This window comes from Facivitalis istanbulensis, from assembly GCF_040560405.1.
Classification (GTDB): domain Bacteria; phylum Pseudomonadota; class Alphaproteobacteria; order Sphingomonadales; family Sphingomonadaceae; genus Sphingomonas; species Sphingomonas istanbulensis.
Genome location: NZ_JAVSCQ010000036.1, coordinates 1 through 41,333 on the forward strand (window position 1 = coordinate 1; position 41,333 = coordinate 41,333).

Sequence of the window (41,333 nt, forward strand, 5' to 3'; positions counted from 1 at the left end):
CGCCGCTCATCACCCAGCAGGCCATCCAGGAAAAGACTGGCCGACGCCGCTACCCGGTCCTGCGTGAAAAGGCTGCGCATCCGCGCCTTCACATCGCGCAGCGATGTCGCCCACAGCTCCAGTGTCGTCTCGATCGATGCGCCCGCCATCCACGGCCTCCTTACCATGGAGACCTATTGATTCAGAATTCCGATCAATATGCAACTGTAATGCTAGGGTCCAAACCCAATCAGCATCTTGAGAGATAGCAGCATTCCTGATTCAGTGGGGGTTGGATCAGGAGGAGTGAGGCATGGCGCTGTTCTGGTTGTCGGATGAAGCGTGGGCGGCGATCGAGCCGCATCTGCCGAAGAACCAGCCCGGCGCGCGGCGAGTGGACGACCGGCGGGTGATCTCCGGGATCGTGCACGTGCTGAAGGTCGGCTGTCGCTGGTGCGACTGCCCGGCTGATTACGGGCCATCGACGACGATCTACAACCGGTTCAACCGCTGGTCGCGCCGTGGCTTCTGGCTCAGGCTGCTCGACGCGCTGGTGAATGCCGGCGTGGTCACGAAGAGCACCGCGATCGACAGCACTTACATCAAGGCGCAACGCGCGGCCTTCGGCGGAAAAGGGGGCGCCAGATCCAGGCGATCGGTCGCTCGCGCGGTGGCTGGACGACCAAGGTCCACGCGCTCACCGATGTCATCGGCCGTCCCTATGCCCTGATGCTGACCGCCGGCAATGTCAGCGACGTGAAGGCAGCGCCTGCGCTTCTCGAACGTGCTGGCCGGATGCGTTATCTGCTGGCCGACAAAGGCTACGACGCCGACCGGCTGCGCCGTTCACTACGTGACGCCGGAACCGTTCCTGTCATTCCCGGACGACGAAACCGCAAACGCACCATCCGCTACGACAAGAACCGGTATCGCGGTCGCCACCTGATCGAAAACGCCTTCTGCCGCCTCAAAGACTTCCGCCGCGTAGCGACCCGATACGACAAGCTCGCCGACAACTTCCTCTCAGGCGTCGCTATCGCAACTGCACTCGCATTCTGGCTTTGATTGAGTCTCGGCCCTAGTAGTCGAGAGCGGGGAACGGCGCCCCGCTTCGGTGAAAGGCGGCTCTAGGGGAGTGCTACAGCGTAGGTGTAGTGCTCATCTTCATCGTTCGTGGCCCAACGGGTGAGATAGAAAACCGCCGACCCTACGCTACCGTCCGACGAATCCTGAGTATCAGCGGTCAGGTCCCGCCCCGTTGTAGCCGTTTGGCAGCCACACCTCACCACTTGAGGCTTGCCATTCTTTCGCACTCTTGAGCAACAAAGCCGGGTATGAACACTACCGGTCCTCGTGAGATCATGCATCAGGTCATGCCACCCGCCGGCGCCTATCCTATGGATCTCGAAGGGTGGAATGAGAGGCGGGTAAAGCCGCGCAGTATCCATTCCAGCGGTCCGTAGCGGAAGTGTGACAGCCAGACTTTGCTGACGAGCAGTTGACAGGTGAAGATCGCAATATTCATCAGCAATAGCTGAGCCATCGAGAGCCGGTTGACGAGGCCAAGGCCATAGCCATGGAACACCAGAGCCAGCACGACCGATTGAAGCAGGTAATTTGTCAGCGCCATTCTTCCGGCTGCGGCCAGAGCGCCAAACAAGGGCATCGCGGCCGGGCGAGCCAGAATGCGCAGCACGCCAAGAACCATGGCCGCCGACAGGAATGGCGCCGTGATGACGGACACCGCCAGGCCTCCGGTTTCAAGGTAAGTGCCGGGCTGAAAGGTCGCGGCCAATCCGTAGAACAGGGCACCGGGCAAGCCAAGAAACAGGCCGAGCTTGCAGATGGGCCGCGCCCAGTGTCGCCGCACGACGTCCATCTGACCAAACATCCCGTTGCGTCCGGCGACATAGCCCAGAAGAAACATCGCGAATGCGGATGGCGCCTGCAGGAGCAGCAGCAAGGGTAGGAAATTGTTCAACGCTTTGAGATGGCCGGATATGATCTGCCCGGGCGGCCCCCTCCAGGTTTCGGCTGCCACAAGGATCATCACGCGCGCCGTGTCGGTCTGATCCAGCGCTGGCAGGCTCGCCTGCCAAATGGCAAGAGCGGCCCAAAGGAGTGATGTCGACACAATCAGAATGACCGCGAGCCCCATGAGGAATCGGTCACTTCTGTTCCTCAAAGCCAGGAGTGCCAGGCCCAGGCTGGAATACGTCGTGAGAATATCGCCGTGAAAAAGAACGACGGCATGCAGGGCGCCGATAAGAAAGAGCCCGAATTGGCGACGCAGCATGCGAGGCAGAAAGCTGGCACCGGCCTTTTCCACAGATTGCATCTGCAAGGTGACGGAATAACCGAACAGAAATGAGAACAGCAGATAGAATTTGAGCTCGAACAACGTCGAGATGACACCTTCTATCAGCATGTCCAGCCAGCTCGTGTCGGGTGCGGTCAGGCCGGTGCCGTACCATGTCGAGGCGAAGACGAGGCTGTTGACCACGAGGATCCCGGCGAGCGCGAAACCTCTCACGGCATCGATACTTTCGATGCGATCAGGCATGGTTACGCCCCTCCTGTTGACCCGCTAGGATGACCAACAATTCGTCGATCGTTATTTTCATCGCTGGCAGATCGAAGCCGGGATCGGAGCCCGCGCGACTGAAGACACCGTCGATCCAGGTGGAGAGCAGCGCCGCCATCCGCTCGCTGGGCAGGAGGAATGGCTTCTCGTGCCGCCTGATGAGGGCCGCGATGGTTTGCATCATTGCCATGTCCGTTTCCGCGCTCAGATTCGCGATCGAAGCATCGCGCGAAGCGGCAGCGGCTATTTCCAGGACCAACCGCCGTTCCAGGGGATCGGCTGCGGCTGCAATGACGCCTGCAAGCAGATCGCGCAGCGCTTGGCCCACATCTGCCTTTTTCTCCAGAGTCTCCAGCCATGACAGCGTCTGGCGATGATGCTCTTCGACCACCGCCAGGATGAGCGCCTTCTTGTTGGGAAAATAGTGAAACAGTTTGCCAGTGCTGGTCGCGGCTTCGATCCGCACGGCTTCGGTGCTGGTGCCGTCAAACCCGGCCCGCGCGAAGCAGCGGCGCGCCGCCGCGATAAGATACCCCCGCTGCGCGGCCTGACTCGCTGGATTGGGTTTTCGCATGACATCTAAACCAGAGTGTTTAGTCTGGTTTAGACTCGAAGGCTGAGATGTTCAAGCGTTCCCACAACGCATTGCGACGAAAGACCGGGCAGCCGCCTCGCCAAGGGACGCAACGATTGACGGGCGCAACCCGGGACGACGTCCGCCCGCGCGCCGGTCATCAATCGGCCCCACGCTCCGCCCGCCGCAGCGTGACGGGGACCGATTTATAGGCGGGCGTGCCGCTCTCCACGTCGTGATCTTCCAGCGCGATGAGGTGATTGGCCTCGGGGTAATAAGCGGCGACCGATCCCCGTGCGATGCTGTGCGCGACGGCGACCTGGCCACCGAGAACCCGGTCTGGCCCCGCGACGACATCGACCAGATCGCCGTGTTCCAATCCGGCGTCGGCCAGATCGTCGGGGTGAACGAACACCACGTCCCGCCGGCCGGTAATCCCGCGATAGCGGTCGTTCCGGCCATAGATCGTCGTATTATACTGATCGTGGCTGCGGATCGTGGTCAGGACCAACGGCGCATCGGCATTGCCGCCCGCCCCGTCCATATCCGGGTGAACCAGGAAATGCGCCTTGCCATCGGCCGTATTCCAGACCCGGTTCGATGGCCCGACGGTCAGGCGAAAGCCGTGCTTTTGCCGCACCCTCGTATTGAAGTCGCCGAAATCGGGGAAAGCCTCGGCAATCTTGTCGCGGATGCGATCATAATCGGCGACCATTGAGTCCCAGTCGATCGACGTCGCGCCCAGCGTCGCCTTGGCCAGCCCCGCCACGATCGACGGTTCGGAGAGCAGCCCCTCGGCAGCGGGCTTCAGCCGCCCGCGCGAGGCGTGGACCATCGACATCGAATCCTCGACGGTCACGAATTGCGGCCCGCTCGCCTGCATATCCTGCTCGGTGCGGCCGAGACAGGGGATGACCAGCGTCTCGCGCGCCTGGAGCAGGCAGGTGCGGTTGAACTTGGTGACGATCGTGACCGACAGGTCCATGTTGCGGAACGCGGCGAAGCACGCCTCGGGATCGGGCATCGCCACCGCGAGATTGCCACCCAGCGACAGGATCGCGCGCGACCGCCCGTCGCGCATCGCCTTCAACGCCTCGACCGCATTATGCCCATGCCGGCGCGGACCGCGGATGCCGAAGGCCTTGTCGAGCCGCTGGAGAAACGCCTCGGTCGGCAGTTCGGTAATGCCCACCGTCCGGTCACCCTGGACATTGCTGTGCCCGCGCAGCGGACAGATGCCCGCGCCCGGTCGTCCGAAATGACCGCGCAGGAGCAGCAGATTGGCGATCTGCTGCACGTTGCGCGTGCCATGCCGATGCTGGGTGATGCCCATGCCATAGCAGACGATCACCCGCTCGGCCCGGACATATATGTCCGCCATGCCCTCGATCTCGGCCCGCGACAGGCCGGAGCGGTGCTCGATCTCGGCCCAGTCACCCGCGGCGATATCGGCGGCCAGCGCCTCGAATCCAGTCGTGTGCTCGGCGATGAAGGCGCGGTCCAGCACCCCCGCTCCGCCCGCCGCCAGATCGGCCGCGTCCCGCGCAAGAATCGCCTTCATCATGCCCTTCAGCATGGCCAGATCACCGCCGACCCGGACCTGGTAATAGGCCGACGCCAGCGCCACGCCGCCCGGCCGGACCATGTCGCCGACATGCTGGGGCGATTGAAAGCGCTCCAGCCCGCGTTCCTTCATCGGGTTGGCGACAATGATCGCCGCACCGCGCTTGGCCGCATCGCGCAGCGAGGACAGCATGCGCGGATGGTTGGTGCCGGGATTATGGCCGATGCAGAAAATGGCATCGGCATGCTCGAAATCCTCGAGCGTCACCGTGCCCTTGCCGATGCCGATCGACTGGGGCAGGCCGGTGCTCGTCGCCTCGTGGCACATGTTCGAGCAATCGGGGAAATTGTTGGTCCCGAACGCGCGGACATAAAGCTGCCACAGGAACGCCGCCTCGTTCGAGGTCCGGCCGGAGGCATAGAATTCCGCCTGATCGGGATGGTCGAGCCGATTGAGCGCCTCCCCCGCCAGGCGGAATGCCTCGTCATAGCCGATCACCTCATAATGATCGGTGTCGGGATTATAGCGCAGCGGATCGGTCAGCCGTCCCGCATCCTCCAGTTCATGATCGCTCCACGTCCACAATTCGCTGGCGGAATGGCGCGCGAAGAAATCCGGGTCGACGCGCTTGGCGGTTGCCTCCCACGTCACCGCCTTGGCGCCGTTCTCGCAGAATTCGAACGAGGAACCATGTTTCGGATCGGGCCAGGCACAGCCGGGGCAGTCGAACCCGTCAGGCTGGTTGACCGACAGCAGCGCGCGCGCATCGGCCATCTGCCCCCGGACCGCCACCGCGACCGCACGCAACGCGCCCCAGCCTCCGGCGGGCGCGGTATAGTCCTTCACGCCCTCTATCATCCGTTCCTCGGTCACGCGCGCTCCCCGTTGCTTCAGGCGTCCAGTTCCAGCGGCCCCAAGGGGCGGGAGCAGCAGGCCAGGATATAGCCCTCCTCCACCTCTTCATCCAGAATCCCGCCATTGTGAGTCATCACGACCTCGCCGGAGATCTTCCTGGTCTTGCAGGTTCCGCAAATGCCCGATTCGCACGCAGCCGGAATGCGAACCCCGGCGGCGCGGGCGGCCTCAAGCACGGTCTGCCCCGGCTGGCAGCTGCCGGTGACACCCCAATTGGCGAAGACGACCGGGATCGCCCCGTCGCTCGCCGCCCCCGCTTCTGCCCCCGCCTCGGTGACGATCGCCACCTGTTCGGCCGGCGCGTCGGCAGCGGCCTCGCCGAAGCTCTCCTGATGATAATGCGCCATGTCGAACCCGGCATCGCGCAGGAAATCCTGGACCAGCGCCATGAAGGCTTCCGGCCCGCAACAGAAGACCTCTCGCTCCATCAGGTCGGGAACCAGCATTGCCAGCATCGGATGGCTGATCTGCCCGCGATGCCCGAACCAGCTTTCGCCCAGCGAATTGCCCTTCACCATGACGCTGAGCGACAGGTTCGGCATCTGCCGGTCGAGCAGTTCCAGTTCGTGGCGGAAGATGATGTCGCGCGGGCTGCGCGCGCAACTGACGAAGGCGACGTCGCTCTGCGGGGCGAGATCGGCCATCCAGCGCAGCATCGCCATCATCGGGGTGATGCCCGATCCCGCCGATATGAACAGATAGCGACCGGCGGGATGATCGACATGGGTGAAATGGCCGTTGGGGCCATAGGCCTTGATCCGCATGCCGGGACGCAGATGGTCGAACATCCACCGCGTGCCCACGCTCCCCTCCTGCGCCTTGACCGTCACCGCGACGCAATAGGGTCGCGACGGGCTCGAGGCGAGCGTGTAGGTGCGGAACAACGGCTCGCCGTCCCCGACCGGCAGTTCGAGCGTGACGAACTGTCCCGGCTTGTACCGGAACCAGCATCCGTCCGGCGACCGGAAGATGAAGGTCTTCACCGCCGGCGCCTCGTCCACCACCCCGACCACCTCCAGCATGTGGAGGCGGTCGTTCCATGGTGTCATCTCGTCCAGATGCCGATGCTGGACCATCGTCACGACCGTCAATGCCGCGCGTCCGTCACGCCACGCGCCGGATGTGCGACTGTCCCGATCCGCCCAGTCGCGTCTCGACGAAGCGCGCATACCAGTCGACGAACTGGATCACCCCGCCCTCATGCAGTTCCGAATAGGGGCCGGGCTCATAGGCGGGCGAGCGGATGCCGAAGGCGTTTTCCTCGACGATGCGGCGGTCCTGGTCGTTGGTCTGGGTCCAGACATGGGTGAGTTCGTCGAGCTTATAGTCGACGCCCTCGACCGCATCCTTGTGGACCAGCCACTTCGTCGTGACCGCCGTCTCGTTCGGGCCGATCGGCATGACGCGGAACGTCACGGCATGGTCGATCAGGACGTGATTCCAGGTCGTCGGATAGTTGAACAGCATCAGCGCGCCGATCCGCTCGGCCTGCACCGCGTCCGACAGCGGACGGGCCACGGCGCGCTTGCCGGACATGGTATAGCTTTCGGCCTCACGCAGCAGCGGCGCACGGATCGCGCGGAACTGGCCGCTGTCATGGATCTGGAATTTGGCGGGTAGCCCGGCACTTTCGCACCGCGCCCAATGCTCGGCCATCTCGGGATCTTCACCGCCGCCGCTGACCCCGGTGACGTTGGGCGATTCGGAATAGGTCTTGCACAGCTCCGGGTGACTGCCCGCGCAATGATAGCATTCGCGGTTGTTTTCCCAGACCAGCTTCCAATTGCCCTTCTCGACGATCGTCGATTCGAACGCGATCTTGGCCTCCGTCAGGTTGTGCGGCGCGAAATAGGGCTGCATCAGTTCGCGGAACGGCGCGAAGTCCGCCGGTTCGTTGGCCAGGCAGATGAAGATATAGCCCGCGACGCTCTCGCACGCGACGGGCTTGAGCGAATGTTCGCTGGGGTCGAAATCCTCGCCCATCTGCCGCGCGAAGGCCAGCGAGCCGTCGAGATTATAGGTCCATTGGTGATAAGGGCAGACCAGCTTGGCGGACGTGCCCCGGACCGAGGTGCACACCCGGCTGCCGCGATGGCGACAGCTATTGTGGAACGCCCGGATCCGGCCTTCACGGTCGCGCAGCACGACGACCGGATAGGCCCCGACCTGAAGCGTGAAGTAGCTGCCCGGCTTCAGAAGCTCGCAATCATGCCCGGCGAACAGCCAGTCCCGATACCAGATCAGTTCGAGATCGAGGTCGAAGAATTCCTGGTCGATGTAGAAGGGCTGCGGAAGGGAATGGCCTTCCTTGCGCGACCGGATCAGGTTCAGCATTTCACTGCGTGGGTTCACCTCGTCATCCTTTCCGTTGCAGAGCCGGAACGACCATCGCCACCCGTCCGAACCGGGTCGGGATGAAGCCATGGCGTTCGCCGCTCCTCCTGTCGCTTTATGGTTTTCCCCGCCCGTGCGTCGCGATCCACCGGGCTTCGTATAGGTGGAGGCTATTCCTGCCCCTGCTTCAGCCAATAGGATGATTGCGTCAACGCACCCTGCATTTCGCGACATGCCAGACCCATCTCGCCGACCGGCTGCGACAGGCCTTGCGGCCACGCGACCTCGACCTCGACATGGTCGAGCACGCCGCGCACCGGCGCATTGGGCTTGCGGAGGACGATGCGGGCCTGGACCACCTGCACGAAGCGGTCGCAAAGCGCGCGGGCGATATCCAGCGCCAATGCCTCGATCAGGAAGCGCCGCCGCCCCGACAGGATGCGCTCGATCTCGGCAAAGACCAGCCCGTAATCGACCGTCTCGCCGATCATGTCGCTGTCGAGCGCGGAGGGGGCTTCCACCTTCAGTTCGACATCGACCTGAAACCGCTGCCCCAGTCGCTCCTCTTCGTCGAACACACCGTGATGGGCAAAGAAGCAGCAGTTTTTCAGCCGAATGACATACATGACGGGTCGCTTGTCGCCGAGGAACGGCATGGGTGGCGCTGGCCGTCGCCACCCATGGGTCGGAGCCGGATCAGCTCTTGGGCTTGCGGTTTTCCGGGTCGTAGAGCGGGCGATAGCCGACCGACGCCACTTCCACGGGATAGCGTTCGCCGAAATATTCGACCTCCAGCTTGCGCCCTTCCTGGCAATGCGACCAGGGCAGATAGGCCAGCGCGATAGTCTTGCCGATCGACGGCCCGAACGCGATCGAGCTGGTATAGGAGCGGCGGCCCAGTTCATCGACCAGCGTCTCGCCGGTCTCGGGTTCGAGCACCGGCAGGATACCGACCGGATAGCGCTTCACGCCCTTGCTATCGACATTGTCGGTCATCACCAGCGTGCACAGCTTGGCGGGCTGATGCGCGCGGGCGCGATGTTCGAGATTCTTCGCCTTGCCGCGGAAATCGGCTTCCTTGGCCTTGGGCCGCGCCAGATCGGCTTCGAGCAGGTTATAATGCGTCAGAAGGTCGGCATTTTGAAGCCGCAGGCTCTTCTCCAGCCGCCGCGAATTGGCATAGGTTTCCACGCCGACCGCGATGACGCCGGTGGAGCGGAGCGCGTCCCACACCGCCAGCCCGTCCTCATAGGCCATGTGCAGTTCCCACCCCTGTTCGCCGACATAGGAGATGCGGAAGGCCATCACGTCCTTGCCGGCGATGCGGATGGTACGGATCGCGGCGAAAGGGAAATTCTCCAGCGACAGCGCCTCTGGGTCCTCCACCACCTTCTGCAGATTGACGCGCGCGTTCGGCCCCCAGATCCCGATGGTGACATATTTCTCGGTCACATCGGTCACGGTCACGTCCAGCCCGCGATCCTGCGCGACGCGGCGCATATAATGGATATCGCGCGGCCCGGCATCGGCACCGTTCACCAGACGGCAGCGATCGGCGAGACGGAACACCGTGAAGTCGGCGCGGACATTGCCCTCGTCGTCGAGGAAATGGGTATAGACACCCTTCCCGATCGTCGCGTCGCCGCCGACCTTGGCCGCGCACAGCCATTCCATCAGCGCGACATGGTCCGGCCCCTCGATATCGGTGATATGGAAGTGCGACAGGTTGATGATGCCGCAATCGGCGCTGAGTTCGAGCTGCTCGGCATTCGACACGCGCCAGAAATGGCGATTGTCCCATTCATTCTCGCGCACCGGCACCTGGTCGGCATATTTCTCCAGCAGATGCTCGTTCGCGGCATAGCCATGCGCGCGCTCCCAGCCGCCCAGTTCCATGAAATAGCCGCCCAGTTCCTTCTCCCGCTCCCAGAAGGGCGAGCGGCGGATGCCGCGTCCGCCCGCAAAGGGCTCGCGCGGATGGACCGGCGGGTTGTAGATTTTCGCGGCGGTTTCGAGGCAGCGTTCCTCGATGAACTTCGCCTCGAGCTGAAACGGATTGAAGCGCGCATAGTCGATGCTGGCATGGTCGATGGCGGTGCGCCCGTCGGTCATCCAGTCGGCGATCAGCTTGCCCATGCCGGGGCCGTCCTTCACCCAGATGCCGACCGCATACCACAGGCCGCGCACCTTCTGGCTCTCGCCCATCGACGGGCCGCCATCGGTGGTTGTCTGGAGCAGGCCGTTGAACGAATGGCTTTCATTATAGCCCAACTCGCCGAGGATCGGGGTCAGCTCGATCGCGCGCTCCAGCGGTTCGAGAACCTGATCCATCTCCAGGTCGCGCTGCGACGGCGACAGGCGGGCCTGTTCCTTCTCCAGCAGGTCGCGCGGATGGACGAGCCGGGGCGCCTGCTCCTCATAATAGCCCCATTCGATCTGGCCGCCCTCGGTCGTCCTGGGGTCGCCGGTGTCGCGCATATAGGCCGAATTGCCCTGATCGCGCAGCAGCGGATAGCCGATGTCCTTGCCGGTCCCCTCGAATTCCTTGTACGGGCCGAAGAAGGTCAGCGGATGGTCGACCGGGAAGACCGGCAGGTCCTCACCCGCCATCTCGGCGATCAGGCGACCCCACAGGCCGGTGCAGACCACGACATAATCGGCCATGATCGTGCCGCGCGTCGTCTCGACGCCCCTGATGCGCCCCTCCTCGATCACCAGCGACAGCGCCGAGGTGTTGGCGAAGACGCTGAGCTTGCCCGCATCGACCGCCTGGTCGACCAGCTTGCCCGCCACCGTCTGCGACCGCGGCACGACCAGACCGGCATCGGGGTCCCACAGTCCGCCTTGCACCAGGCTTTCCTCGATCAGCGGGAATTTCGCCTTGATCGTCGCCGGGTCGATCAGCTCCGCGCGGGTGCCGAACGCCTTGCCCGAAGCGACCTTGCGGCGGATCTCGTCCATCCGCTGGTCGTCGCCGACACGCGCGACCTCGATCCCGCCGATCCGCGAATAATGCCCCATCTTCTCGAAGAAATCGATCGAGTAGAGCGTCGTCCACGTCGTCAGATAGTCGTGGCTGGTCGCATAGCAGAAGTCGGAGGCGTGCGCGGTCGAGCCGATATCGGTCGGCACCCCCGACTTGTCGATCCCGACGATATCGTCCCAGCCCCGCTCGACGAGATGATGGACGATCGACGCGCCCACGATGCCGCCGACGCCGACGATCACCACACGGGCTTTGGGGGGTAGCGCAGCCATTTTCTATTTCTCCTCGGAGATCGTGGAACAGGGTATCGGGAAGGGCCGGTCGGTCATCGCCATGTCGGTTCGGGCAGGCCGACCCGGCGATGCGCCGCGATCACGGCATTGTGCATCAGGGTCATGATCGTCATCGGGCCGACGCCGCCGGGAACCGGGGTGATCGCTCCGGCCCGCTCGACAGCCCCGGCAAAGTCGACATCGCCGACCAGCGTCTTGCGACCGTCGCGCTCGATCCGGCTGGTGCCGATGTCGATGACGGTCGCGCCGGGGCGTATCCATTCGCCCCGGATCATCTCGGCCGCGCCCACCGCCGCGACGACGATCTCGGCCTGCGCCACCTTGCCGGGCAGATCGCGGGTGCGCGAATGGGCAATGGTCACGGTGCAGTCGCGCGCCAGCAGCAATTGCGCCATCGGCTTGCCGACCAGGATCGAGCGTCCGACCACGATCGCATCGCGCCCGGCGAGCGACCCCAGCGTCGCCTCCAGCAGCATGATGCAGCCCAGCGGGGTACACGACACCATGCCGGGCAAGCCGGAGGCCAGCATTCCCGCGCTCATCGGGTGCAGGCCGTCGACATCCTTGGCGGGGTCGATCGCCGTCACCACGGCCAGCGCGTCGAGCCCTTTGGGCAGCGGCAACTGGACAAGGATGCCGTCGATCCGGTCATCGGCGTTCAGTCGCGCCACCAGAGCCAGCAATTCGTCCTGGGTGGTCGTCTCGGGCAGGACATATTCGAAGCTCTCCATGCCCAGCTTGCGGGCCATGCGCCCCTTGCTGCGGACATAGACCTCGCTGGCGGGGTCGGTCCCTACCAGCACCACCGCCAGCCCCGGCCGCCGCCCGGCATAGGCTTCGAATATCGGGATCGATCCGGCGATCTTCCGGCCAAGCCCATCGGCAAAGGCCCGGCCGTCAATGATGGACGCTGTCATCATCGGTCTTTCAAAAGAGGTCATGCGGCGACGGAGCGCGACTCCCCACACGTCCGCCGCCGCACCACGGCACGGATGGGTCAGGGGGTGAACACCACCGTCCTGTGGCTGTTGAGCATGACGCGGCCCTCAAGATGATATTTGACGGCACGGGCGAGCACGCGGGACTCGATGTCGCGGCCGGTGGCGACGAAATCCTCGCTGGTCAGGCTGTGGCTGACCCGCTGGGTCTCCTGTTCGATGATTGGCCCTTCATCCAGGTCGGGCGTCACATAATGCGCGGTCGCGCCGATCAGCTTCACCCCGCGATCATGCGCCTGGTGATAGGGCTTGGCGCCCTTGAAGCTGGGCAGGAAGGAATGGTGGATGTTGATGACCATCCCATACAACCGCTCGGACAGTTCGTTCGACAGCACCTGCATATAGCGGGCGAGGACCACCAGTTCGGCCCCCGTATCGCGGACCAGATCGAGCAGCCTCTGCTCCTGCTCCGCCTTGTTGTCCTTGTTCACCGGCCAGTGGTGGAAGGGGATGCCCTCGATCTCGGCGGCACCGCGCGCGGAATCATGGTTGGAGACGATCGCCACCACCTCGGCGTTCAGCCAGCGCACCTTGATCTGGTAGAGCAGGTGATGCATCGCATGGTCGAACTTCGACACCATGATGATGATCTTGGGCCGCTGGTCGACATCCGTGACCTTCAGGTGCAGGTCGAACCGGTCGACCGAGGGCTGCACCGTGCGCTCGACCGCCTCCCGCGTGACGGTGGCCGGCACGGTGACGGCGATGCGCAGGAAGAACTGATCCGCCTGCCGGTCCCAGAACTGGTTGGACTCCAGGATATTGGCCCCCAACGATGCGAGCGCGGTGGTGACGGCGGCGACGATGCCCGGCTGATCCTTGCAGCTGAGCCGGATGACATAGGATTTTTCACTCATCGATCGGGCTCCCCCGGAAAAATGGATGGCTCACAGGGCGCGTTCGAGTTCGGGCACCAACTCGAACAGGTCGCCGACCAGGCCGTAATCGGCGACCTGGAAGATCGGCGCGTCGGCATCCTTGTTGATCGCGACGATCACCTTGGCGTCCTTCATCCCCGCCAGATGCTGGATCGCGCCGGAAATGCCGCAGGCGACGTACAGGTCGGGGGCGACGACCTTGCCGGTCTGTCCCACCTGCCAGTCATTGGGGGCATAGCCCGCATCGACCGCCGCGCGCGATGCCCCCACCGCCGCGCCCATCTTGTCGGCCAGCGGCAGGATGGTCTCGCGAAACTTCTCCTCCGAGCCGAGCGCCCGCCCGCCCGACACCACGATCTTCGCGGAGGCGAGTTCAGGCCGGTCGCTGGCGGCGAAGCGGTTCTCGACGAAGCGGCTCTTGTCCGCGCCCTCGCCCGCCCCGGCCTCGATGATGGGCGCAGCCTGGTCCCCGGAGGCGGCCGGCGCAAAGGCGGCGGTGCGCACCGTCACGACCTTCGTCGCGTCGGTCGCCTGCACCGTCTGCACGGCATTGCCCGCATAGATGGGACGCTTGAAGGTGTCGGGCGCGACCACTTCGATCGCCTCGGACACCTGCATCACGTCGAGCAGCGCGGCGACGCGCGGCAGGACGCTCTTGCCCGCGCTCCCGGCAGGCGCGATGATCGTGTCATAATCGCCCGCCAGCGAGACGATCAGCGCGGCGGTCGGCTCCGCCAGGCGCTCGGCCAGCGCTTCGCTCTCGGCGATCAGCACCCGGCGCACCCCGGTCAGCCGGCCCGCCGCCTCGGCGACGGCGCGGGCATTCTGCCCGGCCACAAGGATGTCGATCTCGCCGCCGATCGCCTGCGCCGCGGTCAGCGTGCGCGCGGTCTGGTCGGCCAGGGTCTGGTTGTCATGGTCGGCGAACAGAAGAATGGGCATCGTGAATGCTCCCGGACAGGAAGTTAGAGGACCGCAGCCTCGACCTTGAGCTTGGTGACGAGTTCGGCGACGCTGTTGAGCTTCACCCCGGCGCTGCGCGCGGCGGGCTCCTCGGTCTTCAGCACCTTCAGGCGCGGCGCGATCGCCACGCCGAAATCGGCGGCGGTCTTTTCCTCCAGCGGCTTTTTCTTGGCCTTCATGATGTTGGGCAAAGAGGCGTAGCGCGGCTCGTTCAGGCGCAGGTCGACCGTCACCACCGTCGGCAGGGCCACCTCGATCACCTGAAGCCCGCCATCCACCTCGCGCGTCACCGTGGCCCGATCACCGGCCAGCGCGATCTCCGAGGCGAACGTCGCCTGCGACCAGCCGAGCAGCGCGGACAGCATCTGCCCGGTCTGGTTGGAGTCATCGTCGATCGCCTGCTTGCCAAGCAGGACCAGTTGCGGCTGCTCGACCTCGACGACCGCCTTCAACAGCTTTGCGACGCCGAGCGGCTCGACCGCATCATCGGCCTTGATCAGGATGGCGCGGTCGGCCCCCATCGCCAGCGCCGTCCGCAACACGTCCTGCGCCTGAGCCGGACCGATCGACACCACGACCACCTCATCGGCGGTTCCGGATTCCCGGAGGCGTACCGCCTCCTCCACCGCGATCTCGTCGAACGGGTTCATCGACATCTTGACGTTGGCCAGGTCGACCCCGGAGCCATCGCCCTTGACGCGGATCTTGACATTATGGTCGACGACACGCTTGACCGGCACGAGAATTCTCATCCGTCACCTCTCCAAATCTGTACGATGCCCCGCTCTTCAGCGAGGTCATCGGGAAAGCCCCCGGATCGCCGGGTCGCTCGCATAGGGGACCGGCTTGACCGCGCCCGCCATCGCGGGAGCGGCCGGTTGCCAAACCGGTCGTTGATCGTGAAACTCCCCCCATCGTCCGGCCGGCCTTCTCACCGCTGGACGATGGTTCGTTATCGAAGAGCGATCGGGCCGTTGCACCCGACTCTCGTCAATGAGAGTAAATTTGCGCCAGCCCAAAGTCCTGCGAAAGAATATTTGCGTCAAATTGCCGCAAACTCTACGACATTGCGGAAAGAGCATTGATCGGATGCACATCATGGGATCATTTTCGCCCCGGCCTTTCGACACCGGCTTTCGCCCACGGATCAACGGCCCACGCCTGTCGATCGGCTTCCTGCTGACCAAGCGCTTCACCCTGTGCGCCTTCGCCAATTTCGTCGACGTACTGCGGCTGGCGGCGGATGAGGGCGACCGCAGCCGCCACATCCTGTGCGACTGGAAGATCGTGTCCGATTCCAGCGCTTCCATCCCGTCAAGCTCGGGCGTTTCGGTGCAGCCCAACGAGCGATTCGGCGATCCGACCCGATTCGACTATCTGGTGGTGATCGGCGGGCTGATCGACGAGATCGACGATTTCGGGAACGAATATATCGACTATCTGCGGCAGGCCGCGCGGGCGGGCGTGCCGCTGATCGGCGTTTGCACCGGGGCATTCCTGCTCCACCGGGCGGGGCTGCTCGACGGGTATAAATGCTGCGTCAGCTGGTTCCACCACCGGGACTTCCTCGAACAGTTCGACGGGCTGAACCCGGTGTCGGACCAGATCTTCGTGGTGGACCGCGATCGCCTGACCTGTTCGGGCGGCGTCAGTTCGGCGCATCTGGCCGCGCATCTGGTGGAGCGGCATATCGGACGCGCGCAGGCGAGCAAGAGCCTGCACATCATGATCATCGATGACCCGTTGGCCGCGGACAAGCCGCAACCGGGGCTGCCGCTCAGCTTCAAGACACAGGATCCGATCGTGCTGCGCGCGCTGATGATCGCGCAGCAGAGCATCGAGACGCCGCTGTCGGTCGCCGACATCGCCGGACGCATGAATATCAGCAAGCGCCAGTTGGAGCGCCGCTTTCAGACCGCGCTCGACCTGTCGCCCCAGGTCGCGTTCATGGACCTTCGCCTGACGCTCGCGCGGCATCTTCTGGAAACGACGGACCGGTCGATCACGACCATCGCCGTCGCCTGCGGCTTTTGCGACTCATCGCATATGAGCCGGATGTTCCGCCGCCGGTTCGGCCATTCGCCGTTCGAGACGCGCAGCAGCCGGTCGGCCGCCGACACGGCGGGAGCCGGAACCGCGGGCGGTCTAGAAGTAATAGCCCATCAGAACCAGGAATGACGTCTTGATCCGGTTGTCGCCCCCCTGCGCGGCGCCGGAGAGATATTGCCCGGCGCCGATATAGGGGTCGTTCCGCGCGATCATCAGGTCCGACCAGATGCGGATACGGTGCGTCGCCTTGTCGGTCCAGAAACCGCCAAGGGTCAGCCGCTCGCTGGCGGGAAAGCCGCGGCCGTCCTTCAGGAAGCTGGCGTAATTGCCATACAGGCTCAGCTCGAACGGCAGCCTACCGGTATCGACCGAACGCCCGACCTCGCCGAACAACATCGTGCCCCGCGCGGCGATATTGTAGGACGCGTCATAGTCGCCGACCGAAACCCGGTCATTGGCACCCGCCCCGCGCGGATCGATGATCTGGCGCGCCGCCAGCAACTTGCCATGCCAGCGGCCCTCCTCGACCTTCGCGCTGAACGCGGCGGCGTGGCGATAGCCGTCACGCCCCGTCGTAAAATTGTGGACGGTCGAGATCCAGCCCGAGCCGGTCAGCGTCAGCTTGGCGGTGCTGGACAACGGCACCTGATATCTGGTGCGTCCGACGATCATGTTGCGCTCGGCGGTCTGGGTTCCGCCGGGGACATAGCTGTCCGCGCGCACGAGGTTGACGGTGAAGCGCGCGCTGTCCCGGCTGATGCCGAAGGCGCTGGGCGCGGCAGCGGGAAAGAAGCCAATGTCGAAGCCGGCACGCTTGCCCTGGTGCGATGCGCTGACGCCCAGATTATAGACTTCTTCCAGGCCGTAGACGAAGCCCAGGCTATTGAGGAAGGCCGATCCCCACCAGCGATCGTCGAACGGCACGGGTTGCAGGCCGACCGTGACCTTGTCCTCGGCGCTCAGCTTGGCGCCGACATAGGCATACATCGGAAAGCTGATCTCGCCCGGATACACCTCATATCCGCTCGCATGGCCATAGATGAAGCTGCCGCCATAGAAGCGATATTGTGCCGCGCCGAAGATCACCGAGGAATCATAATCGGCGGTCAGCAACAGCGTGTCGAACGACAGATGCGACGAGGTGCGTCGCGCGCCGCCGCCCCCGACATCGTTGAAACGCAGATCATAGCGCGCCCGGATCGCACCGCCGAGCTTGAGTTTCGGGCCGGTCGCAGCGGCGGACGCCAGCGGCGGGAGCTTGGCGGGATCGGGCTTGGGGGGTAGCGCGCCGTCCGGCGGCGCGGTCCCCTCCGCCGGATCGGCCTGCACCGATGGCATCGCGACGGCCGGGTCGGGCGGCGACGTCGTCTGCGGCATGGCCGCGGCGGCCAGGATGAACAGGGTCAGCATGAACGCACCCGCGCGCCCACGATCGGGAATCGTGAAACCATGCCCGTGTCCTTCGATGGAGAATAATCGATGACGATGCGGGGGGCGGACACCGATGGCGCCCGCCCCGTCATTCGGTCAGGCGGTCGCGCCCACCCCGTGATGCTCGGGGGCCCGCGTCAGCAGGCTGAACATCGGCGACCCCGACAGGATCAGGTACCGCTCGAACTGCGACAGGACATCGGCGATGACCTGTTCCTCGGTCAGCCCCATGATGTCATAGCCTCGACCACCACAGGCAAAGAACGTCCGCGCCTCGTGCCGCACCTGCGGATCGACCGTCTCCAGCGGCGAGAAGGCCGCCAGGGCCCGCTCGGCCGGCCGGACCCCATAGAGAAAGCCGCGATGGCCATTCCCCGCCGGGGCGACCAGGCAGATGTCCCCATCACGCTCGACCATGTGCGCCGGGCGGCCGCGACGGGTCAGTTCGGCGGTGACGGCGGCCAGCGCCGGTCGCACCGTCCCCGCCAGATGGCTGTCCACATCGGCCTTGCCCGGCATGTGCAGCGCCTGCGACAACCGGGTCTGCCAGGACGGATCGACACTCGGTGAGGTGCGGAGCACGCCGCCCACCGCATATTGCGCCATGTCCGCCCGCATCCCTTTGAACAGCCCCGCCAGCAGCACAAGCATCACCATCGCAAAGGGCAGCGCCGCGATGATCGTCGCCGCCTTCAGCGCCGCAAGACCGCCCGCGACCAGCAGTATGATCGTGACCAGCGCCTCCAGCACGCACCAGAACAACCGCTGCATCTTGGTCGTCTCGGTCTTGCCGCCCGACCCGATGATGTCCATCACCAGCGAGCCCGAGCTTTGCGACGAGATGAAGAAAATCCCGATCATGAAGATCGCCAGCGCGGTCGTCGCGCCGCTGAACGGCAGATAGGCGAAGAATTTGAACAGCGCGATCGAGACGTTGCCCGCCACCGCCGTCGAGATCGCGCCGCCCGCAACGCCCTGGTCCAGGAACAGCGCAGTGTTGCCGAACACGGTCATCCACAGGAAGGTGAAGGCCGATGGCAGCAACAGCACCGCCAGGATGAATTCGCGCACCGTCCGCCCGCGTGAGATGCGCGCGATGAACATGCCGACGAACGGCGCCCAGGACATCCACCATGCCCAGTAGAACAGCGTCCAGTCGTTGATCCACGGCGTCGGCTTATAGGCATAGACGTTGAAGGTGCGCGGCACGAAGCTGGACAGGTACAGGCCGATATTCTGCACCAGATCGCGCATCAGCTGGATGGTCGGCCCGGCGAACAGCACGAACAGCATCAGGCCGATGGCGAGCAGGATGTTCAGCTCGCTCATCCGCTTGATGCCCTTGGACAGGCCGGACAACACCGCCAACGTCGAGATGGCGGAGATGATGACGATCAGCAGCACCTGGATCGGCACGCTCATCGGCAGGCCGATCAGATAGTTCAGCCCGCCATTGACCTGCTGAACCCCCAGCCCCAGCGAGGTCGCCAGCCCGAACACGGTGCAGCAGATGGCGAAGATGTCGACCGCGTCCCCGATACGCCCTTTGATCCGGTGCTTGAGCAGCGGATACAGCCCCGATCGAATGGTCAGCGGCAGATTGTAGCGATAGCCGAAATAGGCCAGCGACAGCCCCACGACCGAATAGATCGACCAGGCATGAATGCCCCAGTGGAAGAAGGTGATGCTCATCGCATCCTGCTGCGCGGCGATGCTGCGCGGCGCGGCGTCGGGCGGGGTCGTGAAATGCATGATCGGCTCGGCGACGGCATAATACATCAGGCCGATGCCCTTGCCCGCCGCGAACAGCATCGCGACCCAGGACACGAAGCGGAAATCCGGCTCGCAATCGTCCGGCCCCAGCTTCAGATCGCCGAAGCGGCTGAAACACAGGATGACGACCGACGCCAGGAACACCCCGACCGCGAGCAGATAGAACCAGCCGACCTGGGCCAGAATGCCCTTTTCGACGACGGTCAGAAACGCATCCGCCTGTTGCGGCAGGAACGTACCCACCCCCAGCAGGACCATGATGATACCGACCGCGCCAAAGAAGACGGGTCGATTGATGATGAAACCGGACATATCATCCCTCCCTCATCCCATCCGATCATCACGGTCCGCGGACACGGCCCCCCGGCCCCCGCCCCGCTACCGGGTCGAGGATGACATGATCGGAACATTGATGCGACGGTCCGGGCACGATTGCCCGGACCGTCCTGTCGCCGTCACGCGGCGGCGAGCATATCGTGCGGATCGAGGACGAACTTGGTCGCCGCCCCCTGATCGAACGTCTCATAACCCTGCGGCGCGTCGTCGAGCTTGATGACGCGCGCATTGACGATGTCCGCGATCGGCAGGCGATCGTGGAGGATGGCCTGCATCAGCTGGCGGTTATATTTCAGGACCGGGGTCTGGCCGGTATGGAAGGATTGCGCCTTGGCCCAGCCCAGACCGAAGCGCAGCGACAGGCTGCCCTGCTGCGCGGCCTTGTCCACCGCGCCGGGATCTTCGGTCACGTAAAGGCCCGGAATGCCGATCGAACCGGCCGCGCGGGTGATCTCCATCATCTGGTTCAGCACGATCGCGGGCTGTTCACCCCCCGCATGGCCGCGCGCCTCGAAACCGACGGCATCGATCGCGCTGTCCACCTCGTCGGTGCCGATCACCTGTGCGACCAGATCGCCCAGCCGGTCGCTCTTCGACAGGTCGATCGGCTCGAAGCCGACCTTGGCGGCATGGGCGAGGCGATCGGGATTGAAGTCGCCGATCATGACGACCGCCGCCCCCAGGATGCGCGCCGAGGCGGCGGCGGCCAGCCCGACTGGCCCCGCGCCCGCGACATAGACGGTCGATCCGACCCCCACACCGGCCATCATCGCGCCATGGAACCCGGTCGGCAGGATATCCGACAGCATGGTCAGGTCGCGGATCTTGGCCAGCGCCCGATCGCGATCGGGCAGCTTCAGCAGGTTGAAATCGGCATAGGGCACGGTGACATAGCGCGCCTGCCCGCCGATCCAGCCGCCCATGTCGACATAGCCATAGGCCCCGCCCGCGCGTTCCGGGTTCACCGTCAGGCACACCCCGGTATCCTGCGACTTGCAAGTGCGGCAGCGGCCGCAGGCGACGTTGAACGGGACCGAGACGATATCGCCGATCTCCAGCATCTCGACGTCGCAGCCCTTTTCGATCACCTCGCCGGTGATTTCGTGACCCAGCACCAGGCCCGGCGCGGCGGTGGTCCGGCCGCGCACCATATGCTGGTCGGAGCCGCAGATATTGGTCGAGATGACTTTCAGGATGACCGCATGTTCGATCCGGCGGCCGTCCGGGGCCTGCAATTTCGCATCATCGATGTCGCGGACTTCAACCTTGCCCGGCGCTACGTAAACGACGCCTCGATTCCTGCTCATGGCTCTCGATCCTCTCGTTCGGATATTCGATCGCGGTCGGCGCGGTCCGATGGCCCGCCGATCTCACCACAGGAAAGGAGCATGGCAGGTGACGATTACACCATCAGAAGTGCGACACAAAAGGTCACAAATGCGTCATCGGTAAAAATATATTACATGTCATGGAACATTTGAACAAAAATTGTGCAGCGCATAAAAAACGGGCAGCACCTCTTCATTTGCGCGAGGGGCTGCCCGACTGATCTGTTCGAATATTCCGGTCGAAAAAACGGCGTCAGGGCAAGGAAACCACCTGCACGTCATGGCCCAGATCTTCCAGCCATGCGACCAGCGGCTCGAATTCCAGCGCGATCGTCGCGGTGTTGCGCAGCGGATGGATCGCGATCCGGTCAGCCGAACGAAAGGCGGAGTCGAAAACCAGCCGCACGTCGCCCGGCGCCGTGTTTGCCAGGCCCAGCGGCGTGACCGCGCCCGGCGTCACCTGCAATAGCCGTTCCATGTCCTCGGCACTGCCGAACGAGAATTTGCCCGCGCCCAGCGCCTCCGCCATGCCCTTCAGGTCGGCCCGGCGATCATGCGGCAGCACGACCAGCCAGAAACGCTTCTGCTTGTCCTTCAGGAACAGGTTCTTGGTATGCGCGCCCGGCAATGCGGCATGGATGCCCACGCTTTCCTCGACGGTGAAGACCGCGGGGTGTTCCAGTGTCTCGAACGCGATGGCGTTGCGTTCGAATGCGGCGTAGATTTCGTCTTCGGTCATCGTCACCCTGTCAACATTCGGGGAAGCTGACGGCCAGGCCGCCCTGCGAGGTTTCCTTGTACTTCGCATGCATGTCCGTGCCGGTGCGCATCATCGTTTCGATCACCTGGTCGAGCGAGACGATATGCGTGCCGTCGCCGCGCAGCGACAAGGACGCCGCGTTGATCGCCTTGACCGCGCCAAAAGCGTTGCGCTCGATGCACGGCACCTGCACCAACCCCGCGATCGGGTCGCAGGTCATGCCCAGATGATGCTCCATCGCGATCTCGGCGGCATTCTCCACCTGTCGGTCGGTCGCGCCCATCGCGGCAGCCAGCCCGGCAGCGGCCATCGCACTGGCCGTCCCGACCTCGCCCTGACAACCCACTTCCGCGCCGGAGATCGAGGCGTTGAGCTTGGTCAGCACCCCGATCGCGCTGGCGGTCAACAGGAAGCCGTGCATCCCCGCCCGATCCGCGCCCGGCCAGAAATCGCGGTAATAGCGCAGGACCGAGGGGACCACGCCCGCCGCGCCATTGGTCGGCGCGGTCACGACCCGGCCGCCCGCAGCATTCTCCTCGTTCACCGCGATGGCGAACAGGCTGACATGGTCCATGATGCTGTGCGGCGCCTGCCGGTTGCGGAACCGGTCGCCGTCCAGCTTCTGCTTGAGCGCCCGCGCGCGGCGCGGCACCTTCAGGCGACCGGGCAAGATCCCCTCGGCCTGCATGCCATGGTCGATGCAGGTCATCATCACCTCGATCACCCGATCGAGATAAGCGTCGAGTTCGGCTTCGGAGGTTCGCGCCAGTTCGTTGGCCCGCATCACCTCGGCGATGCTGAGGCCATGGCAGCCGCAAATCGCCAGCAGTTCGGCCCCCGTCCGAAAGGGAAAGGGCGGCGCGACCTCCTCGTCTTCGAGCGCGGGGTCGCCGACCATATCCTCCGGTACGATGAAGCCGCCGCCGATCGAGCACCAGCGTTCCGCCAGAACCTCCGCGCCATCGGCATCGAACGCGGTCAGGCGCAGCGTGTTGGGATGGACCGGTGTCTCACCGATCCGGTCGAACACGATGTCCGCCTCCGGGTCGAAGTCGATGGCGCGCCCGCCGACGACCAGCCGCTTCTCGCTGTGCGCCTGCGCGACGATCTGTTCGATCTGCTCGGGCGCGATGGTATCGGGCAGGAACCCGGCCAGCCCCAGCATGACCGCCCGGTCGGTCGCGTGCCCCGTCCCCGTCCAGGCGAGCGAGCCGAGCAGGTCGCAGCGCACCCGCGCGAAACTCACCCCCCGCAAACCGGCGGCGAAGCTGTGTGCCGCCTTCATCGGCCCGACGGTATGGGACGAGGACGGCCCGATACCGACGCGGAACAGGTCACGGACCCCCAGCATCGCTTACGCCGCGACCTCCGCGACGCGCAGCAGCCCTTCGACATAGCGCGCGAAGGACCGCCAGACCTCGACATGGAAGGCATCGGGGGCGAGCCGCCACAGAATAATCTCCGCCTTGTCGTACATGGTCCGCGTGCACATCCCCTCGGGGAACGCCGCCAGCGACAGATCCAGCGCGCAGCCGCTGGCCAGAATGGCCTCCGCCGCGTCGCCGCGCACCGCCAGCGCCACCTGGCGATGGCTGACATCGACCAGCGCGCACAAGGCGTCGCCCAGCCGCGACTGGAGCCCCGACACCCAGTCGTCGCTGGCATCGTCGGTCAGCAGCAGCCATTCGTCGGGCCCCAGCCACAAGGCCGCCAGCTTGCCCTCGATCGCCGAGCGGCAGGCGGTCTGCGGCAAGGCCACGCCCAGCCGCTTCCCGACGAGGTCGACCATCGCCGCCGGGCAGCGGAGGACGGCGCGACCGAAATGGCCCAGCGGCTGGACGGCCCGGCTGCTGCCGAGGAAGGGCGATGCGGGAAGAAGCTCAGACATTGACGCGGTTTCCTTCCGGGTCGAGGAACACGGGCTGGACGACCTCGACGGCGATCGCGCCGCCCGGCATCGGGATGTGCAGCGTTTCGCCCATTCGATCGCGCCCGCCGCGCACCAGCGCCAGCGCGATCGGCGCGTCCAGCACCGCGCTGTAATAGCTGGAGGTGACATGGCCGATCGGCGTGGACGCTTCGGACGGGGTCACGACCTGCGCCCCCTCCTCCAGCACCGCGCGGCCGTCCTTGCTGCGCAGGCCGACCAGTTGCTTGCGGTCGGGCATGGCCATGGCGGGCCGCGCCAGCGAACGCTTGCCGACGAAATCGGGCTTGGCCTTGCCGATCGCCCAGGACAGGCCGACATCGTCGGGCGTCACCGTGCCGTCGGTTTCCTGACCGACGATGATATAGCCTTTTTCGGCGCGCAGGACGTGCATCGTCTCGGTGCCATAGGGCACCATGTCGCAGGTCTTGCCCCGTTCCCAGATCGCCTCCCACACCATCCGGCCATAGCCGCTGGGGACGTTGACCTCGAAGCCCAGCTCACCTGTGAAGCTGACCCGCATCAGCCGCATCGGCACGCCGCAGATGCGCGCGTCGGCGATGCTCATGTGCGGGAACGCCTCGGCCGAGACGTCCAGCCCCTCGATCAGCGGCGCAAGCACCTCTCTCGCGCGCGGCCCCTGCACCGCGATCACCGACCATTGCTCGGTGGTGGAGGTCAGCCAGACGTTGAGGTCCGGCCATTCGGTCTGGAGATAATCCTCCATCATGTTCAGCACGCGCGCCGCGCCGCCGGTGGTGGTGGTGACGTGGAAGCGATCCGCCGCCAGCCGCCCGACCACGCCGTCGTCCATCACGAACCCATCCTCGCGCAGCAACACGCCATAGCGGCACTTGCCGACGCCCAGCTTGGTCCAGGCGTTGATGAAGAAGCGGTTCATGAACTCCGCCGCGTCAGGTCCGACGACCTCGATCTTGCCCAGCGTGGACGCGTCGAAGATGCCGACGCTCTTGCGCACCTGCACGCATTCGCGGTTGACGGCGGCGTGCATGTCCTCGCCCTTATGCGGGAAGTAATGCGCGCGCCGCCAGTTGCCGACATCCTCGAACGCGGCCCCCTGCTCCTTCGCCCAGTCGTTGATCGCGGTGATCCGCGCCGGGTCGAACAGGTCGCCACGCGCATGGCCCGCCAGCGTGCCGAAGGTGACCGGCGTATAGGGCGAGCGGAAGGTGGTCAGCCCGATCTCCGGGATCAACCGGCCGGTCGCCTCCGACACGATGCCCAGCGCATTGATGTTGGACAGCTTGCCCTGGTCGGTCGCCATGCCCGTCGTCGTGTAGCGCTTGACATGCTCGATCGACAGGAAGCCCTCGCGCGTGGCGAGCATGATGTCCTTGGCGGTGACGTCATTCTGCCAGTCGACGAACGCCTTGGCCTTCGACAGATCGGCCGAGGTCGGGGCGGCGCCCATATAGCCGCCCTCCCCCTGCGCATGGCGCACGGTGACGCTCGGCGCGGTCGGGGAGGCCGCCTCGCCGCCATTGGCGCGGACCGCGGCCAGCCCGGCCTGCTGCCCGTCCGCCAGCGCCGCGTCGAGCGCGAAGCGGCCGCGACACGCGCCTGCCGACACCAGCGCCTCGGGCGAAGTCTCCGGCAGATAGGCCTGAAGGCGCTCGTCCCAGGACAGCTTGCCGCGCGACTGCGAAAAGAGGTGGACGCTGGGGGTGAAGCCCCCCGCCATCAGCACCGCGCCGCAAGGATGGCGGACCGCCTTGCCCCCCGCGCTGATGGTGATAGAGGCGACGCGCAGATGGCCGGTGGTGCCGTCAATCCGCGCATCGGTGACGACGTTCAGCCCAGTGTCGGCCGCCTGCTCGGACACCGCCGAGCGCGAACGGATATCGGCGATCACCGCGATCTGGACCCCGGCGGCTTTCAGCTCATGCGCGACCCGATAGGCATTGTCGTGCGCCGTGACGATCGCAACCCGCTCTCCGACACGGACGCCATATTGCTGGAGATAGGTGCGCGCCGCCTCCGCCAGCATGATGCCGGGACGGTCATTGTCGGGGAACACCAGCGGCCGTTCGATCGCACCGGTCGCCAGCACGACTTGGCTGGCGCGCACCTGCCACAGCCGTTCGCGGGCCGCGCCCTTGGCGGGATTGGCGAGATGGTCGGTCAACTTCTCGGTCAGGCCGATCCAGTTGTGCGGATAATAGCCGAAGGCGATCGTGCGCGGCAGCAGGGTGACATTGTCCATCGCGGCCAGCGCGTTCAGTTCGCGCGCCGCCCATTCCGTGGCGGACAGGCCATCGATTTCCGTCTCCGCCGCCGCGAGCAGCGAACCACCCATCCGCGCCCGGTCGTCGCACAGGATTACGCGCGCGCCGGTTTCGGCCGCCGTCCGCGCCGCCGCGATGCCCGCCGGCCCCGCGCCGACCACCAGCACGTCGCAATGCGCATAACGCTGGCTGTAATGATCGGGATCGGGTTCGGTCGGCGCGACGCCCAGCCCGGCCGCCTCGCGAATGCGCGGCTCATAGAGCGAGTCCCACGCCTTTTTCGGCCACATGAACGTCTTGTAGTAGAAGCCCGCCGGGATGAAGCGGCTCAGCAGCTTGTCGTTGACCGCCATGCGGTCCTTTTCCAGGCTGGGGTGCCGGTTCTGGCTGACCGCGTCGAGCCCGTCATACAACTCGACCTGCGTGGCAAGCAGGTTCGGCGCATAGCGCGCACGGTCGCGGCGGATGCCGACCAGCGCGTTCGGCTCGTCCGCGCCCGCCCCCAGCACGCCGCGCGGGCGGTGATATTTGAACGACCGGCCCAGCAGATGGACGCCGTTGGCGAGCAGCGCGGAGGCGAGCGTGTCGCCCTCCACCCCGGTATAGCGCTTGCCGTCGAAGGTGAAGCTTATCGGCTGGCCCGTGGTGACGGTACCTTGCGCGATACGGTGAGTGGTCGTCTTCATGCGTCCTCGCCCGTCGGTGCGGTTTCGCCGACTTTGTAGGTGGTCACGAACATGTCGGTCCGCGTGTCGCGCACCGCGTTGAAGAAGCGGGCGCAGCCATGGATATGGCGCCAGCGCTCGGCGTGCAGCCCCTTGGGATTGGAGCGCGTGTAGAGATAGGCGTTCCATTCCTCGTCGGAGAGGTCGGCGGGCCGCACCGGGCGGTCGATATGCGCTTCGCCGCCATAGCTGAACTCCAGCTCGGGCCGATCGCCGCAATAGGGGCATTTGATGATGAGCATGGCGTCCCCTTTCAGTGCGCGACGGCCGCCGCGGCGGCCTCGTCGATCATGAAGCCGTCCCGGAAGCGTTCGATCGTATAGGGCGCGTTGATCCGGTGCGGCTCGTCCTTGGCGATGGTGTAGGCGAGCAGGTGCGCCGCCCCCGGCGTCGCCTTGAACCCGCCGGTGCCCCAGCCGCAATTGACATACAGTCCCTTGACCGGCGTCTTGGCGATGATCGGCGAGCGATCGGGCGTCACGTCGACGATCCCCCCCCAGCTGCGCAGCATCCGCATCCGGCGGAATTGCGGGAACAGCTCGCAGATCGCCTCCAGCGTGTGGGTCGCGATGTGAAGGCCGCCGCGCTGGGTATAGCTGGTATAGGCGTCGGTGCCTGCGCCGATCACCAGCTCGCCCTTGTCCGACTGGCTCATATAGGCGTGGATGGTGTTCGACATGACCACGCAGGGAAAGATCGGCTTGATCGGCTCCGACACCAAAGCCTGAAGCGGATAGCTTTCCAGCGGCAGGCGCACGCCCGCCATGCCCAGCACGACGCTGGTATGTCCCGCCGCCGAGACGCCGACCCGCTTCGACGCGATGAAGCCGCGCGTGGTTTCCACCCCGGACACCGCGCCGCTGGCATCGCGACGGATGCCGGTCACCTCGCAATTCTCGATGATGTCGACGCCCAGCGCATCGGCGGCGCGCGCATAGCCCCAGGCGACCGCGTCGTGCCGCGCCGTGCCACCACGCCGCTGCAACGCCGCGCCCAGCACCGGATAGCGCATGTTGCGCTCGATGTTCAGCGGCGGACAGAATTCCTTCGCCTCTTCGGGCGTCAGCCATTCATTGTCGACGCCGTTGATCCGGTTGGCATGAACGTGGCGCTTGAACACCTGCACGTCATGGATGTTGTGCGCCAGCATCAGCACGCCACGCTGCGAGAACATCACATTATAGTTGAGGTCCTGGCTCAGCCCCTCCCACAGCTTCAGCGCATGGTCGTAGAGCGCGGCGCTCTCGTCGAAGAGATAGTTGGAGCGGATGATCGTCGTATTGCGACCGGTATTGCCGCCGCCGATCCAGCCTTTTTCGACCACCGCGATGTTGCGCATCCCGAACGTCTTGGCGAGATAATAGGCCGCGCCCAGCCCGTGGCCGCCGCCACCGACGATGATCGCGTCATAGCTGGGCTTGGGGCTGGCATTGCGCCACTGGGGCTTCCATCCCTTGTGACCGCCAAGCCCCTGACGGAAAAGCGAGAATGCCGAAAAGCGCTGCATTGTCTGTTCCTTAGGATCGGGCATCAACCGCGCGCGGTGTCGTAGATCGGATAGCGGGCGCACAGTGCGACCACATCGGCGCGCACCTCCTGGATCAGGGCGTCGGGAACCTCGCCCGCCGATGCGGAATCGAGGATGCGGTTGATGAGCCGCCCGACCTCCTCGAACGCGGCCTTGTCGAAGCCGCGGCTGGTCAGGGCACTGCTCCCCAGGCGAATGCCAGATGTCACGGCGGGTTTCTCCGGGTCGAACGGGATGCCGTTCTTGTTGCAGGTGATACCGGCCTCATCGAGCACCAGCTCGGCGCGCTTGCCGGTCAGATTCTTCGGCCGCAGGTCGACCAGCACGATATGCGTGTCGGTGCCGCCCGAGACGATCGAATAGCCATTGGCGGCTAGCGCCCCGGCCAGAGTCTGGGCATTCTCGACCACGCGGCGCGCATAATCCTTGAACGAGGGGCGCAGCGCCTCGCCAAAGGCTACGGCCTTGGCGGCGATCACATGCTCCAGCGGCCCACCCTGGATGCCGGGGAAGATCGCCGAGTTGAACTTCTTGGCCAGTGCCTCGTCATTGGTCAGGATCATGCCGCCGCGCGGGCCGCGCAGCGTCTTGTGCGTGGTCGTGGTGACGACATGGGCATGCTCCAGCGGATTGGGATGCACCCCGCCCGCGACCAGCCCGGCGAAATGCGCCATGTCGACCATCAGCAGCGCATCGACCGAATCGGCGATCTCGCGGAACCGCGCGAAGTCGATCTGGCGCGGATAGGCCGAGCCGCCTGCGATGATGAGTTTCGGGTGATATTCGCGCGCCAGTTCGGCGACAGCGTCATAATCGATCCGCTGGTCCGCCTCGCGCACGCCGTAGGGGATGGCGTTCAGCCACTTGCCCGAAAAGGTCGGCGCGGCCCCGTGCGTCAGGTGTCCGCCATGCGCGAGGCTGAGGCCCATCAGCGTCTCGCCCGGCTTCATCAGCGCGAACTGCACCGCCATATTGGCCTGCGCGCCCGAATGCGGCTGGACATTGGCGAACTTCGCCCCGAACAATGCGCAAGCGCGGTCGATGGCGAGTTGCTCGGTCACATCGACATGCTCGCATCCGCCATAATAGCGGCGCCCCGGATAGCCTTCGGCATATTTGTTGGTCAGGACCGACCCTTGCGCCTGCAACACGGCGGTGGAGACGATATTCTCCGAGGCGATCAGTTCCAGCTTGTCGCGCTGCCGCCCCAACTCCGCCTCGATCGCGGCGTCCACCTGCGGGTCGCTATCGGCAAGCTGTCCTCCGAAAAACGCGGTTTCGGTCGTGTCGACGATGCTGGGATGGGTTGCCATCGAAAATCCTCTCGCTCTTTCGTTGCAGGATGATGGCAAGCCCCTCCCACCGCCGGAACGAGCGCGGCGAAAGCCGCGCAGATTTGCGACATGAATGATCCATCCCCGAAAGGACGTTCGGCACGCGCGCCGGGCGACGCCCTGCCCGCATGGCGCGACGACCCGCTCCTTCCGTCAAAACAAGACGGCCCGCCGATGAGGCAGGCCAGTCGTTGGCGCACATCGGACGGAAGGCGCTGGCAACAGCGATCGTCTTCCGGCCGTGACGGCGCTCAAATCATGCGCCGGTGACGTCCTCCCCACCAAAGGGGAGGAGCGCCACGCGCCGTCAGGCGCTGAACCGGCGTCGTCCGGCATCCACGGACATGCGATGGCGGCTCGACACGGCCATGGTCCGCTCGCGAATGGTCTTCATGAAGATCCATTCGCCCGACACCGCGGCGGACGTGATCTCCACCATCACATAGCCCCGCCGGCTGGTATCGGCCCATTGCAGTTCCGGGTTGGCGGCGACCAATTCCCGCGCCACGCGCAACGGGTCCTGGGTGAAATCGGATTCCATGCCCGGCGACGTGACGCTGGTGCCGCCGAATTCGACGCCGGCGGGCCGTCCGTCTTCGGCCAGTGAATAAGCCCAGGCATTGTGGCTGTCCCCCGTCAGCATGACGAGATCCGCGTCGGCCTGTTGCGCGGCGCGCAAAAGCCGCGCGCGGGCGGCGGGATAGCCGTCCCATGCGTCCATATTCCATGACGGCGCGCCCAACTGGCTGGAGCGCACCACGCCCCGCCAGAAGGCGACATCCTCCGCCGAACTGCCCTTGGGCAGCCAGTCGAGCACGATCTCCGGCACCCGCTTGGTGCCCAGATTGGTGCCCATGCCGACGATCTGCCAGATGCTGTTCTTCGCATTCGCGCGGAACATGTGCGCAAGCCAGCTTTCCTGCACGGAGCCGAGCATCGTCGCGGACGGGTCCTGCAATTGCCGTTCGCGAAATTGCTCGAACGCGGCCGGAGTTGCCATCGCCCGCACGACCTCGCTCGTCTCGATCTGTCGGGTCCGCGCAAGGACGCGCGATTCCGTGCGATAGAGCGTGGCCAGACGACCGATGGGATAGCTCTTCCAAGGCTCGTCGGACACGGGGAGCCATTCGCGAAAAGCCTGGATCGAGGCATTGCGACGGCGGCTCCAATCCCCCTCGGTCGCGGGCTGATGATTCTCGGCGCCGCCTTCCCAGGAGTCATTGGCGGTTTCGTGATCGTCCCATTGCGCGATCATCGGTGCGATCTGGTGAAGGCGCTGCAAATCCGGATCGGCGCGATAACAGGCATAGCGCATCCGATAATCCGCCAGCTCGATCATCTCGCCGGCGGGTTCGACCACCCGTCCGGCGACAATATTGCGCGCGGACGGATAACGGCCGCGCTCATATTCGTACAGATAATCGCCGACATGCAGCCACAGGTCGACATCGTCACGCGCGGCCGCATGGGCATAGGCGTTGAACCAGCCAAAGGGCAGGTTGGAGCAGGAGAACAGCGCCAATCCGAAACGGTCGACATTCAGCACCGGCAGCGTCCTGGTCCGGCCGGTCGGGGATTTGGTCCCGTCAGGGGCGACGAAACGATACCAATAGACGGTGCCGGGCTCCAGTCCATCGACCATGATCTTGGCCGTCCAGTCCCGATAGGCACCGGTACGCACGCTGCCTCCCGCGACGATGCGGGCGAATGCGGGATCCTGTGCGACCTCCGCCTGCAGATGCACCGAATCCTGCGCGCCCGCCGGCACGTAGCGCGTCCACAGGAGCATCGTGTCCGGGCCGGGTTCGCCACTCGCGACATTGTGCGTGAAGCCGGTGGTGAAGGAAACCATGGCGGAGGCGCGGAAGCCGGGGAGCAGCAAGCCCCCCAGCCCCAGCGCACTCCCCGCGATGAACTGCCGTCGCTGAATATCGGGCATCATGATGGGGTGTCCTATATTATATATCGGTGTGTTCAGAACTTGAACTGTCCATCGACATGGAAATAGCGACCGACATTGTCGTAATAGGCATTGCCAGTGTAGACGCCCGGCACCCGTGGCGGCTTGACGTCGATGATGTTGTTGATGCCCAGGCCAAGCGTGGCCCCGTCCGTAACCTTGTACCGGAATGACAGGTCATTATAGACGCGCGCCGGTATATGCTGGTTGTCATAGGATTCCGGCGATGCCGCATTCACATCATATTTGGCGGCGCTGAAGAAGCGGGTGTCGATCGCCACGCTCGCCCGGTCGATATCATAGGCGGTGAACAACGTGCCACGGAACCGCGGGTCGGAATAGCCGCCGTCATAGCGCACATCGCCCTCGGCGCTGCCCGGCGTCGTCTCGACGATCTGCTTGATAAGCCAGGTGCCCTTGAACCCGGCGCTGAACATGCCCGCCCCGATCGCCTTGCGATAGCGCATCCCGAAATCAATCCCTCGGGCATACATGCGCGAGGCGTTGATGTTGAACGACCGCACCGCCGTCGCATGGCCATTGGCATCGCGATCGACCTGGCGACAGAAGACATTGTCGATCGAGGGCAGATCGACGCACAGCTTCATCACGGTCAGGTAGCTGAACTGCGAGATGACGCCCTTGATATCGATGTCCCAATAATCGACCGTCATGTCGAAACCGGGCAGGAAGCTCGGCTGGAAGATCGCGCCGAGCGTCAGGCTGTTGGACGTTTCGGGCTGAAGATCGGGATTGCCGCCCGTGGTCCGCACCGTGTCGACCGAATAGCGCTTGAGCGGCGAGAGGATGCCCAGCGCCTTGCAGTTCGCGGTGCGCGTGGGATTCTGATCGTAGAAGCCGGTCGAGCAGGGATCGTCGAAGAACCCGGCATAGGACCGGCTCTGCGGCGAATAAAGCTCACCGAAATTGGGGGTACGAACGCTGCGCGACCGCACGCCGCGCAGCGTGATGTCCTTGATCGGCGACCAGGTGCCGCCCGCTTTCCAGGTGTTGGTGGCGCCGACCGTACTATAGTCGGAATAGCGATAGGCGCCCTCAATCTCCAGACGGTGCGCGAACGGCAGGTCGCGCAGCAGCGGCACCACCAACTCGCCATAGACTTCCGAGACCTTGATGCTCTTGTCCAATTCCGGATGCACCGGCGCGTCCGACCCGACATAGGTCAGTTCGCCATTCAGCGCGAGCGGATCGTCGGTGGTCTTGAGCGTGTCGCGACGATGCTCCGCCCCCAATGCGAAGGAGACGTCGCCATAGGGCAGCGACAGGAAGCTGCCCGTGACGCTCCCGCCGAAAATCTCCTGGGTATTGGTGCGCTGTTCGTGACGATCGCGCAGCAGATATGCGACCTGCTGCTGCGAGACGGGCGACATGCTGAAGATATCGAACGGAACGCAGCCATTGGCGCGGGCCGTGGCGTCACGGCAGACAGGTGCCCCCGTGGTCGGGTCGGCGATGACGTCCCGCCCCGCGAGCCAGTGCGGCATGTAGGGAAGATTGGTGGCGCGGACATCGTCGCGCGTCCGGCCATATTGATAATAGACTTCCCAATTATACTTGCCCGCCAGCTTTCCGGCCAGGTTGGTGAAGAAGGTGAAGCTTTCGCGATCATGCTTGTCCTGCTCCATCGGGAAAATGGAATAGGCGCGGCTGATCGGCAGGGCGGTCAACCCGTTATCGACCATGACCTGCCGGATGGCGGACGGCAGAAACGGATTGTCCAGATAGGCGACCGATCCGCCCGCGCCGCTGAACCAGCGCTTGCGGCTGTCGTCGCGCCAGTAATTCACCGCGCCGGTGTAGAGCGAGCGACCATAATCGAAGCGCGCGCCATAGGTGATCGCGTCGTTCAACTGATAGTCGAACCGGCCGATAACGGCATAGTTCCTGAACGACCCGCGCAGCTGATCATTGTCGTAAAGATTGCGCCCCTCGCCGCCTTCGCCATCGGCGAATTCGCCCGTCGTGGAAACGCGATCATGGGGCCGCGCCGCATGCGGCTTTCCGCCGTCGACGACATAGGATTGCCCGTTCAGATAATAGGTCGGCTGGTACATGTAATAGACCTGCCGGTTATCATAGGCCGTGAACTGATCGGGAATGCCGTCATGCGCGCTGTCGCTGGCCGGATTGCCCAGATAGGTGATGAGATTGCGCGCAAACGGACGCTGCATCGGATTGATCTCGGCCGTGCGCGAATATGTCCCGCCCAGCGCGAAGGTCCCGCGATCCTCCGCGAATTTTCCGCCGGTCGACGCCAACAGCGCGAACTGGCCCGCATCGCCATAGCGGGAGATGCCGTTCATCACCGAAAGGTTCAGCCCTTCCGGCGCGCGCTTCGTGATGATGTTGACGGCGCCCGTCACCGCATCCGCGCCATAGATCGCCGCGGCACCGCCCGTAATCACTTCGATCCGTTCGATCATGGCGGGCGGGATCATGTTGATGTCCACCGCCGACGAGCGCGCGGAGCCCGACACGCGGCGCATCCCGTCGATCAGGGTCAGGCTGCGATTGGTGCCGAGGTTGCGGAGCGACACCGCCGAAATGCCCCCGTCCCAGGATTCGCCATAGGAGGTCGAAGGGCCGATGCCCGGCGCCACGGCGGGTTCCCGCATCAGCGCGTCATAGGCGGTGACCCGGCCCAGTCGCGCCGATTCATCCATGTTGACCACGCTCACCGGCATTGGCGAGGCGAGTTCCGGGCGCGCGATCCGCGATCCGGTGACGACAATGGGATTGTCCGTCGATGCGACATCGTCGTTCAGGCCCACCACCGCGACATTGCCGGAAAAGGACCGCACCGACAGGCCGGTACCGTCCAGCAGCCGATCGAGCGCAACGGTGACGTCCAGCACGCCCTGCACCGCATTGGTGCGCCGTCCATCGGCATCGCGGCCCGCCACGATGATCTGGATGCCCGCCTGCTTGGCGAAAGTCCGGACGCCCGCCGATGCGGCCTGGGCCGGAACGTTGAAGGTCTGGGTCGCGGCATAGGCCGGACCGGCAAGGCACGTGCTGACCGCCACCGCGACCACAGAGGCCGCGGACCAGAATTGAAGGCTGCGCATTGAATATATGTCCCCGCTTTCGAAACTCTGAAAGCAAAGACGGTCGTCCGTTTTGATTTCCGTCAGGAAATAAAATTAATTATTTTTGAAGTTTTTATTTCATGTATATTACAATTTCATTCTGACTCTTCGCAATATCGGCGCCCGCGATGGCGGCCGCCGCCTTTGCGAACTGCTCGGGCTCATTGGCACGGAACAGGCCGACGATCCGCAGTTCGCCGATCGGCTTATCCTTGATCACGATCTTCGTCTCATTCACGCGATTGAAGCGGATAACGGCATCGGCAATCCGGTCGTTGTCGAGCGAGATCTGAGCCAGTTGAGGCGCGGGCAAGGGTGGCATCCTGACGGGGGTCTTTGCCATGGGGACCGGCGACGGCTCATCCTCCGGCCCCGGCTCCAGCGTCAGCTTGCCGCCCGCGCGCAGCAGCACCGCCTGATCCCGCTCGTCGCGCGCCCAGACCAGCACCTTGCCTTCCTTGACCTCCACCGTCCCGCCGGTGTCGCCGACACGCGCGACCGAATAGACGGTGCCCGTCGCCTGCGCGGAAACATCACCGGAAAACACGACGAAGGGATGCGCCTTGTCCTTGGCGACCTCGAACGTGGCCTCGCCACGAACCAGCGTGACCTTGCGCATGCCGTCCGCCCGCTCGAACCGGATCGTCGCCCCCTCCGCCAGACGCGCGGTCGAGCCATCGGCCAGGCTCAGCACCCTGCCTTGCGCGTGCGGCTCGGACTGTTGCAGGTAAAGAAGGCCGCCGCCGAAAACCGCCAGGGTCAGCGACGCCGCCATGCCGACCGCGACCCGGCCGATCCAGCCATGCGCGCGCGGCGCCCATGCCTGTCGCGGCCCCGCCACGTCATTGTCGTTCAGGGCGGCGGCGCCCCGATGCGCGCCGATAACGGCATCTTCCATCGCGTAGAGGCCGGCCCGCGCCCGCAGGAACGCGCCCTGATGGCGCCTGTCGCATTTCAGCCACGCCTCAAGCTCCGCGCGCTCCGCGGACGTCATATCGCCATATTCCGCGCGCGAAGCCCAGCGGATCGCCTGTTCTTCTACGGCATCAATGGGACCGGGGCGTGCCAATCAGCCTATCCTCTTCATCAATTTGTGGTCCGTCCTGCTCCGCTATTTCGTTCAGCATCCGCTTCAACCCACGGGCGATGTGATTCTCCACGACATGTTCGCTCACGCCCAGCCTGCTGGCCGTCTCCTTCTGCGACAGCCCCTCGATCCGTCGCAGCACGATCACGCGACGGCAGGTCTCCGACATTTTGGAAAGCAGGGCGTGGACACGCCCCAGTTCCTGGCTCGCTGCAATGGCCCTGTCCGCCGACGGCCCCTCATCCAAGACGTTGGAGAAGTCGAATTCCGTCATCGGAATGACTTTTTTCCCATAGGTCTGGCGCGCGGCGTCGGTCGCGACCGCGTGGACCGTCCTTCGGAAATAGGCTGGCGGATTGGTGATATGCGCGACGGAATTCAGGGATGACAGGCGACAATAGGCTTCCTGGATGACGTCATCGACATCGACCACCCCCCGCCACCGCCGGGCAAGCCATAGCCGGACCGACCGCTCGCAGGGCAGTATCTCCCTTGCAACCCACAAGGCTATGGCGTCGCGTTCTTCGTCCATGCGCTAGATCGATCGTCATCCGAACTCGGTAGCAGACTGATTCGCCAGTCTTGTGCGAGCGGGTTACATCGCGCGAATTATTGCACGCTGATGACAACCGATTTATCCGGCGCTCGCGCGACCATTCTCCCGTGCCCCTTTTCCGTCATTGCCGACCATGGCGTATCGGCCCCGGATCACTGGCCACGCAGCATCAGGAGGTGGCGGTCGGCCGTGTTGCGATATAGATGGCGCAACCCGTCATGACCAACGCCACCATCGCAAGGACGATGGTCGTCGGACGAACGGTCACAAGGAAGATCGCATAGCCGGTCGCGATGCCACCGCACGCCATGGCCTTGGCCCGCCGGCTCATCGCGCCGTCACGACGCCATGCGCGCAGCGTGGGGCCGAAGCGTGGATGGTCCAGCAATCGCGCCTCCAGCCGCGGCGATGAACGGGCAAAGCACCCCATTGCCAGGATGAGGAAGATCGTCGTCGGCATCAGCGGCAGGATCGCGCCGACGATCCCCAGCCCGACACAGACGATCCCCAGCGACAGCCAGCCGAGCCGGATCACCGCGCGGCACCGCCGTCAGGCGAAGCTGTCATCGGCCAGCGCCCGGACATAGGTGAAGGCATCGCGCGCGCCGTTCAGCATCATGGCATCGTCCACCTGGTCCAGGTCCAGCCTGTCGACCGCTCCCGCAAAGCTCTTCCAATACCGTCCGCGCCCGTCCGGATGACTGGCGAAGTGCCGCGCGCCGAACGCTTCGTCCAGCCCCAGCGCCGCCGCCCGCTGCAAGAGCGAAGCCGCGCCCAGCGTCGACCCTTCGGCCACCCATAGCCAGCCAATGGCCGTGGCAGGCGCGACATGACGCGCGTCGAACGGCCGTTCGCTGTCCGGCGGCGCGGAATGGCCCAGGTCCGCCAGATCCTGCCGCACCCGCTCCAACCGCCGCCGGGCGGGCAGGTCCAGCGCCGCCGGAAGCGGCAGCGCCCGGATGTAGAGCCCGTCGATGGCGCGATGAAAGCGATACTGCATGGCGAGCAGGCGGCCATAGCGGTCGCGGTCCCGAAACGGCTCGGCGGAGATGATCCGGGTGTCCAGGCCGTCATGCGCGCTGCGGGTCGCCTGCATCAGCCGCTGCGAGCGGGATGCGGTGCGCGCGGGCATGGCGATTGCCGGGCGGGGATCGGCGTGGGAAGCGACAGGGGGCATGGCAAGGATCCTTGGGGCTGGGATGAGAAGGGTCAGCGGCGCAGGGCGAAGTCGATCGGCACTTCCACGGTGACCGGATCGTCGGGGATGGCCTCGTCGACCGCCGGCAGGGGCGAGGCCCGGCTCACCGTCGTGCGGGCTTCCATGTCGAGCAGCGGATACCCACTGCCATGAACGATATCGACCCCGACCACATCGCCCGAGCGGCGCAGCGTGATGGCGACGCGCACGACGCCCTGCTGGCGGGCCGCCTCTGCCTGGCGCGGATAGCGGCGATAGCGTTTGAGGTGACCGAGCAGCCGCGCGCGCCAGTCCGCCGCCGCGGCCCCCGGTGCGGCGGTGCCGAGGGCGGCGGGCGCGGGTCGGGCTGGGCTCTCAACCGGATGGGCGGACGGCATCGCGGTCGATGGAAGCGCCCGTTCCGGCGCGGGCGGCGCGAGCGGGGCATGTACCGGAACCGCGACCGATGGCGGGGCGACCAGCACCGGGACGCTGACGGCCAGCGGCGGTGCGGGCGGCGCGATCACCGTGGCGGGCGGCTGGCGATCGGGGGGCCACGGATCGGAACGCGCCGCCGCCGGCTGGTCGAGCGGGATCGATCGCGCGACGAACGCCTCCATCTTCCCCGCCTCGATGACCGGGGTCGGTGGCGTGAGCAGCCGGATGCTGAACAGCAACGCCACCAGCATCCCCCCCACCGCCAGCGCCGCCGTCCCGAACGCCCGCGCCTGCCTCGGCTGGTGATAGCCCGAGCGATGCACCTCAAAAGGCATGTTCCAGCCTGATGCTCGCGGCGTCGCGACGATAGGAATAGAGCCAGTCGACATTACTCTTCACCCGGTTGTGCTGAAGAAGGATGTTGGGGGTCAGCCCGGCGAGGCGCAGCCTGGGCAGGCGCAGCACGGCGGTCAGGTTCGTCTCGCGGTCGTGGCGGACAGCCTCCAGCAATTCGCTATAGGCCCGATAGTCGCGCTGGCGGACCGAGCCGATCAGCGTCAGTTCGGCCCAGTCGGCAAAGCCATGCACGACGCCCAGCCGGGCACCAAAATGGCGATAGGCATTGGCGCGCGCATCCGCGCGCTTGTCGCCGGCCTCGACCCCGCTGAACAGGGTCCAGCCGTGCGGCCGCGAGAGCCACCCGGTCACACTTGCTTCGGTCAATGCGCCGTCGAGATCGTCAAAGCCCCGTCGATAGTCGAACGCCCGGCGCGCAATCTCCAGGCGCAGGGCGGTGTCGGGTGACGGGGTGATCATCGCCTCCGCCCGCAGGCCCGGCGCGGTGTAGAGCAACCGTTGGCCGTAGCTGGCGAGATCGATCGTCGGCGAGAGGGTCAGGCTGCGCCGGGCGGTCTGGTGATCATAACCGATCTGCACGGACAGTGTCGCCTGATCGAACGCGCCCTGCCCCGGCCAGACATCGCCATAGACGAACGCGCGCGCGAGCAGGCCGCCCTGCCCCTTCAACGCGATCCGGCGGCTGACGCTCCCTTCGATATTGAGGCCGACAGACGCGATCGCGGGCGGCAGGGTGCGATCGATCAGGCAGAGGCCGTCCTCCCCCCTCAACAGGCAGGTCCGGCTCGCCGAGCTCTGGTTGAGGTTGCTGCTGTAACCGGGACCGGCGGCGATCATGCCCTGCCATCCGCCGCGCCGGTCGAGCACCGCGAGGAAGGTGTCGACCGTCCGGCGCACGCCAACGGCCTGTTCGCCCTGCCCCGCCAGATCCCCGCGCACCGCGCGGAACAGACGGCGCGCCTCGCGATCCTTGCGGTTTTCGAACAGGACGCGGCCGAGTTCGAGCCGGCCGGGCAGGAAGTCGGGCTGGATCGCCAGCAGCGCGCGATATTGCCGTTCCGCTTCGCCCAGCCGCCCCTCACTGCGCGCCAGCCCGCCGCGCGCCCAGGCTACCAGCATCGGGTCATGACGGGGGAGCGCGAGATAGCGTGGCAGGAAGCGGCGGACATCGACCCAGTTCTTGCGGGCGACCGACAGGTAGAGGGCGCGACCCAGATCGTCGGGCGTGTTGCCGACCGTGTAGACCTGCCCGTCGATGGTGATGCGGTCGGGCGGTTCGGCGCCATCCATCGCCTCGCGCTCCTGCGGCGTGGCCCGGCGATCGATGCCGGGGTCGAGGCGCAGGCGGGTATCGTCGCTGCGCGCACTCTGCGCGGCGGCGGGCGCGGCCAGCGGCAGCAGGGCTAGCGTCAGGAAACAGATGGGGGCGTGGCGCATCGGGATCGGCACGGAACCGGGGCTCCCGCAAGGGAGTGACGGGAGCCCCGGCCCTTAGCGTCAGTTCTTCGTGCCGCCGAACGCGGTGTCATGCTGACGCGCACCGTCGAACTTGACGGTCCCGGCCAGCGCCGCCGCATTGGCGCCGAAGAAGCGGCCGTTCACTGCACCACTCGATGCGACCGTGCTGCCCGACTGGGTGGCGGTGGCACCGTTGCCCGCGAAGCTGGCCCCAGCGATCCGTGCCGTACCGATATCGACCCCCGCGCCGGTCGAAGCGTTGGCTAGGCTACCGCTCAGCGTGCCCGACGTGCCCGATCCGAAATTGGCGGTCAGCGTACCGCTCAGCGCACCCTTGTTGGCATAGTCGCCAATGCCCTTGACGGCATAGGTGGCGGTGCCACTGGTCGGGACGGTGGTGCCGCTGGTGTTGCCGACATAATAGACGCTGTGGTCACCCGCCGAGGCGCTGCCGGTCTGCGACCATTCGCCGATCCACAGATCGTCCGATCCGACCCGCGCGAAGCGGAAATCGCCATATTGGCTATGATCCTTCGTGCTGCTCGTGGCCATGTTCAGATGGCGCACGCCGTTCAGGTCGGGAGGGGTGTATAGGCTCAGGCCCTGGAAATCGACGCGCCGCCCATTGGTCCCCGGCACGCCGATTCCGGCGCGCCCGGCAACATGGGGGCCGCCATTCACGTCGCTGGCACCCACGCTCACCGTGTCGGTGTCACTCGACCCGCCCGCGAATTGGGCATGGGCCGTGCCAGTGGTCAGGACCGTGGCAAGCCCAGCGAGAATGATGGTCTTCATCTGAATGGAGGTCATGCTATTACTCCTGCGGTTGTGTGCGTCCGATCGCTTCGGGCGCATCGATCCGGCCCCGTTCCCCATGTCCGGCTTTCAGGATGGATCTGGGTGGCGGGGTCGAATTTCGGGATCATCAGAACCGGCCCGTCAGGCTCAGCCGGACGGTGCGTCCGGGCGCGGGCATCAGCGAGCGTGTCAGCGGGTCCGCATAATAGCGGTCGTTGAGATTGGTCCCGACCAGTTCGGCCGAGAAGCGATCATTGACCCGGTAGCGGACATAGGCGTCGGCGGTGAGGATCGTGCCCCAGCTAAACGGCACGTTGAGCGAGTAGACGTCGATCTGCTGCTCCCGGGGCAGGTTCGCGATCTTCTCGAAAAACGGATTGTTATAGTGGCTGTAATAGGTCAGCCGCCCGCCAATCTCGAGCCGCCTGTCCAGGAACCGGCCACCCATCGTCCAATTCACCGTCTGTTCGGGCGTCGCCTGCGTCAGCAGGAAGCCGTCCGGGAACCCATATTTGACGCAATTGGGAATGCTGCCGTTCTTCCGGTCCGCCAATGCTGCCGCACTCTCGTCACAGACCCGGTTGGTCGTCATGAAGGCGGCGCCGACCTGGGTGTAGAAACCGCCCGTATCGACCCGCGCCTCGGCCTCGATTCCCGCGATCGTCTGGTCGTGGATATTGCTGAACTGAAGTTGGGTGGACCGCTCGACCACGTTGGAGATGCGGTTGTGATAGAAGGTCAGCTTGACGTCGGCGCGCTGTGCACAGCGACATCGCAGTTGAAGGGTCAGCGACATCGTAGATGACGTGTGGGGGGAAGCGGAGGCCGGGCGTAGCCCGGACGTAGCTTCCCCCCACACGGGCGCGGGTTTCCCCGTGCCGTTGGCG

The 41,333-nt window shown here is 65.3% G+C and carries 32 protein-coding genes and 2 pseudogenes; 2 read left to right on the top strand and 32 right to left on the bottom strand.

All coding sequences use genetic code 11. The features are described from left to right. Positions 1-167, bottom strand: a pseudogene (locus tag RN629_RS16095) (IS701 family transposase); the annotation flags it as partial. Between the two features lie 125 nt (positions 168-292). On the opposite strand from RN629_RS16095, the pseudogene RN629_RS16100 reads away from it, so the two are divergent. Further along, positions 293-1,044: pseudogene (locus tag RN629_RS16100) on the top strand (IS5 family transposase). 325 nt (positions 1,045-1,369) lie between these two features. Here the strand turns inward: RN629_RS16100 and RN629_RS16105 are convergent. From RN629_RS16105 to RN629_RS16155, 11 genes are all read right to left on the bottom strand, one after another. After that, complete coding sequence (locus tag RN629_RS16105; RefSeq protein ID WP_407036142.1) at positions 1,370-2,542, bottom strand: DUF418 domain-containing protein; 1,173 nt, start codon at positions 2,540-2,542, stop codon at positions 1,370-1,372. Continuing rightward, positions 2,535-3,137, bottom strand: coding sequence for a TetR/AcrR family transcriptional regulator (locus tag RN629_RS16110; protein ID WP_407036143.1), 603 nt, complete (start codon positions 3,135-3,137; stop codon positions 2,535-2,537). The genes RN629_RS16105 and RN629_RS16110 overlap by 8 nt, the downstream gene beginning before the upstream one ends. A 160-nt stretch (positions 3,138-3,297) precedes the next feature. Next, positions 3,298-5,559 (bottom strand): FdhF/YdeP family oxidoreductase, encoded by a 2,262-nt coding sequence (locus tag RN629_RS16115; protein WP_407036172.1) that lies wholly within the window; start codon positions 5,557-5,559, stop codon positions 3,298-3,300. 32 nt (positions 5,560-5,591) lie between these two features. After that, the gene (locus tag RN629_RS16120; protein ID WP_407036173.1) at positions 5,592-6,698 is read right to left on the bottom strand and encodes a 2Fe-2S iron-sulfur cluster-binding protein; all 1,107 of its coding nucleotides are present in this window, start codon (positions 6,696-6,698) and stop codon (positions 5,592-5,594) included. Between the two features lie 22 nt (positions 6,699-6,720). Further along, positions 6,721-7,968, bottom strand: coding sequence for an aromatic ring-hydroxylating oxygenase subunit alpha (locus tag RN629_RS16125; protein ID WP_407036144.1), 1,248 nt, complete (start codon positions 7,966-7,968; stop codon positions 6,721-6,723). Positions 7,969-8,120: 152 nt separating this feature from the next. Next, positions 8,121-8,576, bottom strand: coding sequence for a dihydroneopterin aldolase (gene folB / locus RN629_RS16130; RefSeq protein ID WP_407036145.1), 456 nt, complete (start codon positions 8,574-8,576; stop codon positions 8,121-8,123). A gap of 70 nt (positions 8,577-8,646) precedes the next feature. Next, positions 8,647-11,208, bottom strand: coding sequence for a GcvT family protein (locus RN629_RS16135; RefSeq protein ID WP_407036146.1), 2,562 nt, complete (start codon positions 11,206-11,208; stop codon positions 8,647-8,649). A gap of 53 nt (positions 11,209-11,261) precedes the next feature. Further along, a complete protein-coding gene (gene folD, locus RN629_RS16140; protein WP_407036147.1) occupies positions 11,262-12,146 on the bottom strand; it encodes a bifunctional methylenetetrahydrofolate dehydrogenase/methenyltetrahydrofolate cyclohydrolase FolD in 885 nt (294 codons plus the stop codon). 80 nt (positions 12,147-12,226) lie between these two features. Further along, positions 12,227-13,084 carry a formyltetrahydrofolate deformylase gene (purU, locus tag RN629_RS16145; RefSeq protein ID WP_407036148.1) on the bottom strand — a complete coding sequence of 286 codons (858 nt, stop codon included), beginning with the start codon at positions 13,082-13,084 and terminating at the stop codon, positions 12,227-12,229. A gap of 30 nt (positions 13,085-13,114) precedes the next feature. Continuing rightward, the gene (locus RN629_RS16150; protein WP_407036149.1) at positions 13,115-14,047 is read right to left on the bottom strand and encodes an electron transfer flavoprotein subunit alpha/FixB family protein; all 933 of its coding nucleotides are present in this window, start codon (positions 14,045-14,047) and stop codon (positions 13,115-13,117) included. Positions 14,048-14,070: 23 nt separating this feature from the next. After that, the gene (locus tag RN629_RS16155) at positions 14,071-14,820 is read right to left on the bottom strand and encodes an electron transfer flavoprotein subunit beta/FixA family protein (protein ID WP_407036150.1); all 750 of its coding nucleotides are present in this window, start codon (positions 14,818-14,820) and stop codon (positions 14,071-14,073) included. Between the two features lie 346 nt (positions 14,821-15,166). On the opposite strand from RN629_RS16155, the gene RN629_RS16160 reads away from it, so the two are divergent. Continuing rightward, positions 15,167-16,246: a GlxA family transcriptional regulator gene (locus RN629_RS16160; RefSeq protein WP_407036151.1), complete on the top strand. Its 1,080-nt coding sequence runs from the start codon at positions 15,167-15,169 to the stop codon at positions 16,244-16,246. On the opposite strand, the gene RN629_RS16165 is transcribed toward RN629_RS16160, so the two are convergent. The 20 genes from RN629_RS16165 to RN629_RS16260 all read right to left on the bottom strand — a co-directional run bounded on the left by RN629_RS16165 (position 16,214) and on the right by RN629_RS16260 (position 41,242). Then, positions 16,214-17,527 (bottom strand): hypothetical protein, encoded by a 1,314-nt coding sequence (locus RN629_RS16165; protein WP_407036152.1) that lies wholly within the window; start codon positions 17,525-17,527, stop codon positions 16,214-16,216. The two genes, RN629_RS16160 and RN629_RS16165, sit on opposite strands and share 33 nt — an antisense overlap. 117 nt (positions 17,528-17,644) lie before the next feature. Continuing rightward, positions 17,645-19,633, bottom strand: coding sequence for a BCCT family transporter (locus tag RN629_RS16170; RefSeq protein ID WP_407036153.1), 1,989 nt, complete (start codon positions 19,631-19,633; stop codon positions 17,645-17,647). Positions 19,634-19,776: 143 nt separating this feature from the next. Next, on the bottom strand, positions 19,777-20,964 hold the full coding sequence (gene fdhA, locus RN629_RS16175) for a formaldehyde dehydrogenase, glutathione-independent (protein ID WP_407036154.1): 1,188 nt from the start codon (positions 20,962-20,964) through the stop codon (positions 19,777-19,779). Between the two features lie 274 nt (positions 20,965-21,238). After that, positions 21,239-21,724, bottom strand: coding sequence for a prolyl-tRNA synthetase associated domain-containing protein (locus RN629_RS16180; protein ID WP_407036155.1), 486 nt, complete (start codon positions 21,722-21,724; stop codon positions 21,239-21,241). A gap of 10 nt (positions 21,725-21,734) precedes the next feature. Beyond that, complete coding sequence (locus RN629_RS16185; protein ID WP_407036156.1) at positions 21,735-23,096, bottom strand: L-serine ammonia-lyase; 1,362 nt, start codon at positions 23,094-23,096, stop codon at positions 21,735-21,737. A 3-nt stretch (positions 23,097-23,099) separates the two neighbouring features. Beyond that, complete coding sequence (locus tag RN629_RS16190; RefSeq protein WP_407036157.1) at positions 23,100-23,633, bottom strand: sarcosine oxidase subunit gamma; 534 nt, start codon at positions 23,631-23,633, stop codon at positions 23,100-23,102. After that, positions 23,626-26,604 carry a sarcosine oxidase subunit alpha family protein gene (locus RN629_RS16195; RefSeq protein WP_407036158.1) on the bottom strand — a complete coding sequence of 993 codons (2,979 nt, stop codon included), beginning with the start codon at positions 26,602-26,604 and terminating at the stop codon, positions 23,626-23,628. Before RN629_RS16195 ends, RN629_RS16190 begins: the two co-directional genes overlap by 8 nt. Next, the gene (locus RN629_RS16200) at positions 26,601-26,885 is read right to left on the bottom strand and encodes a sarcosine oxidase subunit delta (RefSeq protein WP_407036159.1); all 285 of its coding nucleotides are present in this window, start codon (positions 26,883-26,885) and stop codon (positions 26,601-26,603) included. The genes RN629_RS16195 and RN629_RS16200 overlap by 4 nt, the downstream gene beginning before the upstream one ends. An 11-nt stretch (positions 26,886-26,896) precedes the next feature. Continuing rightward, positions 26,897-28,150 (bottom strand): sarcosine oxidase subunit beta family protein, encoded by a 1,254-nt coding sequence (locus tag RN629_RS16205; protein ID WP_407036160.1) that lies wholly within the window; start codon positions 28,148-28,150, stop codon positions 26,897-26,899. A gap of 23 nt (positions 28,151-28,173) precedes the next feature. Further along, positions 28,174-29,484 carry a serine hydroxymethyltransferase gene (glyA, locus tag RN629_RS16210; RefSeq protein WP_407036161.1) on the bottom strand — a complete coding sequence of 437 codons (1,311 nt, stop codon included), beginning with the start codon at positions 29,482-29,484 and terminating at the stop codon, positions 28,174-28,176. A 328-nt stretch (positions 29,485-29,812) separates the two neighbouring features. After that, positions 29,813-31,447 (bottom strand): alkaline phosphatase D family protein, encoded by a 1,635-nt coding sequence (locus RN629_RS16215; protein WP_407036162.1) that lies wholly within the window; start codon positions 31,445-31,447, stop codon positions 29,813-29,815. A 32-nt stretch (positions 31,448-31,479) separates the two neighbouring features. Beyond that, positions 31,480-34,554, bottom strand: a complete 3,075-nt coding sequence (locus RN629_RS16220; protein WP_407036163.1) for a TonB-dependent receptor domain-containing protein — start codon at positions 34,552-34,554, stop codon at positions 31,480-31,482. A 94-nt stretch (positions 34,555-34,648) separates the two neighbouring features. After that, entirely contained in the window at positions 34,649-35,644 is a 996-nt protein-coding gene (locus RN629_RS16225) for a FecR family protein (protein WP_407036164.1), read from the bottom strand. Next, positions 35,622-36,194 (bottom strand): RNA polymerase sigma factor, encoded by a 573-nt coding sequence (locus tag RN629_RS16230; protein WP_407036165.1) that lies wholly within the window; start codon positions 36,192-36,194, stop codon positions 35,622-35,624. Before RN629_RS16230 ends, RN629_RS16225 begins: the two co-directional genes overlap by 23 nt. Positions 36,195-36,387: 193 nt before the next feature. Beyond that, the gene (locus RN629_RS16235; protein WP_407036166.1) at positions 36,388-36,753 is read right to left on the bottom strand and encodes a YbaN family protein; all 366 of its coding nucleotides are present in this window, start codon (positions 36,751-36,753) and stop codon (positions 36,388-36,390) included. Between the two features lie 15 nt (positions 36,754-36,768). Further along, entirely contained in the window at positions 36,769-37,395 is a 627-nt protein-coding gene (locus RN629_RS16240) for a biliverdin-producing heme oxygenase (RefSeq protein ID WP_407036167.1), read from the bottom strand. Positions 37,396-37,427: 32 nt separating this feature from the next. After that, positions 37,428-38,168 (bottom strand): energy transducer TonB, encoded by a 741-nt coding sequence (locus RN629_RS16245; RefSeq protein WP_407036168.1) that lies wholly within the window; start codon positions 38,166-38,168, stop codon positions 37,428-37,430. Beyond that, on the bottom strand, positions 38,158-39,627 hold the full coding sequence (locus RN629_RS16250) for a surface lipoprotein assembly modifier (protein ID WP_455189842.1): 1,470 nt from the start codon (positions 39,625-39,627) through the stop codon (positions 38,158-38,160). Before RN629_RS16250 ends, RN629_RS16245 begins: the two co-directional genes overlap by 11 nt. A 60-nt stretch (positions 39,628-39,687) precedes the next feature. Continuing rightward, a complete protein-coding gene (locus RN629_RS16255; protein WP_407036170.1) occupies positions 39,688-40,458 on the bottom strand; it encodes a Slam-dependent surface lipoprotein in 771 nt (256 codons plus the stop codon). A gap of 115 nt (positions 40,459-40,573) precedes the next feature. Continuing rightward, a complete protein-coding gene (locus RN629_RS16260; RefSeq protein WP_407036171.1) occupies positions 40,574-41,242 on the bottom strand; it encodes a TonB-dependent receptor domain-containing protein in 669 nt (222 codons plus the stop codon). Positions 41,243-41,333: the final 91 nt, after the last annotated feature.

Coding starts and splice junctions, on each gene's coding strand:
- RN629_RS16105 (WP_407036142.1), bottom strand. CDS start 2,542: ATGCCTGATCGCATCGAAAGTATCGATGCCGTGAGAGGTTTCGCGCTC.
- RN629_RS16110 (WP_407036143.1), bottom strand. CDS start 3,137: ATGCGAAAACCCAATCCAGCGAGTCAGGCCGCGCAGCGGGGGTATCTT.
- RN629_RS16115 (WP_407036172.1), bottom strand. CDS start 5,559: ATGATAGAGGGCGTGAAGGACTATACCGCGCCCGCCGGAGGCTGGGGC.
- folB (WP_407036145.1), bottom strand. CDS start 8,576: ATGTATGTCATTCGGCTGAAAAACTGCTGCTTCTTTGCCCATCACGGT.
- RN629_RS16135 (WP_407036146.1), bottom strand. CDS start 11,208: ATGGCTGCGCTACCCCCCAAAGCCCGTGTGGTGATCGTCGGCGTCGGC.
- folD (WP_407036147.1), bottom strand. CDS start 12,146: ATGACAGCGTCCATCATTGACGGCCGGGCCTTTGCCGATGGGCTTGGC.
- purU (WP_407036148.1), bottom strand. CDS start 13,084: ATGAGTGAAAAATCCTATGTCATCCGGCTCAGCTGCAAGGATCAGCCG.
- RN629_RS16150 (WP_407036149.1), bottom strand. CDS start 14,047: ATGCCCATTCTTCTGTTCGCCGACCATGACAACCAGACCCTGGCCGAC.
- RN629_RS16155 (WP_407036150.1), bottom strand. CDS start 14,820: ATGAGAATTCTCGTGCCGGTCAAGCGTGTCGTCGACCATAATGTCAAG.
- RN629_RS16160 (WP_407036151.1), top strand. CDS start 15,167: ATGGGATCATTTTCGCCCCGGCCTTTCGACACCGGCTTTCGCCCACGG.
- RN629_RS16165 (WP_407036152.1), bottom strand. CDS start 17,527: ATGCTGACCCTGTTCATCCTGGCCGCCGCGGCCATGCCGCAGACGACG.
- RN629_RS16170 (WP_407036153.1), bottom strand. CDS start 19,633: ATGTCCGGTTTCATCATCAATCGACCCGTCTTCTTTGGCGCGGTCGGT.
- fdhA (WP_407036154.1), bottom strand. CDS start 20,964: ATGAGCAGGAATCGAGGCGTCGTTTACGTAGCGCCGGGCAAGGTTGAA.
- RN629_RS16180 (WP_407036155.1), bottom strand. CDS start 21,724: ATGACCGAAGACGAAATCTACGCCGCATTCGAACGCAACGCCATCGCG.
- RN629_RS16185 (WP_407036156.1), bottom strand. CDS start 23,096: ATGCTGGGGGTCCGTGACCTGTTCCGCGTCGGTATCGGGCCGTCCTCG.
- RN629_RS16190 (WP_407036157.1), bottom strand. CDS start 23,633: ATGTCTGAGCTTCTTCCCGCATCGCCCTTCCTCGGCAGCAGCCGGGCC.
- RN629_RS16195 (WP_407036158.1), bottom strand. CDS start 26,604: ATGAAGACGACCACTCACCGTATCGCGCAAGGTACCGTCACCACGGGC.
- RN629_RS16200 (WP_407036159.1), bottom strand. CDS start 26,885: ATGCTCATCATCAAATGCCCCTATTGCGGCGATCGGCCCGAGCTGGAG.
- RN629_RS16205 (WP_407036160.1), bottom strand. CDS start 28,150: ATGCAGCGCTTTTCGGCATTCTCGCTTTTCCGTCAGGGGCTTGGCGGT.
- glyA (WP_407036161.1), bottom strand. CDS start 29,484: ATGGCAACCCATCCCAGCATCGTCGACACGACCGAAACCGCGTTTTTC.
- RN629_RS16215 (WP_407036162.1), bottom strand. CDS start 31,447: ATGATGCCCGATATTCAGCGACGGCAGTTCATCGCGGGGAGTGCGCTG.
- RN629_RS16220 (WP_407036163.1), bottom strand. CDS start 34,554: ATGCGCAGCCTTCAATTCTGGTCCGCGGCCTCTGTGGTCGCGGTGGCG.
- RN629_RS16230 (WP_407036165.1), bottom strand. CDS start 36,194: ATGGACGAAGAACGCGACGCCATAGCCTTGTGGGTTGCAAGGGAGATA.
- RN629_RS16240 (WP_407036167.1), bottom strand. CDS start 37,395: ATGCCCCCTGTCGCTTCCCACGCCGATCCCCGCCCGGCAATCGCCATG.
- RN629_RS16245 (WP_407036168.1), bottom strand. CDS start 38,168: ATGCCTTTTGAGGTGCATCGCTCGGGCTATCACCAGCCGAGGCAGGCG.
- RN629_RS16250 (WP_455189842.1), bottom strand. CDS start 39,627: ATGCGCCACGCCCCCATCTGTTTCCTGACGCTAGCCCTGCTGCCGCTG.
- RN629_RS16255 (WP_407036170.1), bottom strand. CDS start 40,458: ATGACCTCCATTCAGATGAAGACCATCATTCTCGCTGGGCTTGCCACG.
- RN629_RS16260 (WP_407036171.1), bottom strand. CDS start 41,242: ATGTCGCTGACCCTTCAACTGCGATGTCGCTGTGCACAGCGCGCCGAC.